Consider the following 57671-nt stretch of genomic DNA (forward strand, 5'->3'; position numbering starts at 1 on the left):
TAGCACAGGTCGCGCCTGGTGCCCGACTGAGGTAGATCTGCACTTAGATCTGCTGAATTTACAGGGGGTCCCAGCTTCTTTCGCTACTCGACGTACTTACTGGCGTTTTCACACAGCCTGGACCCATAGCGGCCGTTCACCGTGACATCGTCTGCGCCTATGAGATCGAGCGCCGCCCGCGCGGCGCATCGCGAGCTGTGCTCGCTCCTACGTCTATTTCGGGCCAATTATTCCTGTGAGGTTAGTGCGCGAAGGCTTTGGCGCATGACGCGATTGGCACAGGCATCACTGGCCCGAAACAAACGTAGGAGCGAGCACAGCTCGCGATGCGCCGCGCGGGCGGCGCTCGATCTCATAGGCGCTGAAAAATTCACGGCGAACACATCCGAACACCGCGCTAACCCCGAACTCAAGCCGCCTGGTACTCAGCAACCAGCTTGTCGAGGAAAGTAAACAGCTTTTGGTTCATCTCATCCCAGTCGTTGGCACGCAGTTCGGCTGGCTGCTGTACGAAGGGGCGGTCGGTGAGTGTGAGCAGTTCAGGTTCGCAGGCCGCAATCAGCTGGTCGACGACGTCGCGGGTGAACTCCATGTGGCATTGGAAGCCATAGACCAAATGGCCGTACTCGACGATCTGGCGAGGGCAGCCTTCACTCACCGCGAGAATCTTTGCGTGCGCAGTAAGCCCAGGCATATCGTTGTGCCAATGGCCGACGTCCAGGACATCGCCAAAGTGAGCAACCTTGCTGTTCGCCTTGCCTTCGGCCGTGAGGCTGATCGGGTACATCCCGATTTCCTTTTCCGGGCTATGACCAAACTGCGCCCCTAGCGCTTCACCAATGAGCTGGGCCCCGAGGCAGACGCCCACAACCGCCTTGCCAGCATTGATGGCCTTGCCGATCAGGCGACATTCAGCGGCGGCGTTGAAGTGGGGGCATTGCTCCGGTGTTGTGGCTGGGTCCTGCGGCCCGCCCAGCACCACCAGCAGATCGATGTCGTCCACACGCTCTGGCAACCTGTCATTGAGGTAGACCCGTGAGTAGCTGGTTGCGTAGCCGCGTGCCTGCACCCAGGTTTCATACGCTCCAGGGGCTTCGAACGATTCGTGAACGATGAAATGCACTTTCATGGGCGGGCTCTCGACAAGGGGTAGCACGGTATGGGTAGTGTTCGCGCCCCAATCCGGGGACACAAATCAATATTAATGACACTAAGTGTCATAATCAAGGTCCGTGTCAATGCAACCGCGTCACGGGTGCCTCACCGATCACCGTCTCGTGCGTATCGCATCGTCCCGAGCGGGTCAGCGACGAAGGCTTTTCGCCAACCCCCCGTCCAAGGCCGGCACCATTGCCGGCTGAACGAGCCCAGGCAGTTCGGTTGTGGCTGTGTCACATCACCGTCAGGCCAAGCCCCGCCAACAGCATCGTCGCTTGCGATTTGGAAATGGTTGCACCTTTGAATTGTGCAGCGTCAGTCAATCTCAAGCCGTTCAGGCTGGCCTCGCGCAAATCCGCTTCGTCAAAGCGGGCTCCGGAAACCCGGGCCATGGAGAGGCTGCCGCCATTGATGAAGCGAGACTTTCGAAAGTCGCAGCCGGTGAGGTCGCTTTCGCTGAAGTCCAGGTTGTCGATTTCACTTTTAAAGAATGAAATACCCGACAAGCAAGCACTGTTCAACCGGCACTCCTTGAAGCTGATCGCCAGCGTTGCCGCATTGGAAAAGTCAGAGCCGGTTAACTTGCAGGCTTCGAACCGGGCGTGTGAAAGTTTGCTGCGGCTCCAATTCGAATTGTTGAGGTCGCATTGAACAAATGACGATTCGGATAGCCGTGCTGCAGAGAAATTCGCCTCGCCAGCGCGGCACTTCATGAAGGTGGAAGCCGTCAGGTCGCTTCCCAGGAAAGTCGCCCCCGCCAGGTTGCATGCCTCAAAGACGCAGTGCTCCAGTTTCTTTCTGGAAAAGTCATAGGCGCTCAGGTCAAGACTCAGGAAATGAATCGGCAGGTTGCAAGTGTTGAGGGCTGCCTCTAACTCATGGGCGTTGGATGCGTTGATTTCCAGCGTTTTCATGCGCGTGTAAGGCCTTGAGATGCTGATGAATTAGCGCGCATTTTTCGTCGGGCCTCAGCTTCAAGTCAATAATTGACACAGGCCCTACCGCTGTGAGCAATACAGTGCCATGGCGGACAGTGGGCGCCTCCGAGCCTTATCGGGCGTGAGGTTTACCCCCCCATTTATTGTGCAGTTTTGCATTTGTACATTTGTATGAATTGGATGCTTCGTCTCTGCAATTTGACGATGTTCAGCGTAGTCGCAGCTGCTTAATCTCCTTCCCAGGCTGCGTTGACCATTAATAATTAGAAGGAGACAACCAGTGCCTATTCAGTCAGAACATGATCCTCGCCTCAAGCGTGCGCTCAAGACTCGACACATCAGCATGCTCGCCCTGGGCGGTGTGATTGGTGCCGGTTTGTTCGTCGGTTCCAGCGCGGTCATCGCTTCCACAGGGCCCGGTGCCTTCATCACCTACGCAATCACCGGCCTTATCGTTGCACTTGTGATGCGCATGCTCGGCGAGATGGCCGCAGCGCACCCTGCCAAAGGTTCTTTCGTTGATTATGCCCGCCTGGCATTCGGTCGCCCGGCCGGGTACATGACCGGCTGGCTGTACTGGTATTTCTGGGTCATCGTGGTGGGCTTCGAAGCCGTGGTCGGCGGGCAGATCATCAATGCCTGGCTACCGAGTATTCCGGTTTGGGTCATCGCGCTGGGGCTGATGGTCAGCATGACCTTGCTGAACTTGATGTCGGTGCATTCGTTTGGTGAGGCCGAGTACTGGTTTGCCGGTGTGAAGGTGGCTGCCATCATCGTGTTCCTGGTGGTGGCAGGTGCCTACGTCTTCCACCTGTGGCCCAACTCCACTGCCAGCTTCGACAACCTCACCCAGCATGGCGGTTTCTTGCCCCATGGTGTCGGTTCTTTGTTTACCGGTGTCGTCGTGGTGATTTTCTCCATGACCGGCGTCGAGGTGGCCACCTTGGCCGCCGCTGAATCGCAAGACCCATCACGCAATATCCGCAAGGCGGTGAACACTGTGATGCTGCGCATCCTGGTGTTCTTCGTGCTGGCCACCTTCTTCATCGTTGTCGCTCAGCCTTGGACCGCGCAGGTTCCAGGCAAGTCGCCCTTCGTGAGCACGCTTGAGCACATCGGCATTCCGGGGGCTGGCGACATGCTGACCGTGGTTATTCTGGTGGCGGTGCTGTCGGTTCTGAACGCCGGGCTCTACACCTCGTCGCGTTTGCTTTACGTGCTGGCCGCCAACGGCGAAGCGCCGCGCTGGATCGCTGGTGTGAATAGTAAAGGGGTGCCGGTTCGCGGCGTCATCGCCTCGACCCTGGTGGGTTATGGCTGTGTGGTCATCGCCGCCCTTTGGCCAGACACCGTGTTCCAGTTCCTCATCAACTCCTCTGGCACGGTATTCCTGTTCGTCTACCTGATGATCTGCCTGTCGCAGCTCAAGCTGCGCCGCAAATGGGTAGCCGAGGGCTCGTTGAAGTTTGCCATGTGGTGCCATCCCTGGCTGGCGCTGTTGGTCACGGCATCGATCATTGCCGTGCTGGCAAGCATGGCCTTCGACCCCTCCATGCAGGTGAGCCTGCTGCAGTGCCTGATCGCAATCGTTGCCATTGGCGTCTCGTACATCGGCTTGCAGCTGTCGCGAAACCGACGCGAGCGAACGTTGAACCAGGTTCAGCCGGCCACCAACAAAATCTAGTTTCTCGCTTTACCACCCTTGTTCCAGGCATCAATGGGAAGCCCACAGCATGTCAGCGAAATCAGTTTTGTCCCAGTTACCCAACCGGCCTTTGTGGTTCGAACCTGCCCGGCCGCGCATGCGCCTGGAAGGCGACAGCCAGGCCGATGTGGTGATCGTCGGTGCCGGTTACACAGGGTTGTGGGCGGCGTACTACTTGCTCAAGAGCGACCCCAGCCTGCGTGTAGTACTGCTTGAAAAGCGCGAAGTGGGCTTCGGCGCCTCGGGGCGCAACGGCGGTTGGGCATCGGCGATCTTCCCGATTTCCCTTGAGCGCGTCACCCAGATGTACTCGCACAGCGCTGCCCTGCGCTTGCAGCAGGCCATGAACGAAACCGTCGATGAAATTGGCCGTGTCCTCGCCCTTGAGGGGGTCGAGGCCGACTTCGCCAAGCAGGGTTTCCTGTCCCTGGCGCGCAGTGCGCCGCAACTGGCCAGGGCGCGCGCGGCCGTGCAGGCCTCGGCGCGCTTCGGCCTGCCAGATCAGTGGCGTGTTCTGGAAGGTGCCGAGGCGCAAGGCCAGGTAGGTGCCCAAGGCACGCTGGGCGGGCTGTACACCGAGCATTGCGCCTTGATTCACCCGGGCAAGCTCGTGCGTGGCCTGGCGCGTCTGGTAGAAAGCCTGGGCGCGAAAATCTACGAGCAGTCGGCGGTAACGCAAATGTCGCCAGGTGTGGTGCATACCGCGCATGGCTGCGTAAAAGCGGAAATCACCGTGCGTGCGACCGAGGCTTTTACCTCCCAGCAGCCAGGGCATTCTCGTTTTGTTATCCCGCTGTATTCGCTGGTGCTGGCCACCGAGCCACTGCCTCGCGACGTGCTGCGCAAGCTCAACCTGGATCACCGCATGGCCTTCAACGACATGCGCCACCTGCGGGTGTATGGCCAGGTTACCGCCGAAGGCCGTCTGGTGTTCGGGGGCCGGGGCGCCCCTTACAACTGGGGCTCGCGCATGACCGATGAAGCCGACCTGGTCGACAGCATCCACGCCAAGATCCACGACACCCTGGTCGAATTCTTCCCGGACCTTGCCGATGCGCGCATCACCCACCGTTGGGGTGGTGCATTGGGCGTGTCGCGCGACTGGTGCCCCACGGTCAGCATCGACCGCAACAACCGTATGGCCTGGGCCGGCAACTACGTGGGCGATGGCGTGGCCACCAGCAACCTGGCCGGGCGCATCCTGCGCAACCTGATTCTTGAGCGTGAGGACGACGTCAACACGCTGCCTATCGTCAATCACCGCTCGCCTTCCTGGGAGCGCGAGCCCCTGCGCTGGCTGGGTATCAACAGCGGGCTGACCGCCGCCTCGCTGAGCGATATCGAAGAGCGCTTCACCCATCGTCCATCCCGCACTGCGATGTTGCTGGAAAAGCTGACTGGTGCACATTAAAGAGGAAACCACCGTGACGACTTTCACGATCATCAAGTCCGCTGCGATCCAATCGTTGCCACTGAACCCTGCCGGCCAGCGCGCTGGCGCCGACCAGGGCGATCCGCAGATCGCCATCCAGGCCCTTGCCCCCGACGCCGTCGGCAACCTGGGCGTCTGGGAGTGCCAGCCAGGGGGTTGGCCGGTAATCAACCGTCCCGACACCGAGTTCACCTACATCATTTCCGGGCGTGCCTTGCTGACTGACGACCAGAGCAAGGAAGTCGTGGAAGTCACGGGCGGTGACTTGATCATCCTGCCGCCGGGCTGGACCGGCCGCTGGGACGTGATCGAGACCGTGCGCAAGGTCTACGCCATTTATTGATTGCCCGGCGGGGCAGGCGCCCCGCGCGGCTTACCCCTTTGAAGATGTGAGAGCAAAGATGACCACCACCATTAGCAACTGGATCTCCGGCGCCCGTGCCGATGCCACCAGCGGCCTGCAGCAGCCTGTCTACAACCCGGCGACCGGTGCTGTTACAGGTCAGGTGCAACTGTCGGCACAGAAGGATGTGGACGCTGCCGTAGCCTCGGCCAAGGCCGCCTTCCCGGCCTGGAGCAACCTGTCGCCGCTGCGCCGTTCGCGCGTGCTGAACAAGTTCCTGGCGCTGCTCAACGAGCACCGTGATGACCTGGCCCGCATGATCACTGCCGAGCACGGCAAGGTGTTCACCGACGCCCAGGGCGAAGTGATGCGTGGTATTGAAATCGTCGAGTTCGCCTGCGGCGCGCCGCAGTTGCTGAAAACCGATTTCACCGACCAGGTGAGCACCAACATCGACAACTGGACCCTGCGCCAGCCGCTGGGCGTGGTGACCGGTATCACCCCATTCAACTTCCCGGTGATGGTACCGATGTGGATGTTCCCGGTCGCCCTGGCCACCGGCAATACCTTCGTGCTCAAGCCCAGCCCGCTGGACCCGAGCCCGAGCCTGTTCATTGCCGACCTGCTGAAGCAGGCGGGGTTGCCGGATGGCGTGTTCAACGTGGTGCAGGGCGATAAAGACGCGGTCAACGCGCTGATCGAGCACCCCGATGTGCAGGCCGTGTCGTTCGTGGGCTCGACCCCGATTGCCAACCACATCTATGAAACCGGCGCCCGTCACGGCAAGCGCGTGCAGGCCCTGGGCGGCGCCAAGAACCACCTGGTGGTGATGCCCGATGCCGATATCGATCAGGTCGTCGATGCGCTGATGGGGGCTGCCTATGGCTCGGCCGGCGAGCGTTGCATGGCCATCAGCGTGGCCGTGTTCGTGGGCGAAGAAACAGCAGAAAAAGTCATGCCGAAGCTGATCGAACGGACCCTGGAACTCAAGGTGCTCAACGGCACCAACCTCGAAGCCGAGATGGGCCCGATCGTCACCCGTGCTGCCCACGAGCGTATCACCGGTTACATCGAGCAAGGCGTCAAGGAAGGCGCTACGCTGCTGGTCGATGGCCGGGAATTCAACGGCCAGACTGCGGGCGAGGGCTGCGCGGATGGCTTCTGGATGGGCGGCACGTTGTTCGACAACGTCACCCCGGACATGCGTATCTACAAGGAAGAGATCTTTGGCCCGGTACTGGCTTGCCTGCGGGTGAAAGACTTTGGTGAGGCGGTGGACCTGATCAACGCCCACGAGTTCGGCAACGGGGTCAGCCTGTACACCCGCGATGGCCACATCGCCCGAGAGTTCGGCCGCCGTATCCAGGTGGGCATGGTCGGCATCAATGTGCCGATTCCCGTGCCGATGGCCTGGCATGGTTTTGGCGGCTGGAAGAAAAGCCTGTTCGGTGACATGCATGCCTATGGCGAGGAGGGCGTGCGCTTCTACACCAAGCAGAAGAGCATCATGCAGCGCTGGCCGCAGGCGATTGCCAAAGGTGCTGAGTTCGCGATGCCTACCAGCCACTAAGGTATCGGCCTGACAGGTTATGAAAAACGGCCCCGCCCACGCAGCGGGGCCGTTTGCTTATGTACGCCGGGGCAGTGCAGGGGCTTTAAAGCAACTCGGTATTCTTGCCCGCCTGCAGCGCGATCCAGAAGCGGGCGATGCCTTGGGTGGTGGTGGGGTTGAAACCGGTCAGTTGTTCAACGAGTTTTATGCGGTAAACAAGCGTCTGGCGGTGAATGCCGAGGTCGAGTGCGCTGGCTTTCCAGTTGCCGTCGTTTTTCAGAAAGGTGGTCAGTGTTTTCAACAGTGACGCGCTTTGAACTCGGTCGTGTTCAATCAGCGGACCCAGGTAGCGTGCCACCAGTGCGCGCGCCTCTGGCAAGGATTTGGGGGCCATGATCAAACCGGTATCCGCTTCGCCATAGCGCAGGGTCGGCGCATTCAGTTCTGCGGCCTGGGTCAGCGCCAGGCGGGCCTGGCGTGCCGCTTCCCGGTAGCCGGTTGCCGTGGTGATGGGCCCGCTGATGCCTATTTGTGTACCTGCGCCCAAGGCTGCCAGCAGCGCCTGAAACAGGGCGCTGTCATCGCGGCTGATCGCCAGTAGTACGTTGTGCTCGGCCAGCAGGAGGGGCGTTGCTGCGTACAGGGCAGGCGTATGATGAAGGTCGTCGAGTGTCCGCGGGCCCTTGGCTCCTGGCCTGATTACCAGCGCAACGAGGGTGCCGGTCAAGCCTCGGCGCTCAAGCATCGGCCGCGTCAGCGTCAGCTCGACTTCGCTGTCGAGCAGGTTGTGCAGCAATGCCGCGCCTTCCTCGCGCTGATGATCCCGAACAATCATCTGCCGTTCCAGTTCCACGCCCAACAAGCCTACCAGTGAGCGGACCAGTATTGAATCATCGAGAGAGGGGTGGGGCCGTCGGCTGATGACCAGGTTGGCCTGGGCCCGCCCTCCAATCGGGATGCGCTCGACATTATCCAGCGCGGCGCCCAGCGCATGCCGGCTCTCGACAATGTGGGTGCCAGTGATTGCATCTTCGATGGCCAGGTCCACTTCGAGGCTCTTGGCAAGAATGGCCAAGCGGCCAGACATATCAGGTTCCGTGCGTAATGCCTGGGCATAGGTTTGGAACAGCCGCTCACTGGCATTGAAACGCTCGCGTTGCGCCTGCAACACGCTTTCGATGACATAGTGCGAAAGCTTGACGAACTCAAGCTCGAAGCTCGCATGCAGCAGTGGGAACAGCAGGCGGTCTGCGGCCTGCAGCAGTGCAGCCGAAAGCTTGGGGGCATCGTCACGTGGGGCTATGACCAAGGCGCTTGCATTGCTTTGTACCAGCTTTTCCAGCCACTGCACTTGCGCTGGAGCCTCGTGGGGCATGCCCACGCCGGTGGTCATCACCAGGTCGCCTGGCGATACCCACCGCCAGGGGTCGGGAAGGTCCACGGTGTGTGCCCAAGTGATCAGCCTGGCGGCCCCAGCCAGGCCGGCCACCGCCTGCAGCTTCAACGGGTCGACGGCAATGAGATCGTGCACTGAAAGCATGGCGTTTCTCGCTTCAACAAGGGGCGCGTGTTTGCAGAACAATCGCGTCGCCCTATCATCGCAGAACGACAACGGGATAACCCCAGGGCACAAGAAAATAACAAGCAGGCACCGTGTTCACTCCAGCTCAACCAGCACCAGGCCTTTCAAACGCCCGGCGCAGGCTTCCTGCAAGGCCATTGGGGCTTGGTCCAGGCCTTTGACCAAGGTGTGGGCGATGTGCAGGCCACCCTCACCCTGCCAGTTGGCCAGTTGACGGATCCAGGCATCGAACAGCTCCGGTGCTTCTTCATCGGCACTGAAGCCACGGAGGGTCACCCCACGCAGGATCAGCTGGAAAGTGTCCAGCTCCACCGGTGCCTTCAGCGTGGCGCTGTGCGGGTTCAATTCTGCCGACACCGCCCCCAGCAGTACGCAGCGGGCGCCGTGGCGGGCTACTGCCAATGCCGCCGCCAGTTGCTCGCCACCAACCATGTCGACGATCACGTCGATGCCTTGCGGGGCCGCTTGGGCCAGTTGCTCGCGCACCGGGCCGGCATCCCGGGTGACGACGGCGTCGTAGCCCAACTCGGTTTGCATCCAGCGGGCTTTTGCCTGGCTACTGGTGGTTCCGATCACCCGGCTGGCGCCCAGCAAGCGGGCGATCTGCCCGGCCATGCAGCCAATGGCGCCAGCACCGCTGGTCACCAGTACGGTGTCGCCCGGGCGTACCTGCACACCGTTGACCAGCGCCGCATAGGCGGTCCAGCCATGGCCCAGCCAGGCGGCCGGGTCTACTTGCGGGGTGTCGATGAGCGTGCACTGGTCTGCGTCTACCAGGGCGTGGTCGCGCCAGCCCAACGGGTGCATGACCAGGCTGCCGACCGCCAGATCAACGCCATGGCCTGCCTGCAGCACCTGGCCAATGGCACCGTCGGCCAAGGTGTCGCCGGGCTTGAGCGGCGGGAAGGGAATGCCTTGCACCGCCTCGGCGCCGGCTTCAGCCATCAGGCGGGTGGAAATGGATACGCGGAACCAGCGATTGCGTACCAGCACCTGTCCTGGGCCCGGGGCAGTGGCGGCGGCCTGCACCACGGCAAAATGCTCGGCCTTCAGTTCGCCTGAGTCGTAACCCAGCAGTTTCACTTCGCGCACGATGGGGGGCAGTTCGGTCATGCTCGCACCTCTGATGGTTGGATCGGTTGGCAGGCCGTGCGCAGGGCACAGTCTCGGGCGTTGATTCAGGTGCGGCCACTATAGGGCTGTTAATGCGAATAAATCTGGTTACACTTTTAGGCCATCCGGATTTTGAGTGTGGCAATTCGGATCGCTGCACAGGGTTCGCGACCTGTGCGCCACAAGGAGTGATGAACATGAGCTACCGGATATCGCCCATGGACAGGGAGGAGCCGTTTGGCCTTGGCCAATCGGCCTGGCAGCGCGCCTGCTTGCCGCAACGCCTGGGCAGCTGTTTCACCGACTCCCTCAGCTTCGATGACGGCCTGGCAGTGGCCTACTCCAGTTTCGATCCGCAGCAGGACCTGGTTGAGGCGGGGTCGTTCGAAGGCGAGCGCGCCCTGACGGTGGCGATTGCCTTGTCGGGGCGTTCAAGCAGCACCGGCATGGACGGCCAGCGCCATGATTTTGTATGCGGCCACAGCACGGTGGCCACCTACGGCAGCCTGCAAGGTGAACGGTGCTATCCGGCCAAACAGGCTATCCGCCAGTTGCGCCTGACGGCCAAGGCACCGTTGCTGCAGCGCTATGGGCTTGAGTACCTGCTCGATGGCGAGGCCAAGGGGTTGTCGGCCAAGCGCCTGTTCTGCGCCAAGCACAGCGTGGCCATCCAACGGCTGGCCGATTCGCTGGTACATCTGCACGACACCTGCGGCGGCCTGCTCGATATTCACACCGCCGCGCTCGGCCTGCTTGCCGAACAGATCCGTCCGCTGGTCCCGTCGCCGGCACCGGTGCAGCGCACGCTCAGTGCCAAGGACAAGGACGTGGTGCTGGCTGCGCGCGACATCCTGCTCAGCCAATTCGACCGCAAGCTGACCATCGGCTACCTGTGCGCTGCACTGGGCACCAACGAGTTCAAGCTCAAGCAAGGCTTTCGCGAGGTGTTCGGTACCAGCCCCTACCGCCTGTTGACGGATATCCGCATGGCCAAGGCCCGGGAATGGCTGGAAGCCGGTTTGCCTGTGTCTTCAGTGGCGTACAAGGTCGGCTTCGAGCACCTGTCGAGCTTCAGTGCAGCGTTCGAAAAGTATTACGGGTGTACGCCCAAGTCGCTCCGTCAGGGCAGGGCGCAAGCGCTCAGCGCCGTGCGCCGTGGGGCCGCTGACGAAGCTGGCCAAGGAAGTCCAGGCAGCGCGTGATCAGCGGGCTGTTGTCGCCGGCGCGGCGGCTGAGGATGATCGGGCTGACTGCGCTGGTGTCTGCCAGCTTCACGTAGTCGATGTCGGTTCGGTGTTGCTGCTGCACCGATGAGGGCACCAGGGCAATGCCCACCCCAGCAGCCACCAGGCCTATCGCTGTCTGCAACTCGTTGGCCCATTGGTTCACTTTCAGGCTCATGCCGTGGTGCGCGAACAACGCCAGCACGTGGTCGGCGTAGCTTGGCCTGGGGTTGGAGGGGTAGAGGATGAAAGGCTCCTTGGCGAGCTGCGCCAGGTTCACCGGCTCCCCCGCCAGGGCATGGCCGTGGGGCAGGGCCGCGACAAGCGGGTCTTCCAGCAGTGTCACCTGCAAAATGGCCGGGTCTTCGATGCGCAGCCTGCCGAATGCGATGTCGATCCTGCCCTTTTTCAACGCATCGACCTGTTCGAGCGTGGTCATTTCGCTCAACCCCAGCTCCAGCTCAGCGTCCTGGCGCAATTCTCGGATCAGTTCCGGCAGCACGGCGTACAACGTGGAGGGCGCAAAGCCGATGCCTAGCCATTGTTTGTGCCCGCGGCCAATACGGCGGGTGTTCTGGCTGATGCTGTCCAGTTGTTCGAGCAACGTGCAGGTCTGTTCATAGAAAAAACGCCCGGCTTCGGTCAGGCGCAGGGGGCGCTCGCGGTGGATCAACAGGGTATCGAGCTGTTCTTCAAGCTGGCTGATCTGCCGGCTGAGCGGCGGTTGGGCGATGTGCAGCAACTCGGCGGCGCGGGTGAAGTTGAGCGTCTCGGCGACGACCTTGAAGTAGCGAAGGTGGCGAAGCTCCATCAGACCTCCGAGGTATGGTTGCAGATTTAATTGATATTGGACGCAGTCAGGGTGTCGGGTAATGCTTGAACTATCAAGTAAATATCCGGCTTGATCGGCTCCCCGATCAGGCCACGAGCGGACCTCAAGACCTATGCCCAACGCCGTAATCGAACAGATTGATGCCGTGATCGTCGACCTGCCCACCATCCGCCCGCACAAGCTGGCCATGCACACGATGCAACAACAGACGTTGGTCGTGCTGCGTGTGCGCTGCAGTGATGGCGTGGAAGGTATCGGTGAATCCACCACGATCGGGGGCCTGGCCTACGGCTATGAAAGCCCTGAAGGCATCAAGGCCAACATCGATGCCTACCTCGCACCCGCACTGGTGGGCATGGCTGCCGACAACATCAATGCCGCCATGCTCAAGCTGGACAAGCTGGCCAAGGGTAACACCTTTGCCAAGTCCGGCATCGAGAGCGCCTTGCTCGATGCCCAGGGCAAGCGCCTGGGGCTGGCGGTCAGCGAACTGCTGGGCGGCCGGGTACGCGACAGCCTGGAAGTGGCCTGGACCCTGGCCAGCGGCGACACCGCCCGCGACATCGCCGAGGCCCAGCACATGCTGGAAATTCGCCGCCACCGGGTATTCAAGTTGAAGATCGGCGCCAACCCGCTGCAGCAGGACCTCAAGCACGTGGTGGCGATCAAGCGCGAGCTGGGCGACAGCGCCAGCGTGCGGGTCGATGTGAACCAGTATTGGGACGAATCGCAGGCGACCCGTGCCTGCCAGGTACTGGGCGACAACGGTATCGACCTGATCGAGCAGCCGATTTCGCGCATCAACCGCGGCGGCCAGGTGCGTTTGAACCAGCGCAGCCCGGCGCCGATCATGGCCGATGAGTCCATCGAGAGCGTCGAGGATGCCTTCAGCCTGGCGGCGGACGGCGCTGCCAGCGTGTTTGCCTTGAAAATCGCCAAGAACGGCGGCCCGCGCGCCGTGCTGCGCACCGCGCAGATCGCCGAGGCCGCGGGCATTGCCCTGTATGGCGGGACCATGCTCGAAGGCTCGATCGGCACGCTGGCCTCGGCCCACGCCTTCCTCACCCTGCGCCAGTTGACCTGGGGCACGGAGTTGTTCGGCCCGCTGCTGCTCACCGAGGAGATCGTCAACGAGCCGCCGCAGTACCGCGACTTCCAGTTGCACATTCCACGTACCCCAGGCCTGGGCCTGACCCTGGACGAACAGCGCCTGGCGCGCTTCGCCCGCCGCTGAACGGCCCCGAGCAGGCGCGGGCTTGGCCCGCGAATATCGGCAGGGCACGCGGCAGATCAACGATTCGTATAAGGAGAAACCCCCATGCTGTTCCACGTCAAGATGACCGTGAAACTGCCAGTCGACATGGACCCGGCAAAAGCTGCTCAGCTCAAGGCCGACGAAAAGGAACTGGCCCAGCGCCTGCAGCGCGAGGGCACCTGGCGCCACTTGTGGCGCATTGCCGGGCATTACGCCAACTACAGCGTGTTCGACGTGGCCAGTGTCGAGGCCCTGCACGACACGCTGATGCAGTTGCCGCTGTTCCCCTACATGGACATTGAAGTCGAGGGTATGTGCCGCCATCCATCATCGATCCACAGCGACGACCGCTGATTGGGGCTCAGCGCTCCAGATACCTGACAACAACAATTCGAGGTAAGCATCGTGACCGTGAAAATCTCTCAAACTGCCGAGATCCAGGCTTTTTTCAATGAAGTGGCGGGCTTGGGCCATGCCCAAGGCAACCCACGTTTCAAGCAGATCATCCTGCGTATGCTGAACGACACCGCGCGCCTGATTGAAGACCTGGAAATCACCGAGGACGAGTTCTGGCACGCCGTCGACTACATGAACCGCCTGGGCGGCCGCAATGAAGCCGGCCTGCTGGTGGCGGGGCTGGGCATCGAGCACTTCATCGACCTGCTGCAGGAGGCCAAGGATGCCGAGGCCGGCTTGAGTGGCGGCACCCCGCGCACCATCGAAGGCCCGCTGTACGTGGCTGGCGCGCCCATCGCGCAGGGCGAGGCGCGCATGGATGACGGCCTTGATCCAGGTGTGGTGATGTTCCTTGAAGGGCAGGTGTTCGATGCCCAGGGCAAGCCGCTGGCCGGGGCCACGGTCGACCTCTGGCACGCCAACACCCACGGCACCTACTCGTACTTCGATTCGACCCAGTCCGAGTACAACCTGCGCCGCCGGATCATCACCGATGCCCAGGGCCGCTACCGCGCACGCTCCATCGTACCGTCGGGGTATGGCTGCGATCCGCAAGGCCCGACCCAGCAATGCCTGGACCTGCTCGGTCGCCACGGCCAGCGTCCGGCCCATGTGCATTTCTTCATTTCCGCGCCGGGGCACCGCCACCTGACCACCCAGATCAACTTCGCCGGTGACAAGTACCTGTGGGATGACTTCGCCTATGCCACCCGCGACGGGCTGATCGGTGACCTGCGCTTTGTTGACGATGCGGCTAGCGCGCGGGACCGTGGGGTACAGGGCGATCGCTTTGCCGAGCTGGCGTTCGACTTCCACCTGCAGGCGGCCCAGGCGCCAGCGGCCGAAGCCCGCAGCCACCGCCCGCGGGCGCTGCAGGATGCCTGATTCACGCGCTTGGATGTAGGTGAATCGAGCCAGGGCGCGATGCCGTTGTCAGGGCTGCCATGCGCCTGCCTTGAGAGGTGTAGCGCCTATGAGATCGAGCGCCGCCCGCGCGGCGCTTCGCGAGCTGCGCTCGCTCCTACGTTTGTTTGGGCCAGTTATGCCTGTGAAATGCGCGCGCGACCGCCTTGTTTGTACGGCGCGATGTTACGCCATGCGCTAAAGCGTTCGCGCGCAAATGCCCCTGTTCCCACTGGCCCGAAACAAACGTAGGAGCGAGCGCAGCTCGCGAAGCGCCGCGCGGGCGGCGCTCGATTTCACAGGCGCTGAAATCTGTTGGCGATCACCCGGAGGCCTTTACACAATCTCCTGTCATGCCCCTGGTCCATCTAATGCCCTATGTGAAAGCGCCCGTCAGGGCTGCCATGCGCCTGCCGTGAGAGGTGTAGCTTCACGGCTGTGGCGACCATATGCAAAACGCTGTCAGGCATGACCAATCCACGGCCCGCTGCCTGCGCCAGAATCCTCCCACGCCATCGAACCTGGCATGGCCTGCAACCCTGCTGGCCTCGTGACAACACATTCGCCAATAACAACAAAAAGGCGGGCCGACCCTGCGGTCTGCCAAGGGAGTTGCTTTGCCATGAAATCGTATCTGGGTACTGCGCTGGGGCGCTCTGTATGCATGTTGGGTGGGCTCTGGTGCTGTGCGGTACCGGCATTCGAGCTGGTCGATGGGCCTGACACCAAGCTGTCGTTGGATCTGGATGCCGTGCTGGGCGCTTTTCACAGCCAGAAGAATTACCAGGTTTGGGGTAACCGCGAGGCGGGTCACTCCAGCTGGCAGGAGGGCTACGTGAAATACGGGTTCAGCGGCAGCCTCACGGGTGATGGCGTGGGAACCGTCTTCGGCAAGGCCAACAGAGTTGCATCGGCTACCTGGGGCGATGGCGATGCCGCAGGCTTCACCAACGGCAGTGAGCGGACAGACAAGTGGGAAGAAGCCTACGCCGGTTGGCGTTCGGCGGATCTCTTCCCCGTGTTGGGCCAGGATGGCATCGAGATTTCGGCCGGGCGTCAGGCGGTGTTGCTCGGTGATGGTTTCATCGTGGCCGGCGACGGCATCAGCGCCGGGCGTGGCCTGGCCGGTGATGCGTACAACCGCGGTGGCGGGTACTACATCACGCCAAGGCGGGCGTTCGATCAGACGCTGTGGGTCAAGCTCGTGGGTGACCAGGGCTTGCACGGCTCACTGGGCTGGTTCAAGTCCGACAACCCGATCCAGGCCAAGGTCGAGATGGCCTTTTCCACGCTTGAATACACCGGCGCTGCCGGCACGCTGGGGCTGACCTACCTGCATGGCCTTGGGGTCGACAAGCAGTTCGCCGTCGATGCACAGGCCGACCGTGACGGCATGGATGTGTACAGTATCCGGGCGGCTGGAAATGCCGGCGTCGAGCAGCTGTTCCTGTCCTCTGAACTCGGTTGGCAGAACACCCGACGCGGGAATGCCCAGGCAGGCTACGTCGAGGCGGCATGGACGTTCGCAAGCTTGCCCTGGCAGCAGACCCTGGGTTACCGCTACACCGAATACGGCGCGCATTGGGACGCCCTGCTCTACGGCTTCACCCGAGGCTACGGCACCTGGTTCCAGGGGGAGGTGGCCGCGAACTACGCAGGGCCATTCGGGGCCAATACCTCGATCCATCATCTCTATTGGCGCGCCCAGCCACATGAGCGCCTGGCGCTGAATGTGCTGGCCTACGATTTCCGTACGCATCGCCCCAGTGGTGCGCCAGATACCTCCGGCCGCGAGCTCGACCTGACGCTGGACTGGACGCTGACGCCAAACGTGGTGGTGTCGCCGATGCTTGGGTTGTACGACCCCAAGAAAGACGCAGCGCATGGGGGCCTCCAGGCCGGCGACAGCAACCTCAATGTCTACACGGCGCTCGTGATTTCTACTCATTTCTGACGCGGGGCCGCAGCCCCGATCCTGAACGCATGGCAGAGGCTAGGGCAGCTCTGCCATGCGTTTTCGTTTGTGCTCTGAGCGATTTTATTCGCAGACAATCGGCCTGCTCAAAGCGTTCGTTTATCGGACGTTTTTTACAACCATTCGCGCTAGGTCGAATCAGAATTTGGAAATATATAAATCAATAAATCCTTTTAAAATCAATAATATAGAATAGTTATCAATAATCATTGCTATTTGATTGGGTGAGGTTTTTACAGTGAATGTCGCGTGAATAATCAATTGACAATTCACGTAAATAATCGCAAATTTTGGCCATCGGCACATACAACAAGAGAGACATGCCATGCCGCCTGTTCAAGCCCCTTTCAGCGAAAGTGGTGCGTGCGTTCGTATCGAAAACACGGCCACACCTCAACCGATCATCGCTAGCGCCCGTTCCCCCAAGGGGTACGGCATTTCCCTTCCTGCCCCTCGTTCCAACCGTGCCTGAGACGGAGAAACTCTATGGATTCGCTATGCCTGCGTGCAGCGCCTGTGTCGGCGCTTTCCTCTGGTTCAGCCTTCGAGGCTTTGCTTGAAGGTGTTCGAGATCGTGCCCGACTGGGCGAGTTCGATCGTCAGCGCCACCTTTCCCGAGACGTGATCGATGCGTTCAAGGCCCATGGCGTGTACCGCGCCCTGGTGCCCCAACGGTTCGGCGGCCTGGAATGCTCGCCTGCACAGTTCTGCGAAATGATCGAACGCATCTCCCATGCCGACGGTTCCGCTGGTTGGGTGGCGAGCTTCGGCATGAGCCCGGTCTACCTGGCGGCGCTGCCGCTGGAAACCATTGCCAAGATCTACCAGCAGAGCCCGGATACGGTGTTCGCCGGTGGCATCTTCCCGCCGCAACCTGCCGAGGTCGTCACCGGCGGCTTCAAGGTCAACGGCCGCTGGAAATATTCCAGTGGCTCGATGGGCGCCGACATCATTGGCGTTGGCATTGCCCCGCGCAACGGCGACAAGCTGGACCTGCCGCGCCTGGCGGTGATGCCGAGCAGCCAGGCGCGCATCGAGGCCACCTGGGACACCGTGGGCCTGTTGGGCACCGGCAGCCACGACGTGGTGGTCGAGGATGTCGTGGTGGGCGAGGAGTGGACGTTCGTTCGGGGTGGCCAATCCAACCTCGATGAACCGCTGTTCCGCTACCCGTCCTTGTCGTTGGCCACCCAGGTGCTGTCGGTGGTTGGGCTGGGCGTGGCGCGTGCTGCGCTGGATGAACTGTCGGGCATGGCCAGTGGGCGGATTTCGGTCACCGGCGCGCCGGCGCTGGCAGACCGCCCTCTGGCCCAGGTCGATGTGGCCAAGGCCGAGGCTGCGCTGCGTTCAGCGCGGGCCTTTTTCTACGACTCCATCGAGCAAGCTTGGACGCACGTGCTGGCGGGTGACCCGGTACCGGTCGAGGCCACCAATCTGCTGCGTTTGTCCTCCACCCACGCCACGCGCGTGGCTGCCGAGGTGGCGCGCAGCGCGCAGATGCTCTCGGGCATGACCGGCATCTACAACCAGAGCCCGCTGGCCCGCTGCGTCAACGACGCGCAAGTGGTTACCCAGCACGCCTTCATGGGCGATGTCACCTACCAGAACGCCGGAGCCATGTTCTTCGGCAAACAGCCCCTTCCGGGCTACCTGTAACTATCGGGACGACTGAAATGAGCGATAAGAAAGCGTTGCGCGTGCTGTTCTGCATGGGCATCAACCAGAACTTCTTCGATGCCCCGCGTGAGGAGCAACTGCAGGTGTGGGCCGCCTTCAGCGCGATGTGGAACGGCATTCATGACCTGGCCGGGGTCAACGTGCTCGGCAATATGGATGACGACCAGGGCATGGTCGGCCCATCCGATGGCTTCCCCTGGACCACCTACCTGCTGGCCGACGTGCCAGACATCGAAACCGTGCATGCCGCCTGCAACCTGTTCCGTACCACGGCGGTGGGCGAGGGGCCGTTCAAGCTGTGGCGCTATGCCAAGGTCGAGGCCCGTGTCGGCCGCGAACTGATTATCCAGCGCGCCTAACGAGAGGAGATATTCCCGTGACCAACCTGATTCCCGCCATCAACCTGGCAGTCGACCCAGCCGAGCTGGTGCAGGCCGACCGTGTCCACACCTCGCTCTACACCGACCCGGCGCTGTTCGACGCCGAGCTGGACAAGATTTTCCACAGCACCTGGATCTGGGTCGCCCACGAAAGCGAAGTGCCCGACGCCGGCAGCTATAAAACCACCTACATCGGCAAGCAGCCGGTGATCGTGGTGCGCGACCGCAAGAAAGGCATCAATGTGCTGCTCAACCGCTGCCGCCACCGTGGTGCCACCGTCTGCGAGCACAAGAAGGGCAAGACCAACAGCTTCGTCTGCCCCTACCACGGCTGGGGCTATGCCCTGGACGGCTCGCTGCGCGGCATCCCGCACCCGGAAAGCTACGGCGACTGCATCGACAAGGCCGAGCTACCCCTGGTCAGCCTGCGTACCGAAAGCTACGCCGGCATGGTCTTCGCCACCTTCAAGGACGACATCGAGCCGCTGCAGGACTTCCTCGGCGCCGCGAAGAAATGGATGGACCTGTTCATGAAACAGGGCGCCGGCTACGGCATCAAGGTGCCGGGCGAGCACCGTTTCCGCTTCCCCGGCAACTGGAAGATCCAGCTGGAAAATACCACCGACGCCTACCACTTCCCGCTGGTGCACAAGAGCTTCCTGTCCTCGGTCGACGAGCAAACCCTGGAGCTGTTCGACTTCGTCAAAGGCCCTGGCTACGTCGAGGACCTGGGCAATGGCCACAGCGTGATGGTGATGATCCCCGAGCTGGTGGACCTTGAAGCGGACCTGGACAAGCCGATCCCCGAGCGCTTCGAAGCCCTGGCCGCCGAGCTGCGTGACGAAGGCATCGAGGAGCAGCAGGTGCGCCGTATCGTGCGCGCAGTCGGAGGTTCGGGCTTCAACCTCAACCTGTTCCCCAACGTGGCCTGCTCGATGGCGTTCTTCCGCGTGCTGCAGCCGATTTCAGTGACCGAAACCGAGATCCACCACTCGGTGATCACCATGGACGGCGGCCCGGCCGCCGCCAACCGCTACCGCCTGCGCCTGCACGAGCACTTCCAGGGCCCGATGGGCTTCGGTACCCCGGACGATTCCGAGGCCTGGGAGCGGGTCCAGAAAGGCGCCAACGCCGGCGAGAACCTGTGGATCATGCTCAACCGTGGCCTGCCCGGCGAGAAGCCCACCCCTGATGGCCTGGTGTCCGATGTCAGTGCCGAAACCGGCATGCGTGCGGCGTACCAGCAGTGGAAGAAAATGATGACCGCGGAGGCCAAATGATGAACCTGAACCTGTTCAACGAAGTGACGGCCTTCATCTGGCAGGAAGGCGACATGCTCGACCACGGCGAGTACGACACCTGGCTCAACCTGTGGACCGCGAAAGGGACGTACATCATCCCCATCGACCCCAAGGAAACCGACTACGAAAATACGCTGAACTACGCCTACGACGACCACCACATGCGCGGCCTGCGCGTGCAGCGGTTGATCGGCGGCGAGTCGATCTCGACCAGCCCGCAGCCACGCACCGTGCGCACGATCTCGCGTATCCGCGTGCTGGGTGACGACGGCGTCAACGTCACCGTGCGCGCTGCGCAGAACATTCGCGAGTTCCGCAAGGAAAGCCTCAAGCACTACAGCGCCGACCTGACCTACACCCTGGTGCGCGCCGAAGGCGGTTTCAAGATTCACCGCAAGGTGATCAGCCTGATCAATAGCGACGATACCCTTGCCGGTATCGGCTACATCCTTTGAAGGAGGTGCTCATGAACCAAGTCGCATTGGTAACGGGCGCCGGGCAAGGCCTTGGGCAGCGCTTCTGCGCGCAGCTTCTGGCCGCAGGCTTCGATGTGGTGGTCTCCGACCGTGACCTGGCGCTGGCCGAAACCGCCGCCCGGGCGTTGCAGGGGCTTGGCGGGCGCACGCTGGCGGTAAAGCTCGACGTGGCTTCGAAAGGCGATTTCGAGCAGGCGTTGGCACAGGTGCTGGAGCACTTCGGTGCCTTGCACGTGATGGTCAACAACGCGGCGGTGACCAAGACCACGCCGCTGATGCAGATCACGCCGGAGGAATTCGACGCGGTGGTCGGCCTGAACCTGCGCAGCGTGTTCCTGGGGTGCCAGGTGTTGGGTGCGCACATGGCCGAGGCCGGTTACGGGCGGATCATCAACATGGCCTCGCTGGCCGGGCAGAACGGTGGTACCGCCACTGGCGCTCATTACGCCGCGAGCAAGGGGGCGATCGTCACCCTGACCAAGATCTTCGCCAAGGAGTTTGCAAGCCGTGGTGTCACCGTCAATGCCATTGCGCCCGGGCCGATCGACTCGCCCGCGGTGCGGGCGGCGGTTCCGGCTGAGCGCATGGAGGGGCTGCTGGCCAATATCCCGGTGCAGCGGCTGGGCGATGCCGACTTCCTCGGCCAACTGATCGTGCAACTGGCGCGGCCTGAAGCCTACTTCACCACTGGGGCGACCTGGGACGTGAACGGCGGGCTGTTCATGCGTTGAATTTTCCGCGGGCGCCTGGGCGCCCGCGATGTAATACGAGACACCGCCATGAAAGAAGAACTGTTGAATGTAGTCGTGCGCAAGCGCGAAATCCAAGGGGCCGATGTCGTCGTCCTGGACCTGGGCCGCGCCGACGGCGCAGCGCTGCCGGCCTTTGACGCGGGTGCCCATGTGGATATCCATGTTGCACCTGGCCTGGTGCGCCAGTACTCGTTGTGCAGCGATCCGGCTGATCCTTCGGTGTATCGGCTGGGGGTGTTGAAGGACCCCGCCTCGCGCGGCGGCTCGCTGGGCGTGCATGAGGCCATGCAGGAGGGGCGTGAGGTGCAGATCAGCACGCCGCGCAACTTGTTCCCCTTGGCCACCGACGCCAAACGTACGCTTCTGCTCGGGGGCGGCATTGGTATCACGCCCATGATCGCCATGGCGTTCTCGCTGCATCGGCAGGGCGCCGAGTTCGAGCTGCATTACTGTGGCCGTTCACGCACCCACAGCGCCTTCCTGGATGAACTGGCCAACGCTCCCTTCAGCGCCCGGGTGGTTACCCACTTCGACGACGAGGATTCTGCCCAGCGCCTGGACCTGGCTGCAGTACTGGGCAGCGGTACCGCCGGGACCCACCTGTACACCTGTGGGCCGGCAGGCTTCATGGACTGGGTAATGGCTGGCGCGCGCCAGCAGGGTTATGCCGAAGACCATATCCACAAGGAGTACTTCCAGGTGGAGGTGGACGCCAGTGGTGGCGGTTTCGAAGTGGTTGCTGCGCGCAGCAACAAGACGGTTCAGGTTGCCGAAGGGCAGAGCATTCTCGATGCCTTGGCCAAGGTCGGTATCAAGATCGACATTTCCTGCGAGCAGGGCGTGTGTGGCACTTGCATGTGCGAAGTGCTCGAAGGTGAGCCCGATCACCGCGACGTGTACCTGACAGACGAAGAAAAGGTCGCCAACGACCAGATTCTGGTGTGTTGCTCGCGCGCCAAGTCCAACAAGCTGGTGCTGGATATTTGAGGAGAACGACCATGGTAGACGTAACCCAATTTCGCAATGCAATGGCGATGCTCGGTGGCGCCGTGTCGGTCATCACCACCGATGGGCCTGCCGGGCGCTTCGGCTTCACGGCCTCGGCCGTGTGCAGCGTCACCGATTCGCCACCCACCTTGTTGGTGTGCATGAACCGGTCTTCGTACTCCAACGAGCAGTTCAAGGCCAACAAGGCGTTGTGCGTGAACGTGTTGGCCAGTACTCACCAGGCGTTGTCGGGCGCATTCGCCAACCGCAACCTGAACATGGACGAACGCTTCGCCACCACGCACTGGACGGTGCTGGAGAGCGGGGCGCCGGTGATGCAGGAGGCCTTGGTGAATTTCGATTGCCGTATCGCCCAGGTTCACGAAGTGGGTTCGCACAGCATTTTCTACTGCGAGATCCAGGACATTCGCCACGGTGGCGCCGACGATGGGTTGGTCTATTTCAACCGCGCCTACCATCGCCTTGGAGACGCCTCCAAGGCGTGCTGACAGCGCAACAGGTTTGCCGCTTCGCCCAGTGGCTCGCTGGGCTTTTTTTCCAGGCCCTAGAAGGTGTCGAGATTGTGAAACACCACTTCGAGCATCTGGTTCAGGCGCTGTACTTGAGCCTGCGTAAGGCCTTTGAAACTGCGCTGGAACAGCTCGCGGGTCACGTCCTGCATGCGTTCGATCATCAGCAGCCCTTGCTCGGTGATCTGCACCTGGGTGACCCGACCGTCTTCCGGGCTAGGGGCCGTTTCGACCAGGCCGTCGTCTTTCATCCGGTAGACGATCTTGGTGGTGGTGGAAAGCTTGGCGATGGCGTGGGTGGAGATTTCCGAAATGCTCGATTGGCCGTTCTCGTTGAGGATCCAGAGCACGCGCCAACGGGGCACGTCCAGGTCGACCTTCTTCAGCAGGCGTTCCATGTTCTGGGTGTAACGCCCGTGAACGCGGGCGAGCCAGTAAAACGGGAAATCTTCCTTGCGAAATTCATCGCTGGCAGGGTCGTGGTGAGCATGGCCTTTGGGTTTCGAGTTACTCATGGGGTCACTACGTGTGCGGAAATAGTCGCGCCATCATAGCCGGTTCAGCGAATTTGGCCATCTTCAAGGGCCCTGGCAATCGGCATTTGCAGCGCGATTTTATTGGAATATTCAGTTGACATTTCATGTGAATATTAATTATGTCACTCGCCGGATTGCTCCGGCGCTCATTCATGAAAAGGGCGGCTCAGAATGACAATTATCGTTGAAACCCTTGACCTGGGTGGCACTGGCCTGCGGGTCGTTGTCAAGGACACCATCGACGTCGCCGGGACCGCAACCCGGGCATCGAGCAAATCGCTCGAACAGGCGCCGCTGGCCGCGCAGCATGCTGATGTGGTGGCCAACCTGCTGGCCGCCGGTGCCCGCTTGACGGCCAAGGTGAGCCTCCATGAGCTGGCGTTCGGCACAACGGGCATCAACCACTACACCGGCACCGCCATGAACCCGAAGTACCCTGGGCGGATTCCTGGCGGATCGTCCAGTGGTTCGGCGGCGGCGATTGCCGCTGGCCTGGCTGATTTCAGCCTGGGCACCGACACGGGCGGTTCGGTGCGCATTCCAGCCTGCTGCTGTGGGGTGTTCGGTTTCAAACCGACCTTTGGCCGGGTCAGCCGCAAAGGCGTGATGCCCAGCCGCACCAGCCTCGACTGCGTTGGGCCGTTCGCCGCAAGTTTGCCGATGCTGGTGCGTGCCATGGCCCTGATCGACCCCACGTTCGTACCGGCCCAAGTGCCGCGTGAAGCCAGGGTGGGGGTGCTTCGTGTAACGGCCGAGGCGGCGATCCAGAAGGTTGTGCATGGCGCACTCACTGCCAGTGGCCTGAGCCTTGGCAATGTTGAGTTCAAGCACTTCGGTGCGGCCTACGATGCCGGCATGGTGGTCATCAACCGTGAAACCTTCGATGCCTGTGGCCACCTTCTGGCAACCGGCAATGTTGGCGCAGATATCGCCGGGCGGCTGGCAGCGGCGGGGCAAACGACCGACACGGCGCTGGCCGAGGCAGAGCAGGTGCGCCGGCGCTTCACCGAGGAGGTGGACCTTGCGTTGACCCGATTCGATGTCCTGGCGCTGCCAACCATGCCGGATTTTCCGTTGCGTATCGAAGACGCTGGCGATACACGGGCTGTACTCGGCATGACGTCGCTGGTACGGCCTTTCAACCTCTCCGGCCATCCCGCACTGACCATCCCATTGGGCAGCGAGGCGGGCCTGCCGGTGGGGCTGCAGCTCATCGGAGCCAAAGGCGCCGATGAAAAGTTGCTGGCCGTTGCCGAACGCTTGCTGCAGAACCTCCATGGGTAGGTGCGAGCGCAGCCCGGTGTGTTGAGCCGCGAAGCGGTAACCCTGGGGCCGCTGCGCGCCCCATCGCGAGGCGCCAGATTGCGTTTTCAAGCGCGCACGCTGCACCTGGTAGGAGCGAGCGCAGCTCGCGATGGGCTGCAAAGCAGCCCCGGCGTGATGAGCCGCGAAGCTGCAACCTTGGGGCCGCTGCGCGCCCCATCGCGAGCTACGCTCGCTCCTACAAAGATATGTTTTAAATCAGATGGTTACGATTTATCCATAGGACCTTGCCCATGACCGAGATTGCCGAACTGCGCGAGCGCTTGCGCCGCTTTGAAAGCCAGCAAGCCATGCGGGTTTGCATCAACCGCTACATGGCCTTGTGCGATACGCTGGATGCCACCACGCCGCTGGAGGAATTGGCGCAACTGTTCACCCGCGACGCCGTATGGGAAGGCAAGGGTGCCAAATACGCTTCCAGCTTCGGTGGCTACCGTGGCCGCGAGGCCATCAGGGCGATGTTCGCCACCTACATGAAGACACCCGCACACTTCGCCCTCAACGTGCACTTCCTGACCAGCGAGGTCATCGAAGTCGATGGCCACCAAGGGCAGGCAACCTGGGTAATGCTCCAGACCAGCACATTCAGCGACGGTGCCTCCCACCTCAACGCCGCACGCCTGACGGTGCGCTTCGAACTGGAAGAGCAGCAGTGGCGCATGGCGCACTTCCAGACCGAAAACCTGTTCAGCCGCCCGGTCACGGCCTGGAACAGTGATGCCGCGCTGCCGGTGCCTGACAGGGGGTAGCCCGCTGCAACTGGCTCCAGGCCAAGTCAGAACTCCAGCTGCGCCGAGAACGCCAGGGTACGTGGATCGCCCAGGTAGCTGCTGTTGAGCCAGTATTTCTTGTCCGTCAGGTTGCTCAGGTTCATGCGCAGGGTCAGGTTGTTGTCGCCCAGCGGCAACCGATACCGTGCGCCTGCATCAAAGGTGGTGAACGACGGCAGGCTGTAGTGGTTGGCCTCGTCGGTGTACTGCCTGCCCGTGTAGAACGCACCACCGGTGATGGCCAAGCCTGGCGCCGAGGCCACATCGTATTCGGCATACACCTTGGCCATTTGCTTGGCCACGTTGATCGGCGCGTTGCCATTGTTAGCCGCCGTGGCACCCTTCTTCACCTCAGGGTCGATCAGGGAGAAACCGCTGACCAGTGTCAACTGCGGGGTGACCTTGCCGGTAACGCTGAACTCCAGGCCGTTGTTTTCCTGGCGCCCATCCTGAACGTACACCCGCGAGGCGTTGGTGTAGGCATTGGGTTTGTCGATATTGAACAGGGCCAGGGTCACCAGTGTTTCCCCAAGCGTCGCCTTGGCACCGATTTCGTATTGCTTGCTGATTTGCGGCGCCAGGGCACTGCCGGCATTGATCGCCCTGGCCGGGGCTACGCCGCCACTTTGCAAGCCTTCGATGTAGGTGACGTAGGTCGTCAACCAGGGCACGGGCTTGTAGATCAGCGAGACGTTGGGGGAGGTTGTGCGCTTGTCGTACTCCGTTTTGCGCGGGATGGCCGAATAGACGAAGTCGTTGTTGTAGGCGCTGATCTGGGTGTGGGTTGCGCCGAGGATCGTCGACCACTGTTCGTTGAAGGTGATGATGTCGCCAACCAACAGGTTGTGGGTGTCGGTGGTGCTGGAAATGTGCTGCGCACCATGGCCGATGGAGTAAGCAGGCTGGCTGACCTGCGGCTGGCTGTCCAGCGAGATGGCCGAGCCGGTGACCGAGGTGTATTGCTGGCTCGGGATGTGGTCCTGGTACATCAGGCTGCGCGCGCTGTTGCCCTGGTAACCCAGGGTGACCTTGTGCTCCAGCGGGCCTGTGGCGAACTGCGAGTCGAGGAACAGGTAGCCGGAGTATTCCTGGGTATCGAGCGGGGCGAACGCATACAGCGGTTGCGTGTATTTTCCAGGCGCATCGACCTGAGGGCCGGTGTAGGTGTACTCCTGGGTGTATTGCTGCGCCGCGAAGGCTGCACGCAGGCTGAAGGTATCGTTCAGGCGCCACTTGGCGCGCACGCCGGCCTTGTCGGTGACGTTGTCGGAGAACGCCCAGCGCTGGCTGTAGAGTTTGTCGGTGTGCAGGGACGCGGCGCTTGGGCGCAAGGCCTGGTTGGCGAAGTACCAGTAGCTGGTCAGCCCGCTGGTGCGGCTTTCTTTGTGGGAGGCGTCGAACTGCACTTGCAGGTCGTCGCTGACGTTCCAGTCCAGGGCCAGGCTGACCATGTGCCGGCGGCGCTTTTGCAGGTCGATGGCGGTTTCGCCATCCTGCGTCAGCACGTTGAGCCGGTAGGCGAACTTGCCTTCGCTGTCGATGGGCCCACCGAAGTCGCCGTGCAGGTAGTAGTTTTCGCCCCCGGCATTGCCGAGCGTGACGCTGTTGTAGCGCTGGTAGGTCGGGCGCTTGAGCACATAGTTCACCAAGCCGCCGGGAGACGCCGGGCCATACAGAAAGCCTGTGAGCCCGGTTACCACTTCCAGCTGCTCGGTGTCTTCGATGAAGTTGCCAGCATCGGCCTGGGTGCTGAAGCGCAGCCCGTCGTTGGCAATGTTCAGGCTGGCCGAGCTGCCGAAACCGCGAATGGTCACCGCACTGGCGTACCCGGCACTCTTGGGCGAATAAAGCTGGGTGAACGGGTGGTGCTTGAGCACATCGTCGGTCGAAGTCGCCAGCAGGTTCTTGAGCAGCGCCTGGGACGTCACGCTGATCGAGTAGGGCGTGTCCTGCAGCTTCATGCCGCCCAGTGCACCGACACTGCTGATGTTCTCGCTGACATAGCCGGCCGCCGCCGAGCCGTCTGCGCGCTGGCCATTGATATGCACGTCCGGCAGCGTCAGCGCGCCCGTTTCATCCGCGCTGACCTTGACCAGCCCATACACCCGCTCCCCAAGCTCGACCGCGGCCAGCCCGGAACCGGCCAGCAGGGTGGCAAAGCCCTGGCCCACGCTGTAGTCGCCCTGAAGCCCAGCAGTGCTCAGCCCCTGAACCATGGCGGGAGTGAACTGCACCGTGATCTTGGCCTGGGCGCTGAATGCGGTCAGTGCCTGGCTCAGGCTCGCGGGCTCGACACTGTAGCGGTGAGCGGCTGAATCCGCCTGGGCCTGCAGCGGTTGCATGGCCAGGGCCAGCGTAAGCAGCGAGAGGGCGAGCGTACTGCCCAGGGCCGACCGGGGAAAGGAGGGGTGCGTCATGGAGCGAGGTGTCCTTAAGAGATAACGGATTGCTAGCTAGGACGGACACCGAAAGAAAACGGGCCAAAAAAAATCACGCTCTGCTGATCGTCACCCAATAGCGGGTGCGGTAGGTCACCTTGACCGCCAAAGTCGTCGGTAATGCGGCAAGGATGGCATCGGTGTTGTCGAGCTGGAAGCCACCGCTGATGCGCATACCCGCAACAGCGTCGTCACAGTGCAGGCGACCGCTGCGATAGCGGGCCAGTTCGCCAATGAACGCCTTCAGCGACAGGTCATCGGCCACCAGTTGCCCGAGCGTCCAGGCTGCCGCCTGCTGGCTGGCCTTGCGCAATGGCCCGAAGGCATTGTCACTGAACAGGCGTTGCTGGCCGGCTTCGACCACCTGTGGCGCCCCCCTTGAAGGTGTTGCGCGAACGCTGCCGGCAAACACGGCAAGCTGCGTCGTCCCTTCGAACTGGCGTACGCTGAAGCGCGTCCCCAAGGGTTGCATCACGCCCTGTTCGCTGATGACCCGCAAAGGGCGGCCATGGGCGTCAGCGCCAGTGCTCACCATGATTTCTCCCCGCAGCAGGCGAATCATCCGCTGCTCGGCATCGAAGCGCACATCGATGGCCGTGTCGGTGTTCAGGTTGATCACGCTGCCATCGGCAAGCGTCATCTGCTGGCGCTCACCCACCACGGTACGGTAATCGGCCATCCAGCCCTGGCGCGTACCGAAGCGGTAGCCCAGGTAGCCGGCGGGGGCGATTGCGGCCAGCACCAGCAGGGCTTTCAGGGCCTGGCGCCGCTCTCGGTTCAGGGTGCCCCGGGCGATGGCGGTAGGCACGCCGCCCAGCTGTTGTTGCACCTGTTGCATGCGCTGCCAGGCCCGTTCATGTTCAGGGTCGGTTTGCCGCCAGCGCTCGCAGGCCTGCTGTTGCGCGGTGCTCAGGGGGTGTTCGTGCATCAGCACGAGCCAATGCGCTGCCTGGCGCGCGACTTCACGGCTGATGGGGGTGGGGGCGGGCATCAAAAGCCTACGTCATTCAGAATGCAGGCTTCGAAGGCACTGGCCATGTGGCGCTTGACCGTGCGTTCACCGATGCCCAGTTGCGCTGCGATCTGCAGGTAGGTGAGGCCGTCCAGCTGGGCCAGCAGAAACACCCGGCGCACCACCGGTTTCATCTGGTCGAGCAAGGCATCGAGCTGGTGCAGCGTCTCGCGCATTTGCCATTGCTCTTCCGGCGACAGATTGAAGGCTTCTGGCATCGTGGCGAGCATGTCGAGGTAGGCGCGCTCCAGCGACTGGCGGCGGAAATAGTCGCAGACCAGCCGCTTGCCCACGGTTGCCAGATACGCGCGCGGGCGTTCCAGGGGTAACGTTTCGCCGGTCTTGCGTTGCACGGTGAGCAGGCGCAGGAAGGTTTCCTGGGCCAGGTCTGCGGCCTGGCTGTTGCAGCCCAGCCGGCGATAGAGCCAGGCCGTCAGCCAGCTTCTTTGCTCTGTGTACAAAAGCCCCAGCCAATCGTCACTCACGCGGTGTCCCCCCGAACAGGCGAAGAATAATAATTGATAACTATTCTCATATCAATGCGAGGGCGTGCTGCTGGGTAGAGGGGCATTTGCTGCTTTTACCGTGGCCATGGCCGTAGTTATTCACCCACCATCATGCTTCGCGGATGGGCTCAATGGCGGCATCTCCAACCAAGGTGCCTTTCATGAGCAATCCCCAAGCCTACCTGTGGCTTCGCCGTTTCCGTGTCGACATCACCTCGCATTCCAACCGCGTGTACGCCAACGGTCATCAAGAAGTCGAAGTGACCGTGACCGTCGAGCCTCGTGAGGGGCAAAGCCTCGACGACCAGCAAATGGCGTCTATCAGCCTGGTGCAGATCGATGACCAAGGCCAACTGCACCACCTCGACGGTGAACTGTTCGCCCTGGATGAACGCGACCCGCGCTTCGAGTACCACAGTGCCTCAGGCTTTCTGCCCGCCACGCTGCCCAGCGCATCCAGGCAGACCCGGCGGCGGCGTTTCTACGTCAGCTCCACACGCCCGGGCGGCAGCCTCGATACCGTGTACGCCAGTATCTGGATGGCCGACGGCGAACGTTTCGTCAGTAATGAGGGCTTCTTCAGGTCTTCGGTGACGATAGAGTCGGTGCCCCCGTTGCGCCTGGGCAAGGAACATTTCGAGCTGTTGCGCGATGACGTGGCCGCCCAGCCCCTGGAAGGCGGCCACTTCGACCTCGACCTGTACACGCTGGGGTTCAAAGACCCGAACCTGCGAATCATCGAGAGCCGCTGCTACGCCACGCCCAGTGCCAGTGAGTACTACGAGGGCTACGTCGACAACCGGCCGGCGTTGCAGCTGGGCGGCCCCTATCGGGCGGACAGTTTTTTTCACTACGCCTTTGCCGTCGGCCCCACGTTCACGTGGCGGGCTTACGGGGAACAAGTGGTGATCAACCGAACCCCCGGGACGATGAATTTCATTCGGGTGCTGAACGTCGATTACGACAAACCGGGTTACCCCGAAATACGCCGAATCAGCCGCTGGGGGCTTTTGGACCAGCAGGGCAACGAGCACATCATCGAGATGCAGCCCGCTGCCAAGGGCAACCTGATCGACTTTCGCATCGGTCAATGACCGCCTCTGTCACAACCCCCCATGGCCGCCTATGTCAACCGAGCAGATTCATACCCAAGCGTTTAATTTTTCCGACCACTTCAAGTGTGGGGTAGACCCACGCACCGGCCAATTTACCTTGGCGCTGGCGTTGCCCTTGGCAGCGGGCAACCAGTTGCGTGGGCCCAGCCTGTCGCCAAACCTGTCGTTCAACACCCTCACATCGGCCATTGACAAGGGTTATGGCCTGGGGTGGTCGCTGCACGTCTCAGAGGTTGACCTGGACCCGGAGTATCCCGTGCTCAACCTGGCCAGCGGCGAGCGCTTTGCCATTGACCTGTCGGCCAGCGACCTCAGCGGCAGCGCACCCTGGCCGCTGGTGGATCAGAAGCTTGAAGTCGTGCGCCTGAGCCGGCAGGTGGACGGGCGCTTGCGCCTGGACCACAAGCGCGGCGATTGCGAGCTCTTGCGCCAGCATGGCGACAGCCCCCGCTATGTGCTGGACGAAATACACTCGCCGCTGGGCGACAAGCTGTTCGTCGACTGGTCGCCCGCCACCGATGGCCCGCCTCAGTTGGCCCGTGTGCGCGACGAACAACGCATCTTGCTCAGCGTGAACCGCAGCCCCGGCCTGGTCCGTTTGGCGCTCAACCCCGGCACGGCGCAGGCCAGCGAGATCGAGCTGCACCTGAGCAACGACACGCTTACCCAGATCAAGCTACCGGGCGCGCAAACGCCCCTGTGCATCGAGTATGAACAGGCCACGCTGGAAAGCGGGCACACGCTGTTATTGCCCTGCGAGTGCACAAGCCCACTGGGCGCTCGCGACAGCCTGCACTGGGCCCAGGGCCGTGAGGGTCACCAGTTGCCCGCTGGCTCCCCGCTGGCGTCACTGCCGCGTATCACCGGTTGGACGCACTCGACCGGGGTGCCGGGCAATGACAGGCACCATCAGTACGACTGGTTGGGCGACCATAACTTCCTGGGTTATGCCAGTGAACAGCCACATGCCTATCAAGCAGGCCAGGACAACCTGTATCAGGCGAGCAGTGATTACCGTTACCAGGTCACCGAAACGATCAACGATGACCAAGGCCAGCAACAGGCGTGCATCATCCGCACCTGGAACCGCTTTCACCTGCTGGCAAGCCAGAGCCGGCGCCAAGGCGCCTGTGAAGTACAAGAGCGGACCGTTTACGGTGAAGTTCCCGACCTTGCCTGGGCCGAGCAACCCGTGCACTGCCAATTGCCTGTGGAAACCGTGACCACCTACCTTGACCACACCCAGCCCAGTAGCGAGCGCAGCGAACGCACCGTTTTCCACTACGACCCGCTAGGTAACCTGCTGCAGGTCGAGCACCCCAGCGGCGTGCAGGAACGCCATACCTACCATCCGGCCGAGGGTAACGCCGACTGCCCGGCCGATCCGCTGGGCTGGGTGCGTCACCTGGCTTCCTCCAGCGTGCACCCCGCGTCCGCCGCATCACCGGCCCCTGTGCTGTGCGACCGCTTTCGCTATCTGGCAATCCCCTCATCGATTGCAGGCGCCCCTGCACATGTGGCGCTGCTGAGCCAGGAAAGCCGGGACAACAGCGCAGGGGCGCTGTTGAAACGGGTCGAACTGGCCTACAACCTGACACCTGGCACTTTCTATGGCTACCAGGCTCAGCAGGTCACCACGCTAGGGGGCAAGCCCACCTGCCACCAGCACAACTACCGCCTCGACGGCGACACCCTGGTGACCGAAACCAGCGTGATCGGTTTCGAGGACGACGAACTCAACCGCGCGACTTCCAGCACTGGCCATTGCCTGGTGACCGGCGCCATCACCTGGGAGCGCAGCGCCAACGGAGCCTGCGCGCATTTCACCTACGACCAGGCCGGGCGTTTGACCCACACCGTGATGGCAAGGGGCAGCGCCCATGAACAGCAGCGTCTGGTTCGCTACCACCTCAACGATGCCGTGGCCCACGCACGCGCGGCTGCCGAGGCGGGGCCGCGCAACATGGTCGAGCAGGTAGACGTGACTGGCCGTCGCCAACGTCAATGGCTGGACGGCGATGGCCGCACAGTCCGGGTGCAGCTGGAGGACCTGGACCATGCGCCCGACGTGTTTCGCGACATCAACCACTACCGCTTCGACGCGCTGGGCCGCCTGGCAGGCGAAACGGCTTTGGACTGGCTGGGCGAGCGCAGGCCGGCGCTATGCCTGACCAGCACCTATCGCTACGACGGTTGGGGCAACTTGTGCCTGCACACCGGCGCGCAAGGGGTCGAGCATCACATCAGGCACGATGTGATCGCACGCCGCACCGAACAATGGCGGGCGGCAGGCAGCCTGCTTGGCCCGCGGCAAGTCAGCCTGGCCGATGCTGCCGGGCGTGTGGTGGAATGCCAGTGGCTCGATGCCACTGGCCAGTTGCTGAGAAAGGTGCAGCTCGAACACGATGGGCTGGGCCGGGTAACCCGGCAACATCTGTTGCTTGGGGAATTGCCGCACAGCACCTTGGGATTACGCCATGATGGCTTCTCACGGCTGGTCGAGCAGCAACTCGCCGACGGTGCCACCCTCAATTGGCACTATGCCCCCCACAGTGACGGCCATCATCCTGAGGCCGTTACCCTGCGCGCCAGTGTCAGCCCGCCAGCCCTGGCAACACCGATCACGCTTGGCCGCCAGGTGTTCGATGGCCTTGGGCGACAACGCTCGGTGAGCGTGGGGGGCTACACCACGCATTACCGGTACCAGGCAGGGCAGCTGCCGCCGCGCAGCAACGTGCTGGCCGACGGCAAGCGCCTGGCCTACACCTACAGCCCAGACTTGGACAATGCCCTGCTCAGCGTCACCGCAGACGGTGCGCCACAGCAGCAACTGCTTTATCACCCCACGCTTGCAACGCCCCTGCAGGCCGACGGCGCCCAAGGCCAACAACGCTGGGCGTTTTCCAATGCCGGGTTGGTCCAGCGCGATACCTGGGAGGTCAATGGCGATGCCGCCAGCAGCCAGTGGCAGTATTCGCTCAGAGGCCTGCCCTTGAGCCTGGTCGACGCCGCAGGTGTCCAGCATGAGCGTGAATATGATGCGTTCGGGCGCCTGAGCAGGGTGGTGGTGGGCGAGGTCCGCACGCAGTTGCGATACGACCCACTGGCACGCTTGGCCAGCCAGACCACGACCGACCTCAGCAATGGCCGCCAGTTGATCAAAGCGCTGAGCTATGACGGCATGGGGCGCGAGCACCAGGTGCGGTTCATCACGAACCAAGGTGAGGGCCAGCAGACTTACCTTCAGACCCTCCTGTATGACGGGCTCGACCAGTTGGTGTCGCGCACCTGGCAACACGGGGACACCCACGGCCAAGAACATTTCGAATACGACCAGCGCTGCCGACTGGTGCGCTACACGGCCAATGCCGATGCCGCGCCAGCGGACCCCTACGGCAACCCGATCGTCGAGCAACGGTTCACCTTCAATGCCCTGAATGGTCATCAGCAAGTCACCAGCACCTTTGTCGACGGCAGCCAGGACATCGCCCGTTACAGGTACGCCTCGCAAGACCCGACCCAAGTCATCGCCATCAGCCACACGCACCCCAGTTGGCCTGCTCGTATCGAACTGACTTACGACGCCTGTGGGCGGCTTAGCAGCGACAGCCTGGGCCGCCGCCTGGCCTGGGATGCCCACGGCCGCCTGGTGCGCGCCGAATACGGCAGGGATGTTTGCCTGTATCGCTACAACGCCAGCGGCCAGCTGTGCGAGCGTGAGCTCAATGGTACTTCCACCCGCAGCTTCCACGCCGGTGCTCAGCTCACCCATGAACGCAGCGCTGGCCAGGGCCTGAACCTTGCCAGCGACGGTCAGGCATTGTTTGCCAGCGTCCCCTTCGGCGCGCAGGCTGGCAGCGCCACGCTGCTGGGGTGCGATGCCCAGGGCAGCGTGCGCCTGCAGCTGGGGGATGAGCCAACCACCCTGCGTTACTCAGCCCATGGCAGCGGCCAGCCGCAGGCACCGTTTGGCTTTGCCGGGAACCGTTGCGAGCAACCTTTCGGCTGGTACCTTGTTGCAGGCTACCGGCCCTATGACCCGCTGCTGATGCTGTTTCTGAGCCCAGACAGCGAAAGCCCCTTCGGTGTCGGTGGTATCAATCCCTATGCCTACTGCGCCGGCGACCCGGTGAACCGTGTCGACCCAGACGGGCATAACTGGGTGGCCTGGACCGTTGCCGGCCTGGGCCTGGCGGCAGGCGTGCTGGCGACCCTGGCCAGTGCGGGTACGGCGGCGCCCGCCCTATGGGGCGCTATCAGCGCAGGCCTGGGCACGTTGACCACCAGCGGCATGATCGCCATTGGCAGCGCCTCGCTCAGCGCGCTTTCGCTAGGCACCGGTATCGCCAGCCTGGCATTGCAGAGCGCAGGCGTCGAACCGCGGGCTGCCGAAGTATTGGGTTGGCTCTCTTTGGGCAGTGGCTTGGCCAGCTCAGCCCTGACCCTGGCACCACAAGCTGCGAGGCTGTTGCACCGGCTGGCCAGCACGCCGGTGCGGGCGACACCGGCCCAGCAATCGCCGTCACCCGTCAAGTTCGTTCGCGGCTATGCCGATGTGCTGTACAGCGAGGGGCTGGAAAACGACGTGGCCTTCCACCGCAATGTCTGGGGCCAGGGCTATACCGCGTTCGAAACCCATGGTTCGCCTGGCGGCAAATTGATGAATGCACAAGGGCGCATGGAAAACGCCCGGCAGGTGGCGCTGCGGGAGATCGCCCCGAGGCACCAGCAACTGGGCACGCCCGCCAGCCAGCCGATGGTGTTGCTGGCCTGCAAGGGCGGGCGCAGTGGTGCGGCGCAGCAGTTGGCCGATGTGTTGCGCAGGCCGGTGTATGGTTACGACAACGTCATTTATGTGATGCGGGCCAGTTTCATGAAGAGCCTCGACACCGGGGCCGCCTTCAACATTCCGCTGCAGCGCATGCCATGGTGGCGGCGCTTGCCGGGTGCTCACAGCCCGTCGATCAGCATGCCAGGCTTCGAAATCGCCTCGGGTCGCACGTACTATCCGCATTGAAGTGGCCGGTTACCCGCGTGTGGTGCATACCGTACGCGGGTGCTTCCTGGTCTGGGGCTGGACACCATCAGCTCCACTGGGAAACCCAGGATTCGACCTCAAGAGGCCCATACTGGCGTTTCCACGCTTTCAGCACTTTATGGTTACCCCCCTTGGTAATGGCGACTTCGCCGGTATAGGGGTTGCGATAGTGCTTGGCTTGGCGAGGTTTTCGGGGGCGCTTGGGTTGAGGCGCAGCCAAGGGTTGCGGGCTGGGAACTACCGCGGGCAAATAGAGTGAAACAATTTTTTGCGCGCTGTAATCATAATCGGCAAGCAGGTGGCGAAGTTTTTGCTCGAACTCAAGTTCGCGCTGCAGTTTGGGGTGAACCTTGAGCGCTTCCAATGCTTGAAGCTTGCTGTTGAGTTGTTTTTCGAGGTGACGGTATTCGGCGAGCGTTGACATGATGTGTCCTAGAGGTTGAGAGCCCTCAGTGTGGCAAAGCATGAACCTGCGTCGCAAGTTCGGAAATATCTTGAAAATTGTCGGGCGGAGAAGTTGTATCTGGGTATGAAAATGCAGTGCGCCGTCGGCGTAGGGCGACGTTCTCTGGCAGGTCCGAAGTTATGGGGCGGCATTAAAATAGGGTGTTTGGAGAGGTGGGGTTTAACGTAAGGTTGCGTATATTTTTCGACAGCTGAATGTGCAGTCGATTACGCGATTGAAAAGTTAGGTGGAAATAATGAAGAGCATAATCGTGACTTATCGGGTATCGGCGGGGATGGCAGCGGGGTCATGGAACCAGCGGTAGCCCCCGAATACCTCATCTACAGCCTCGCCTGATAGCGCTACCGTGGACTGCTTACGCACTTCCTCCGAGGCCATGCGCGAGCAGGCCCCGCAAAGCCGAACGGCGCTCAAGGTCGTTGGGTGACCGAATCGTATCGCTTCGCCGAGCTGGGACAGGTGCTCAAGCGCTTGTGACGTGGCTGTAAATGGGGTGAGCGGTGCTCCCATGACGTTCGATCGAAGGGTGTCGGCTCAATAAAAAATTCAATTTAGTTTCCTTCAAAAATAAAAAAGTGTGTGAAATTATTTTTGCGATGGCAAAATGCGCCCGATTTTCCGTCAACATAAGGATCGCAACGTGGTGGATGAAGTAGTTCCTGGTCGGCTGGGGCGTGCCTGGCTCACGCTTTTGGGCCTGATCATTTTCGTGGCAGGGTTGTACTTCGCAGGCGGTGGCAGCTGGCTGGCCTGGCTGGGCGGCAGTTGGTACTTCGTACTCGCCGGCGTGTTGTTCATGATCTGCGGCGTGCAAATCGCGCGTCGGCGCTTGCTGGGTGTCGCGATCCTGACGTTCACCCTGCTGTTCACGGTGCTGTGGGCAGTATGGGAGGTCGGCTTCGAGTTCTGGCCTCTGGTGTCGCGCATCCTGGCGGTTGCCCTGATCTGGGCTGCAGTGGCGTTTTCGATGCCGCTGTTCACCCGCAAGCGCGGCATTCGCGTCACCAGCGTGGCCTTGGGCGCGGTGGCGAGCGTTGCGATCGTCGCGGCAGCCGTCAGCGCGTTCGAGCCGAAGAACATCATTCGCAACGGTACGGCGCAACAGGCAGGCGACGGCGCCGAACAAGGTTCGGACAAGGGCGACTGGCCAGCCTGGGCTGGCGATACCCACGGCACGCGTTTCTCGCGCCTGACCGATATCACCCCGGCCAACGTCAAGCAGTTGCAGGTCGCCTGGACGTCCCACACCGGTGAACCGGTGGTTGCCGGTGTCGGCGATGCCGAAGACCAGAACACCCCCTTGCAGGTGGGCGACAACCTGTACGTGTGCACCACGTTCGGCACGGTCATCTCGTTCGACATCGATTCGGGCAAGGAGAACTGGCGCTACGTTGCTGGGCGTGGCAACTCCACCTACCAGCGCTGCCGTGGCACCGCGTACTTCGATGCAACCACCGCCGGCAAGGTCGCCGATGCCCCGGGCTCGGTGCCAGGTGCAGCGATCGACGCCAGCGTCAGCCCGCAACGGCTGTTCTTCCCGACGGGCGATGGCCGCCTGATTGCACTCGATGCGCATACCGGCAAGCCGGCTGCCAACTTTGGTGACAACGGCGTGGTCGACCTCAAGGTTGGCATGGGCCTGGTCAAGCCTGGCTACTACCAGCAGTCCTCCACGCCACTGGTGGCGGGTAACCTGGTGATCGTCGGCGGTCGGGTGATCGACAACTTCGAAACCAACGAGCCGCCAGGTGTGGTGCGAGCCTACGATGCGGTATCCGGCGCGCTGGTTTGGGCGTGGGATCCGGGCAATCCGCAGGTGACCCGCGAGCCACTGTCGCCTGAGGGTTACACCCGCGGTACGCCGAACGTCTGGGTAGCGATGTCCTACGACGCCGAGCTGGGCATGGTCTACCTGCCAACCGGCAACGCCACGCCTGACTTCTATGCAGGTACCCGCACCGCAGCCGACGACCAGTACGGCTCGGCGGTAGTGGCGTTGAAGGTAGGCACCGGGCGCCCGGTATGGTCGTTCCAGACCGTTCACCACGACCTGTGGGATTTCGATGCCACCGGCCAGCCGCTGCTCTACGATGTACGCAACGCCGACGGTACGCTGACCCCGGCACTGGCAGAAACCTCGAAAACCGGCATGACCTATGTGCTCGACCGTCGCACCGGCAAGCCGTTGGTGAACATCGAGGAGCGCCCGGTACCCAAGGGCGACATGCCGGGTGAGCATTACTCGCCGACCCAGCCTTACTCGGACATGCCCAGCGTTGGCAACGAGGTGCTGACTGAAGCGGACATGTGGGGCGCGACGCCGTTCGATCAGCTGATGTGCCGCATCCTGTTCAAGTCCAGCCGCTACGACGGCATCTTCACTCCGCCAGGGCTGGACCGCGCGATCCAGTATCCAGGCTCGCTGGGTGGGGCCAACTGGGGTGGCGTGTCGTTCGACCCGACCACCAACCTGATGTTCGTCAACGACCTGCGCCTGGGCCTGTATCACTACCTGGTGCCCAAGCAGCAGTTGCCGGCCGGGCAGGGCAGCAGCGAGGGCATGGGCATCGTCAGGCAAGATGGCCTGCCGTATGGCGCCATGCGCCAGCGCTTCATGTCGCCCCTGGGTGTGCCGTGCCAGGCGCCGCCGTTCGGTACGCTGTCGGCCATCGACATGAAAACCCACAAGTTGGTCTGGCAGGTACCGGTCGGTTCGGTACAGGACACTGGCCCCCTGGGCATCGCCACCGGGCTGCAACTGCCGCTGGGCATGCCTACCCTTGGGCCGAGCCTTGCGACCCAATCGGGCCTGATCTTCTTTGCCGGCAGCCAGGACTTCTACCTGCGTGCGTTCAACAGCCATACCGGTGAAGAGGTGTGGAAATCGCGCCTGCCGGTGGGCAGCCAGAGCGGGCCGATCACCTACCGTTCGCAGAAGACCGGCAAGCAGTACGTGGTCATCTTCGCTGGCGGCGCGCCGCATTCGCCGGCGCGCGGTGACAGCGTCATCGCCTACACCTTGCCTTGACCTAGGGCGTGGCGCGGCAGGGTCCGGCTTGAGCCGGGCGCTGCCGCTGCGCCATCGGGCAGTGTCTGCTGGAACGCAGGAGCGCTACATGAAGCGTTGGCTTGCCTGCGAAGATCTGCAGCTGGATGTCGAACAGCGCAGGTAACATCACGATCCTCCGCGCAAGAGGTATTTCACTGCAAGTCAAAACGTCGGGGGGGCAATGACCCAGACCAGCACCGTCTCGCTTTCACCCGGGTTTTCCCAGCGGTAGGGCTCGTCGTAGACCCTGAAGCTGTCCCCGGTCTTGACATCGAATTGATGATCGCCCATCCAGATGCTCAACTGCCCACTGACGACGAAACCTTCCTCTACGGTGCCGCGTGTAGTGGGCGCCTCGAAGGTCGTGCCGGGTTTGATGGTGGCCAGGAACATTTCGAATTCGCCGCCAACATCAGGCGACAGCGACTCTTCCGTGAGCCCTCCGGTGGCTGGGCCAAGACGCCGGCGTGATCCAGAGCGCACGATACGGCCTACCTCTTCAGGGGGCTGTTCCTTGGATGGGAAGAACCAGTCCATGGGTACCCCGAGGGAAAACGCGATGCGCTTGAGGTCAGAAATAGGGATCTCGGCACGGCCTCGTTCAAGCTGGCTGATGAAACTGATGGAGCGTCCTGTAGCGGCCGCAATGTCGGCGAGTGTCTTGGCCCGCGCCTTGCGCAGTTTGCGGATTTCCTCACCCAGGGCAATCCGGTCGCTGTCGACGTCAGCTTCGAGGGCGCGGTGGGTTGAGGCGGTTTGATCGATTGGCATGCTGTGTCTCCTGGCGAGCTGACGATTCCCGCAACCCATAAAATGGCCCACCATAATCTTTGGTCGAAAAAATCACCATCGATTTGTTTTCAGGGTGCCCCCAGTCCTGCCGGGGTGCACTGTTCCCGGCGCGACAGCGCAGCCCGCGGGGCTGAGTGATCTCCTACAGAAATATGCGTTAAATAAGATAGTTATGGATTTTTTCCATTGAGGCTAGCGGGCGCCATGGCGAACAGCATCGCCCCGAGAAATGCACAGGCAGCCACTATATAAAGCGCCAGGTCTGTGCTGGCGGTCAGGTCCATGGTCCAGCCCACCAGCCATGGGCTGACCAGGCCAGCCAAGTTGCCCATGGAATTGATGAAGGCAACCCCGGCAGCTGCGCTGGCGCCAAGCAGCTTGGTAGGGACACTCCAGAACACCGGGAATGCCGCCATGACGCCACAGGTCGCGAGAGTCAGGCCAGTCAGCGCCACTGCGCCGTGATGGGCGAAACGCGCCGCGAGGATCAGCCCGACCATGCCCACCAGCAGTGCGACGGCCAAGTGCCAGCGGCGTTCGTTGCGTAGGTCCGAAGAGCGCCCTACGGCGATCATCACCAGGCTGGCGACCAGGTAAGGCACGGCGCTGAGCAGCCCCACGGACTGAATGTCGGAAAAGCCGGAATGCTGGATGATGGTCGGCATCCAGAACCCCAGCGCGTACTCGCCCATCTCTATGAAGAAGTACACCAGGCTGAAATACCAGACGACGGGCGAACGCAGGAATGCCAACACCGACTGGCGAGCGCCTGCCGAAGCGCTGTTGCGGGCTTGATCGCGAGCGAGTTCCAGGCGGATCAGCTGTTTTTGCTCCGCACTGAGAAACGCGGCTTCTTCAAAGCTGTTGGGCAGGCAGGGCTTGACCATGAACCCCACCGCAACGGTTGGAATTCCGTAGATCACGAACAACCACTGCCAATTTGCCAGGCCCAGTGCGCCTGCGCTCAAGGTGTTCATCACCCAACCTGAAACCGGCCCGCCAATAACGCTCGACAGCGGCGCGGCGGCCATGAACATGGCAATCACCCTGGCGCGCCGTTCACTGGGGAACCAGCGCGTGAAGAAAAAGATGACGCCAGGGAAGAAGCCTGCCTCTGCGACCCCGATCAGGAACCTGAACAGGTAGAAGCTGGCGATATCCGATGTCAGCAGCATGGCCACCGTCAACAGGCCCCAGGCGATCATCAAGGTGCCGATCCACCGTCGCGGCCCCACCCGCTCCAGAATCAAATTACTGGGCACGGCGAATACCACATAGCCAATGAAGAAAATGCCGGCGCCCAGGCCGTAGGCAGTTTCCGAAATGCTCAGGTCCTGCAGCATCTGCAGCTTGGCGAAGCTGACGTTGATGCGGGCAAAGTACGCAAGGATGTAGCAAAGGAACAGGAAGGGGATCAGTCGCCAGCTCATGCGTCGGTAGGCGGATTCGAGGATGTCAGGTGAGGCCTCGCGTGCGCTTTTTTCGGTCAGTTCCATTTCAGACCCTGCTGCTTGTTTTTGTAGGGAGGGTATCCAATCGCTTTCGCTGATTGAGGATGAACCATAGCTCGAAAAAAATTTGTGGAGAAAATTTCTTCGGTGAGCATAATCAAATGACAATTTTTATCGTTCAAGGCGCCTGGATGGCTGACACCTCCTCGGAAACTGAGCGGCTGTTTTCAAAAAAATAATTAAAAAACAACGGGTTGTAAGCGAACACGAGAGGCGGAAAGGGACGTCAAAAAAAACCAAAAAAAATTATGCAAAAATTATTTGAAGGTGCATAATCATCTTATAAAATTTTCCAGCAATTTTTTTCTGGGACTGGCTCGCAGATCCGACGAGGTTCAAATGACCGGTGAAATCGCAAGCGCAGCTGAGCGTGGAGGTGGCTTCGAGTTTCCCGAGGACCCGCTTGCATGGGGCAGGGAAATCCGCAAGCTGCGCAAGGCGCGAGGCAAAACCCTGGCTGAACTGGCCTTGGCTACCGGTCGCTCACCGAGCTTTCTCAGCCAGCTGGAGCGCGGCAATACCGAAATTTCGATTACTGATTTGAAGCGGTTGGCGGCCGCGCTCGGTGTGCCACTGGGGTGGTTCTTCACCGCCGACAGCAAGCCGCAATCGGAAGTCGGGCGTGTGGTGCGAGCGAACAGCCGGCGGCGCCTGGGTGCTTTCCTGGACGGTATTACCGAAGAACTGCTGTCGCCCGATATCGGCGGCATGTTCGAGATGTTTCTCAGCACCTTTGCAGTTGGCGCTACGCGGCCCGCCGCAGCGGCGCGGGATACCGAGGAAGAGCTCTACGTCGTCCAAGGGCAGTTCGATATCTGGATTGCCGATGACAAGTTCAGCCTCACGGCCGGTGACAGTGTCAGGATTGTGCGCGAGTCGTACCGTTGGGTGAATACCGGCGATACCGAAGTGGTTGTAGTTTGGGTGATCGCGCCGCCCACCTATTGAAATACCGTCGTACTTCGATAACACGATCCGGAGGTCGAAAAAGCAAAGCCTGATTACGTTCCATTTTTGGAATGGCGGGTGCGTGCACCCTGGAATTGACCAGGCTAATTAATCAAAAGCTGAAAACAAGAACAATAACGGCGCTTGATGTTCTGCCCTGAAATAAAGCGCTGGTGGGTAAGTGCAAACAACAAGGGCCCTGACGGGACGGGCCTCTATAAATTGCCTGCTGATGGAACAAGCGCCAACGCTTGTTCACGAGATGTCCAAACGACGGTTTTCTTATTTCAGGAGATTCAAAGTTGGCTTCCTTATCTAACAAGCGTATCGATGTTACGCCGCCGCAAGTCGAACCGACCGATTCCGGCTGGTACCTGGCCTCCGGCCCCGACCTTCCACTGAACCCGCTTTACGGCAACGTCACCTGCGAGTGCCTGGTAATCGGTGCCGGCTGGATGGGCCTGCATGCCGCACGCCGTTACGCCGAGCTCAACCCCCAGGCCCAGGTATTGCTGGTTGATGCCGGGCGCATCGGCAACAACGCTTCGGGCCGCTGCATGGGCTTTGCCATCGACCTGGCCCACAACCCACGCAAGCGCGACTTCGTCGAAGACCTCAAGGGCAACCAGGAAGAGCTGCATGTGAACCTGGAAGGCACCAATTACCTCAAGAGCGCGGTCGAGGCAGGCGTTGATTGCGACTGGGACCCCCAGGGCAAGTACCACAGTGCTGCAACCGCGGCGGGTGTGGATGACCTGGTGCAGTTTTCCAAGGCACTGGATCTGATGGGGCAGCAGTACAGCTGGGTCGAAGCCGATGGCATGCGCGAGCTGACCGGCAGCCGGCACTACATCAAGGCGCTGCACCACCCTGGCACGGTGCTGATCCAGCCTGCCAAGTACCTGAAGAACGCCGCGCGGATGTTGCCCAAGAACGTCAAGGTGCATGAAAACACCATCGTGCGCTCGGCCCAGTTCGGCAAGCCTCACCATGTGTTCGAAACCCAGAACGGGGTGATTCACGCCAAGAAGGTGATCATCTGCGCCTCGGGCTACCTGAACAACTTCGGCTTCTACAAGAACAGTGCGATCCCGGTGTACACCTTCGCCAGCATGACCCGCGTGCTCACCGACAAGGAACTGGCCAAGTGCGGCGAGGGCCCGTTCGGCCTGATCCCGGCCAACAGTTTCGGCACCACCGTCAGGCGCACCAACGACAACCGGCTGTTCTTTCGCAACGTTTATTCCTACGCGAAAAAGTACAAGACCACGGTCGAGGATGTGGCCCAGGCCAGTGTTCACCAACAAGTGTCGTTCGAACGCCGTTACCCGGAGCTGGCCTCGATGGGCTTCGTGTCCAGCTGGGGCGGCCTGCTGACCCTGTCGCAGAACGGCGGAATGATCTGGGGCGAGTTGGGCGAAAACGTCTACGGCACCGGTATCTGCAACGGCACGGGCGTTTCCCGCGGCACGGGGTTTGGCAAGGCACTGGCGGAGCTGGCCTCGGGCCTCAACTCCACCACGATTGAAATTCTCAAACGGCGTAAAGCCCCGTCGCGGGCCTACCCGGAAATCATCACCTCGCTGGGTGTGAAGTACGTCACCGGGCGTCGGTTCAAAGAAGCTGGTCAAGAAATCTAAAAACAGGAGAAGTGGCAATGGCAAATCTGATTGGTATCAACCTTGCGATGCAAACCACCTTCAACGACCGTGGTGAAGTCGACTACAACGCCTACGAGACGCTGATCGAGCAGTACATCGAAGCGGGCGTTCACGGCCTGGTACTGGGTGCCGGCAGCGGCCAGCACCCATACCTCACCGAAGCCGAATGCAACAAGCTGTACGAGATCGGCATCAAGCGCATCAATGGCCGCGTCAATGTCATTTGCCAAACGTCCGCGCTCAACGTCGATGAAGTCATCCGCCGTTCCCGCCATGCAGAGAAAGCCGGCGCCGATGCGCTGATGATCCTGCCACCGTACTTCGAAGGCCCAACCGACGACGACGGCCTGTTCGCGTTCTACCGCGAAATCGATGCAGCCGTGAGCATCGACATCGTGGGCTACAACATCCCGCAATCGACCCAGATTTCGGTATCGCCCGAGTTGCTGTCGCGCCTGCAGGAATTGAAGAACTTCAACTACATCAAGGACAGCGGTGGTGACTTCACCATCCACCAGCAGTACATCCAGAGCGGCGGCGGCGTGCTCAACGGCTGCGACACCATTGCCCTGTATGCCTTCCTGGCCGGCACCAAGGGCGCCATCTGGGGTGCGGCGAACTACATGCCGCGCGAAACCGTGCAACTGTTCAACTTCGTTCAGGAGAAACAGTACGAAGAAGCCCTGGCGCTGTGGAACAAGATGCTGCCATCGCTGCTGCTGATCCAGACCACCAACTACATCCCGTCCGTGCTCTACGCCGCCCACCTGCGCGGTTTCGGCACCGGCAACCTGCGCAGGCCGCAACGTGCGATCTCCGAGCAGGAAGCCACGGTGCTCAAAGCCGCCTTGCAACCGCTGCTGAACGGCTGAGCCTGCAGGCTGGAAAAACAATAAAGCGGTACTTTGCAGAATCCGGAGATGGCCATGCGTGTTTTCTACAGATTGTTTGCAGTCCTTGCTTTTATCGTTTTCTCAAGCCTCGCGAATGCCGATGAAAAGGTCATAAAGATCGGGGCGATGGTCTATGAAGATGTCCAGGCCATCTCCCTCATCAGCAAGCATTTTCTTGAGCAAGAGAATTACAAGGTTGAAGTGGTGAACTTCTCCGAGACGGGCATTGCGTACAGCGCGTTGGCCCGCGGTGATGTCGACTTGCTGGTTTCGATGATCAATTACGTCGCCTACGACTATTGGACAAAGAACAAGCAGCGGCTGGAGAAAGTGTCGGTCGTGTCCCATGGCTTGCTTCAAGGGATCGCGGTGCCTGACTACATGGCGATCAACTCGGTTGAAGAGTTGAACACGGTCAAGGACCAGACCGGCGGCAAGGTGATCGGTATCGAGCCTGGGTCTGGGCTGATGCGCGAGGTGGGCGATGCGGTGAAGACGTATGGCCTGCAGTACGACGTGGTCGATGGCAGCACCGCTGCCATGGCTGCCCAGCTGCAGTCGGCGTTGGAGCGCAAGCAACCGATTGCCGTGGCCTTGTGGAAGCCGTCGTGGATGGCCGAGCGCTACAACGTGAAGTCCCTGGAAGATCCAAAACATGTCTTCGCCCCGCCGCAGACGTACTACTGGATTGCCAAGAAGGGCTTCTCGGCCGGCAACCCGGGCCTGCGTGAAGCGGTAGCCAGCATCTATGTGCCAATCGATGACATCACCCGTATGACCGGTGCAGTCAAGGGTGGTGCCACGATGGAACAGGCCGTGGATACCTGGTGGAAGGACAATCAGCCCCTCGCCGGAAAGTGGGCGCAGATGTCGAGCAAGTGATGCAACCCGGCCGGGCGCCTCGCTGGCACCCGGCCGGTAACAAGAATAATCAACTTCCGGATAGGCCTATGAACATGATTACTCGACCCACTCATGTGGCGGCATCCCCGATTGTGGAATGCCGTGGTGTATGGAAGATTTTTGGCAACCAAAGCCCTGCAGCTGTCGATGCTGCAAAACGGTTCACCGAAGGCAAGGATGCGTTGCTCGACAAGCACGGTTCGGTGGTGGCAGTGGCGGATGCGACGTTCTCGGTGAACGAAGGTGAAACCTTCTGCATCATCGGTTTGTCAGGCAGCGGCAAGTCGACGCTGATTCGCCACTTCAACCGGCTGATCGACCCCACCTGCGGTGAAGTGCTCATCCATGGTCGGGATATCTGCAGGATGACCCCCGCCGAGCTGCGCGACCTGCGTTCACGCAAGATCGGCATGGTGTTCCAGAACGTGGCACTGCTGCCTTATCGCACGGTGCTGCAGAACGTCGTGTTGCCCCTGGAAGTGCAGGGCATGAACAAGCAGGAAGCCTTGCGCAAGGGCCAGGATGCGCTGGACAAAGTGGGCCTGGGCAACTGGGCCAATCGCTACCCCCAGGAGCTGTCTGGCGGCATGCAGCAACGGGTGGGCATTGCCCGGGCGCTGGCCGCCGACCCTGACGTGCTGTTGATGGACGAGCCGTTCAGCGCGCTCGACCCCTTGATTCGCAAGCAGTTGCAGGTCGAATTCAAGAAGCTCTCCACCGACCTGCGCAAAACCACCATTTTCATTACCCACGACATCGATGAAGCGATCCGTATCGGTGACCGCATCGCGATCATGAAAGAGGGGCGGATGATCCAGGTCGGCACGCCCGAGGAGGTGGTGCTCAACCCGGCGGACGACTACGTGGCCAGCTTCATGGAAGGTATCTCGCGGCTGAAGTTGCTCAAGGCGTACTCGATGCTCAAGCGCATCGACAACCACGACCTTGCCCAATTCGGCGGTCGTTCGTTGGACGCACTGGTCAGCGTCAACATCGATGCCGACCTTGAAACCTTGATCGACATTGCCGTGGGCAAGTGCGAAGAAGTGGTCGCGATCAAGGAACATGGTCGAATCGTCGGAACGGTCTGCCGCGAAACCCTGCTCAGGGCGGTGCGCGGGCTTGACCTGGCATAACTCATGGCAACTGCAACGGGTTATGGGAGGAAACGTTCATGACTGCAATCATCGATACATTTGATTCGACCATCGACACATCGCTGGCGTGGTTGATCGACGAAGGTGCCGGGTTCTTCAACGCCATGAGCACGGCCATGGACAGCGCCTATGGGGCGATCAACACGCTGCTGATGTTCGCGCCGTGGTGGGCGGTTGTGCTGGTGGTGGCGCTGATCGGCTGGCGGGTCGTGGGGCTGTTGTTCGCGGCCACTGCGGTTGCCGGTTTATGGCTGTGCCAGGCGATGGGCTTGTGGACCGAAACCATGGCAACCCTGACCTTGGTGTTCAGTTCAACGCTGCTGGCCTTGCTCATCGCCATTCCGGCGGGGGTGGTGGTGGGGCTGTCGGCCAGGTGGAAGCACGGCGCCGAGCTGGTGCTGGACTTCATCCAGACGATGCCCCCCTACATCTTCCTGCTGCCGGGTATCGCCTTGCTGGGCTATGGCCCTGCCACGGCGATCTGGGCCACGTGCCTGGTGGCCATTCCACCGGCGCTGCGCCTCACCGCCCACGGCGTGTTCATGACCCCGGTGCAGTATTGCGAGCTGGGTTCGGCGGTGGGAATGAAAACGGCCTCGCAGGTCATGAAGATTCGCCTGCCGTTTGCCATCCCGTCGATCCTGGCGGGCATCAACCAAAGCCTGATGCTCAGTTTTGGCATGGTGGTGATTGCCGGTATCGCAGGGTCCGGTGGCCTGGGGCAAACCATCTACGAGGCGGTGCGAACCCTGAAGATCGACCTGGCGGTGAACGCCGGGATCGCCATCGTCATCCTGACCATTGTGCTTGACCGCATTTCCCAGGCCATGTGCACCACCGAAAAAGGAGCCGCGTGATGGACATCAGCGTATCGCCAGGCTCTGCCGTGGCGCCGTTCCTGTCTTACCTGAACAGCAACTTTCACGCCGTCTTCATGGCGATAGCGCAGTTCTTCGATGTGTTCATCAGTGCCATTGTCACGGTGTTGAACCTGGCCTCGGCGCCTGTCGTCATCGCTGCCTTGTCAGTGCTGTGCGCACTGATTGCCGGCTGGCGCGTCGGGCTGATGACGCTCGGCGGGCTGGCCTGCTGCCTGGCGCTTGGCATGTGGCAGCCAGCGGTGAACACCATCGCGCTGATCGCCGTGGCGGTGGCGTTCTCGCTGTCGATCGGCATCGTCCTTGGCGTGCTGCTGTCGCGCAGCGAGCGCCTGAAGGCTGGCGCCCGGCCGATCCTGGACGTGATGCAGACCATGCCGCCCTGGGTGTACCTGGTGCCTGCCGTGGTGCTGTTCGGGCTCGGGGCGGTTCCGGCGTTGCTGGCCACGATCATCTTCGGCATCCCGCCGATGATCCGCCTGACCATCCTGGCCATGAACCAGATCCCCAGCAACCGCCTGGAACTCGGCGCGGCGATCGGCGCCCGGCCACGGGAAATCTTCTGGAAGATCGAGCTGCCCTCGGCATTGCCGACCCTGCTGGTTGGGGTCAACCAATGCGTGCTGCTGTCGTTGGCGATGGTGGTACTGGCAGGCCTGGTCGGCGCCGGTGGCCTGGGCTCGGAGGTCACACGCGGGCTCAGCCGCATGGAGTTCGGGCTTGGCGTGCGGGCCAGCCTGGCCATCGTGATTCTTGCGCTGATCATTGACCGGGTGTGCCGCGGCACCGTTCCGGCACGTTTCCTCAAGCATTGATTGGCACCCGCAGTAGCAGTCGTTCATACACACGAAATTGGGAGTAAGCATGCGCACTCAACTTTACATCGATGGTCAATGGGCCGATCCCGTCAGCAAGGGCACCCTGGATGTCATCAACCCGGCCACCGAGGAAGTCATCCACGCCATTCCCAAAGGGGGCGCGCAAGACATCGACCTGGCGGTGCGCGCGGCGCGCCGGGCCTTCGACCAGGATGGCTGGCCGCAAACCACCGGCGCGCAGCGTGCGGTGTACCTGCGGCGTATCGCCGAGCTGATCCGTGAACGTTCCGAGGAATTGGCCAGGCTTGAAGTGCTGGACAACGGCAAGCCGCTGCCTGAAGCCCGTTGGGACATTGGCGATGCGGCGGGGTGCTTCGATTTCTACGCAGGCCTGGCTGAGCAACTGGACAGCGACAGCAGCGCCGACCTGGCGATTTCCGACGACCGTTTCCGCACCAAGGTGGTGAAAGAAGCCGTGGGCGTAGTGGGCGGGATCATCCCGTGGAACTACCCGCTGCTGATGGCGGCCTGGAAGGTCGCCCCGGCGTTGGCCGCTGGCTGCACCATCGTGCTCAAACCGGCCGAGAACACCTCGCTCACTGCCCTGGAACTGGCGGCGATTGCGCAGCAGGCCGAGCTGCCTGCCGGTGTGCTGAACATCGTCACTGGCCTGGGCGGCGAGGCCGGGCAGGCGCTGGTGACGCACCCGCAGGTAGACAAGCTGGCCTTCACCGGCTCCGGCAAGATCGGCTCGCACATCATGGCCGAGGCCGCCAAGGACATCAAACGGGTGAGCCTGGAGCTGGGCGGCAAGTCGCCGCTGCTGGTGTTCGACGATGCCGACATCGAGAACGCGGTCGAGTGGATCATGTTCGGCATCTTCTGGAACCAGGGCCAGGTCTGCTCGGCCACCTCCCGGGTGCTGGTGCAGGAGGGCGTGTACGACAAGCTGCTCGCGCGCCTGACCGAGGAGGCCCGCAAGATCACCATCGGCGACGGCCTGGAGCAGGGCGTTTTGCTCGGCCCGCTGGTTTCCCGGCAGCAATACGACCAGGTCAACGCGGCAGTGGTGCGTGCCCAGGAAGACGGTGCCCAGGTGGTGACCGGCGGCGCTCGCCCGGCCGCGCTGGGCAAGGGCTACTACTTCCAGCCCACCATCCTCACCGAAGTACCGCTGAGCAGCCACGCCTGGAAGGAAGAGATCTTCGGCCCAGTGGTTTGCGTGCGCCGCTTCGCCACCGAGCAAGAGGCCGTGGCGCTGGCCAATGACAGCCGCTACGGCCTGGCCGCTGCGGTGATGACCACCGATGCCGAGCGTTCGGAGCGCGTGGCCCAGGCCCTGCGTGCCGGCATCGTCTGGATCAACTGCTCGCAGCCGACCTTCACCGAAGCGCCTTGGGGTGGCTACAAGCAGTCCGGCATCGGCCGCGAACTCGGCAAGTGGGGCCTGGAAAACTACCTGGAAACCAAGCAGATCACCGCCTACACCAGCAACGATGCATGGGGCTGGTACATCAAGTAAGTGGCCCGGCTCGATGGCCGCGTGGCGGCCATCGAGCTTGCCCGAATACAACGCAGTCAGCCGTTTTGCGGTAGGCAAGGAGGTAGATTTTGGCAAAGACATTGGTAGTGGTCGCACACCCGGACCTTTCCAGCTCGCGCATCAATGCCGCCTGGTACAACGCCCTGCAAGGGCAGCCGGGGGTTACGGTGGTCGACCTGTACGGGCGTTACCCGGATGGCAAGATCGACATCGCCGCCGAGCAGCAACTGATCGAGGCCCATGAGCGCATCGTCCTGCAGTTCCCGATGCAGTGGTACAACTGCCCGGCGCTGCTCAAGCAGTGGATCGACGATGTGTTCGCCGACGGCTGGGCCTACGGCAGCGGCAAGGCGGTGGCCGGCAAGACGCTGAGCATCGCCGTTTCGACTTGGTCGAAGGCCTCGGATTACCAAACGCAGGGGCGCTACGGGCGCACGCTCGAAGAGCTCACCAGCCCGTTCGAGGTGCTGGCGTTTCGTATCGACATGCACTACCGCCCCGGGTATTTCCTCAGCGGCATTGGTGATATTGGCGACGACGCCCTGCGCGACAACGCCGAACAGTACCGGCACTACATCACAGCGTTTGAATACCAGTACAGCGTTGACATGGCCTGACCGCCGGGCGCTGCCAGCACCACGCCAATGCTGGGTAACACGTTTGACTGATTGAACCACTTGATTAGCCTGCCGGGCGCGCCCGCGATTGAAAAGGGCGCGGGCGCCTGCAGCCATAAGAACAATGGAGGGTGTGATGCAAAGCGTTTCGTTCCGCCAGATGAAAGACGGCGTCAAAGAAGAATATGAAATGCTCCACCAGCTGGAGGCAGACTTCGCCACCCTGCTGCCGGACCGTATCCTGGCCTGCCTGCGTGGCCTGGAGAACTCGCTGAGCGGCTACCAGATCGACCGCCTGCAACATTCGCTGCAAACCGCCACGCGCGCCGAAAACGACGGCGCCGACGAAGAGATGATCGTCGCCGCGCTGATTCATGACCTGGGCGATGAACTGGCGCCCTACAACCATTCGCAGTATGCCGCCTCGATCATTCGCCCCTACGTGCGGGCGGAAGTCACCTGGGTCATCAACTACCACGGCCTGTTCCAGAACTTCTACTACGTGCACTTCTTCGGCGGCGACCCCAACGAGCGGGACATCTACAAGGACCACCCGTATTACCAGAGCTGCGTGCACTTCTGCGAAGCCTGGGACCAGGCGTCGTTCGACCCGGACTACCCGACCTTCCCGCTCGAACACTTCGAGCCGATGGTGCGGCGCATTTTCACCCGTCCGGCCTTCGACCCACGGTATGTGGGTGACGAGCGCATGAGCATCAGTACCGAACGCTCGGTCGCCTGAACCACGCGGATTCGCAGCCCACAAGGAGAACACCATGGATGACCGTGCAGCAATCAGTGGCACCACGCGTGTCTTTGCCATCCTCGCCGACCCCATCGCGCAAGTGAAGTCGCCGCAGGCGGTGAACCGGCTGGCCAGCGAGCGGGGCGAAAACAGTGTGCTGGTGCCGTTGCAGGTCGCACCGGCCGACCTTGGGCGGGTGGTCGAAGGGTTGCGGGCATCGCAGAGCCTTGGCGGCTTCGTGGTAACCGTGCCGCACAAGTCGGCGGTGGTGGAATATTGCGATACGGTTTCCGATGCGGTGCGCCAGGTTGGGGCAGCCAATGTCGTTACCCGCAGCAGCGATGGCCGCCTGCACGGGCATAACCTCGATGGCCTGGGTTTCGTCGCCGGGCTAAGGCTGGGCGGTATCGAGCCTGCCGGCTTGTCGGTGTACCTGGCTGGGGCAGGGGGGGCGGCCTGTGCGATCGCCTTCGCCCTGGCGCAGGCGGGTGTGCGCAGCCTGACGGTGTACAACCGCACTCCGGCCAAAGCACGGCAGTTGCTGGAGCGGCTGGCCGAGGCCTATCCCGCCCTTGGCACTGCGGTAGGCACGGATAACCCCAGCGAACATGATTTGGTCGTCAACGCCACCTCGCTGGGCATGCGCGAAGGTGATGAGCTACCGTGTGACGCCTCCCGCCTGGAGGCTGGCCAGGTTGTTGCAGAAATCATCATGGAGCCTGCGCTGACGCCGCTGTTGCAAGCGGCCAAGCGCCAGGGCTGCCAGACGCACCCGGGGGTTTCAATGATGGAGGGCCAGATCGAGATGATCTTCCAAACGCTGCACCAGGGAGGTTGACGATCTCGCAGGCTTGAAAACAACAACAGCAACACACCGGCTTCAGGACTACCTGTTGGCCCTTGCTACACGTCGTCATGCTGTACCCGGACTGCCTGGTCAATCACTGATATCCATAATAAAAGGTGTACCATGTCCAACCCTGTTTCTCTGGAAGACGTGCCTTTCAACCGCTTTCATCGGTTGCTGGCCTTGCGCTCCAGCGGCGGCTCGTTCGTCGATGGCTACGTGCTGAGCATCATCGGCATCGCCATGCCGTTCCTCGTTCCGGCCATGAACATCAGCAGCTTCTGGGAAAGCCTGATTGCTGTTTCGGCGCTGGTCGGTATCTTTCTGGGCGGTTTCGTTGGCGGCAGTCTCACTGACCGTTTTGGCCGGCGAGCCATGTACTTTGTCGGGCCGATTCTGTTTACCCTGTGTTCGGTGTTGCAACTGTGGGTCGACTCCGGCCTTGGCTTGTTTGTGCTGCGCTTGCTCATTGGTATCGGCATTGGCTTCGAGTACCCGGTGGCCACGGCCTTCCTGGTCGAGTTCCTGCCCAGGAAAGCCCGCGGGCCACGCCTTGCCGGGCTGAGTATCTATTTCTTTGCCGGGGCCGCGGCTGCGTACATGTGCGGCCAGGCCTTGATCGAGGCGGGCGGGGCTGAGGGATGGCGCTATGCGCTGGCCAGCACGGCGCTGGTGAGCGGCTTGCTGCTGCTGATTCGCAAGGGTACGCCGGAGTCGCCGCGCTGGCTGATCAGCAAAGGCCGCACGGCTCAGGCTGAGCGAATCATCAGGCAGATCTATGGCCAGGGCTTCGGGCTGCAGAACCTTCCCGAACATCCCAAGCCTGCGAAGTTGTCAGTGCGCAGCTTGCTGCATGCAGGCTATGGCCGGCGGATGTTTTTCGTCACCACCTTCTGGACGTGCTCGGTAATCCCCGTGTTTGCCGTCTATGCCTTCGCGCCCAAGGTGCTGGACGCCCTGCACCTGGACGCACAGTGGGCGGCCTACGGCTCGATGATCATCACCCTGATGTTCGTGGTGGGTTGTTTCGTCGCCACCTGGCTGGTCAATGCCATGGGCCGCAGGAGCCTGTTGATCAACAGCCTGCTGTGGTCTGGCCTCGCCTTGCTGCTGCTGGGCAGTTTCTCCGAGCAGTCCTCGTGGCTGACCGTGGCGCTGTTCGCCGCCTACGCCTTTTTCATCGGTGGCGCCCAGGTGCTGCAGTTCATCTACCCGAATGAGATCTTTCCCACCGAGATCCGCGCCGTGGCCGTAGGGCTGGGCACCTCGGTGTCGCGCATCGGTGCGGTGGTGGGCACTTACCTGGTGCCCGTGTCGATCCAGTCCATTGGCATTGGCCATACCCTGTACTTCGCCGCCGGCATCACCTTCATCGGCCTTGTGGTGTCCTGGCTGATGGCGCCCGAAACCCGTGGTATCGAGCTTTGCAAAGCATCGTCGCTGGCGCCTCAAGCCAGCCCGGCCCGGCAGCCATCGGCCAGCCCGCTGCACAAAGCTACCTAGCGCATCAGGGCTGCCCCCCAAGGGGCAGCCCTGCACACGGAAGTGCCTCGGCTCGCAACGGGTCGGGAACGTCGTAGTGGAGCAACTACCGAAACTCAACGTGTTGTGACTCACCATTTCAGTGAAGGGGTTACGTATGCATAAGCTGTTGAGAGTGCTGGCTATTGCCTTGCTGTGTGTGTTCGCAAGTGTTATTCAGGCCGCGGAGAAAACCACCCTTAAAATCGGCACACTACCGTGGGAAGACACGGTGCCATTATCGGATATCGCCAAACGGTTTTTGGAGAAACAAGGCTATCAGGTTGAAGTGACCACTTTCCCTGATTGGGGCATTGCCTTTGCTGCACTGGGGCGCGGGGATGTGGACCTGATGGTATCGCACATCAACTATGTCGCGGCCGACTATTGGCAGAAATATCATCAACGGCTGGAAAAGATATCGGTGGTATCCCATGGCCTGCGCCAGGGCATCGTGGTGCCTGATTACATGCCGATCAAGTCCATCGAGGAACTTAACGGGATCAAGGACCAGGTCGATGGCAAGATCATTGGCATCGAGCCGGGCTCTGGGGTGATGCGTGATACAACCGAAGCCATCAAGCAGTACGGGCTGCAGTATGCCCTGGTGGACGGCAGCACCGCGGCGATGACCGCACAGTTGCAGTCGGCCATCGAGCGTAAAGCGCCAATCGTTACCCTGTTGTGGCAGCCGTCGTGGATGGACATGAAGTTCAAGGTTCGCTACCTGGAAGACCCCAAAGGCGTATTCCCGCCGCCACAAACCTATTACTGGATCGCCAAGAAAGGTTTCTCGGTTGCCAACCCGCGCGCGCGCGAAGCCATGGCGAGCCTGTATGTGCCCATTGATGAAATCACCGCCATCAATATGTCGGTCAATCAGGGCATGACCATGCAGCAGGCGGTGGATAAATGGTGGGGGCAGAACACCAAGTTGATCGACAAGTGGGCCGTGATGGCCAAGTAAAGTCGTGAATAAAACCCTCAGCGTGTGTTGTGGTGTTTCCAGAACTTGAACAACAACAAGACAAGTGGAGCGCAAGCATGGCAACCGTGTTTCCAAAATCGCACAACGACCTGTTGCAGGAGCGTCAACCGGGTTTCAGCATGCCGAGCGAGCTGTATGGCCGCCAGGATGTGCTGGACAATGACATCGAGGTGATCTTTCACAAGCACTGGATCATGGTCGGCGTCGCCGCCGACGTGCCCGAACCCGGTGATGTCTACGCCGTGGACATCGGCAAGTCGTCGGTGTTGCTGGTGCACGATGACGATGGCGTGATCAGGGCATTTCGCAATGTTTGCCGCCACCGTGGGGCGCGGCTCAAAGGCCCGGGCAAGTCCACCGTTGGTATGCTGGTCTGCCCCTACCATCAATGGACCTACGACCTGGACGGCGCCCTCAAGCATGCCGGGCACATGGGCGCAGACTTCGACCGCAGTTGCCGCAGCCTGATGCCGGTGCATGTGCGCGACATTGCCGGTGTGCTGTTCGTCTGCCTGTCCGACAACCCGCCCACGGACATCGCCAGGCTGGAAGAGGAGATGGCCGCCAGGTGGGCGCCTTATGACCTGCGCAATACCAGGATCGCCTACGAGAGCGACATCATCGAAGCCGGCAACTGGAAGCTGGTGATCGAGAACAACCGCGAGTGTTACCACTGCGCCGCTGGCCATCCCGAGTTGCTGGTCAGCCTCTCATCGGCGGATCTTGGATACTGCGCTGAAGAAATGACGCCGCAAGAGCGCGAGGAAGTCGATGCCTTCGAGCGCCTGAGCGAACGTCAGCGCGCCAGTTGGGATGCCGACGGCATCATCCACCATGTGGTCGATGCAATGACCGATGACAACCCCACCATGTTCCGGGCCCAGCGCCAGGTCATCATTGGTGCCGGTGAGTCGCAGACCATGACCACCCACGTGGCCTGCCAGAAGTTGCTCGGCGGTGGAGTGCGTCGGGACCTGGGCAGTAGCCACCTGTGGACGCATCACTCCTGGACCCATGTGATGAGCGACCACGCGGTGATCACCTACTGCATTCCGCTGACACCGGATACCACCCTGGTGCGCAGCAAATGGCTGGTGCGCGCCGATGCGGTGGAGGGCGTGGACTACGACCTTGAGCAACTGACCGAAGTGTGGAAAGCCACCAATGCCGCCGATGCCCGCTTCGTCGCGATCAACCACTGTGGCACGCAAGACCCTGGTTACTTGCCCGGGCCTTATTCCAGGTACACCGAGGTATTCCTGGAACGCTTCGCCAGCTGGTACTCGGCCAGGCTTGCGGCGCATGGGGTTCGTTGATCGGCGAGGTCACTGGCGGGCCCGAGCCTGCGGAGGGTTGCAACGATGATGTTCGACACAGTATCAGACCCAGCCACCTGGGCACGGGTGGGCACGTTCTGGCCCAGTTCGCAACGGCGCATGCTGACCTGCATCGGTATCGTGCAGGAAACCCACGACGTGCGCACGTTCACCTTCAGCGCGGCAAATGGCGAGTTGTTCAGCTTCGAGCCTGGCCAGTTCATCACCCTCGACGTCGACATGGGGGCAGCGCGCCAGTCGCGCTGCTACACCCTGTCGTCCTCGCCCACCCGGCCCTTCACCTTGAGCATCACGGTCAAGCGTGTGGCCAATGGGCCGGTGTCCAATTGGCTGCACGACAACCTGCGCCTGGGCGATGCGCTGCCGGCTTACGGCCCCTCCGGTGCCTTTACCGCAAGCGGCGTTGCGGCGCAGCGCTACCTGTTCTTGTCCGCAGGCTCAGGGGTTACGCCGTTGATGTCGATGGTGCGGGCAGCGGCCGACCTGGACCTTGACCGGGATGTGGTGTTCGTCCACAGCGCGCGTACGCCAGGCGACATCATTTTTCGTGAGGAAGTCCAGCGGCTGGCGCGTCGGCATTCGCAGCTCAAGGTGCTCAACATCGTCGAAGGGGTAGGCGACGAGCCGGCGTGGGATGGCCCGGTGGGGCGGCTCGACCTCGCGGTGTTGCAGGCCCATGTCGCGGACTGGCGGTACCGTGAAGTGTTCGTTTGTGGCCCGGGCCCCTATATGCAGGCCGTGCACGACATGCTGATGGGGCTGGGGTTCGACATGTCCCGCTACCACTGCGAAAGCTTCAACCTCGGAGTGGCGGAACTGCCCGCTGCCGGCAACGCGGCAGCGCCGCCCACTGCCGGTGCTGAGCTGGCCGGGTACAGCGTGCGCTTCAGCAAGTCGGGTGCGGTGTTCAGCGCGCGCAAAGGGGAAACCGTGCTCAGCGCTGCCAAGCGCTCGGGCGTGGCGATTGCGTCATCGTGTAGCCAGGGCATGTGCGGCACCTGCAAGGCGCAGCTACTCGAAGGCACCGTGGATATGCAGCATGGCGGCGGCATTCGGCAGCGGGAAATCGACAAAGGCCTGCGCCTGATGTGCTGCAGCACACCGCTGTCGGACATTGTCGTCGACCTTTGAGCAAAGGGTGTTATGTCGGCTTTCAGGGGCGTGACCCGCCCCTGCTTTTTTTAGGGGTAGCGTTGGCAATGAAAAGAACGACGGCACTGACCTGCCTGGGACTGGGTATCATCTGGGGCTGCACCTACACCTTTCTGCAGTGGTCGACGCAATTGATCACGCCGCTGCAGACCACCTTCATTCGCGTGCTGTTCGGTTTTTTGCCCATTACCGGTTACGCCATGTTCACCGGCGTGCTGCAGTGGCGGCACATGCGTCACCTTCACCACTTTGCCGCGATGTCCATCCTGGCAGGCAGTGTCTACTTTTTTGCCATTACCGCAGGCACGGCACTGCTGCCGTCAGGCATTGCCGGGTTGCTCAATGGCGCGATTCCGCTGTTCGCCTTTCTGTGCGCTTGGCTGTTCTTGCGTGAGGAACGGCTAGGGTGGCTCAAGGGGGTGGGCATCCTGATGGGTTTTTGCGGCATGGTGCTGATCGCCGCGCCGTGGTCCGGCATGCAGGCCGTGAACCCCGAGGGGGTGGTTTACATGCTGTTCGGGGCGCTGTGTTTTGGCG

Annotated in this window: 49 protein-coding genes and 1 pseudogene (1 of these 50 running past the window's edge); 37 read left to right on the forward strand and 13 right to left on the reverse strand. The window is 61.8% G+C overall.

Features of this window, described 5'->3' with window-relative positions; translation table 11 throughout:
• Nucleotides 1-409: 409 nt before the first annotated feature.
• A complete protein-coding gene (locus F3J44_RS25270; RefSeq protein WP_167277068.1) occupies nt 410-1129 on the reverse strand; it encodes a type 1 glutamine amidotransferase in 720 nt (239 codons plus the stop codon).
• A 262-nt stretch (nt 1130-1391) separates the two neighbouring features.
• Nucleotides 1392-2072 carry a pentapeptide repeat-containing protein gene (locus tag F3J44_RS25275; RefSeq protein ID WP_167277071.1) on the reverse strand — a complete coding sequence of 227 codons (681 nt, stop codon included), beginning with the start codon at nt 2070-2072 and terminating at the stop codon, nt 1392-1394.
• A 304-nt stretch (nt 2073-2376) separates the two neighbouring features.
• Here F3J44_RS25275 and F3J44_RS25280 point away from each other — a divergent pair, with 304 nt between their 5' ends.
• From F3J44_RS25280 to F3J44_RS25295, 4 genes are all read left to right on the forward strand, one after another.
• On the forward strand, nt 2377-3780 hold the full coding sequence (locus F3J44_RS25280) for an amino acid permease (protein ID WP_167277074.1): 1404 nt from the start codon (nt 2377-2379) through the stop codon (nt 3778-3780).
• 67 nt (nt 3781-3847) lie between these two features.
• Nucleotides 3848-5212, forward strand: coding sequence for an FAD-binding oxidoreductase (locus tag F3J44_RS25285; RefSeq protein WP_205300180.1), 1365 nt, complete (start codon nt 3848-3850; stop codon nt 5210-5212).
• A 13-nt stretch (nt 5213-5225) separates the two neighbouring features.
• Complete coding sequence (locus F3J44_RS25290; protein WP_167277079.1) at nt 5226-5576, forward strand: cupin domain-containing protein; 351 nt, start codon at nt 5226-5228, stop codon at nt 5574-5576.
• Nucleotides 5577-5634: 58 nt separating this feature from the next.
• On the forward strand, nt 5635-7146 hold the full coding sequence (locus F3J44_RS25295; protein ID WP_167277082.1) for a CoA-acylating methylmalonate-semialdehyde dehydrogenase: 1512 nt from the start codon (nt 5635-5637) through the stop codon (nt 7144-7146).
• A gap of 85 nt (nt 7147-7231) precedes the next feature.
• Here F3J44_RS25295 and F3J44_RS25300 read toward each other — a convergent pair whose 3' ends face one another.
• Nucleotides 7232-8668, reverse strand: a complete 1437-nt coding sequence (locus F3J44_RS25300) for a PucR family transcriptional regulator (RefSeq protein ID WP_167277084.1) — start codon at nt 8666-8668, stop codon at nt 7232-7234.
• A gap of 117 nt (nt 8669-8785) precedes the next feature.
• On the reverse strand, nt 8786-9823 hold the full coding sequence (locus tag F3J44_RS25305; protein WP_167277087.1) for an NADP-dependent oxidoreductase: 1038 nt from the start codon (nt 9821-9823) through the stop codon (nt 8786-8788).
• A 197-nt stretch (nt 9824-10020) separates the two neighbouring features.
• On the opposite strand from F3J44_RS25305, the gene F3J44_RS25310 reads away from it, so the two are divergent.
• Nucleotides 10021-11025, forward strand: coding sequence for a helix-turn-helix transcriptional regulator (locus F3J44_RS25310; RefSeq protein WP_167277090.1), 1005 nt, complete (start codon nt 10021-10023; stop codon nt 11023-11025).
• Here F3J44_RS25310 and F3J44_RS25315 read toward each other — a convergent pair.
• A complete protein-coding gene (locus F3J44_RS25315; RefSeq protein ID WP_167277093.1) occupies nt 10964-11857 on the reverse strand; it encodes a LysR family transcriptional regulator in 894 nt (297 codons plus the stop codon). The genes F3J44_RS25310 and F3J44_RS25315 overlap by 62 nt on opposite strands.
• Before the next feature lie 133 nt (nt 11858-11990).
• Here F3J44_RS25315 and F3J44_RS25320 point away from each other — a divergent pair, with 133 nt between their 5' ends.
• The 11 genes from F3J44_RS25320 (at nt 11991) to F3J44_RS25375 (ending at nt 22549) form a co-directional block, all read left to right on the forward strand.
• Nucleotides 11991-13112, forward strand: a complete 1122-nt coding sequence (locus F3J44_RS25320) for a muconate cycloisomerase family protein (protein WP_167056523.1) — start codon at nt 11991-11993, stop codon at nt 13110-13112.
• Between the two features lie 84 nt (nt 13113-13196).
• Nucleotides 13197-13487, forward strand: coding sequence for a muconolactone Delta-isomerase (catC, locus tag F3J44_RS25325; RefSeq protein ID WP_167277096.1), 291 nt, complete (start codon nt 13197-13199; stop codon nt 13485-13487).
• A gap of 48 nt (nt 13488-13535) precedes the next feature.
• Nucleotides 13536-14474, forward strand: coding sequence for a catechol 1,2-dioxygenase (gene catA, locus F3J44_RS25330; protein ID WP_370526787.1), 939 nt, complete (start codon nt 13536-13538; stop codon nt 14472-14474).
• Nucleotides 14475-15114: 640 nt separating this feature from the next.
• Nucleotides 15115-16446, forward strand: coding sequence for a hypothetical protein (locus F3J44_RS25340; RefSeq protein ID WP_205300181.1), 1332 nt, complete (start codon nt 15115-15117; stop codon nt 16444-16446).
• Between the two features lie 507 nt (nt 16447-16953).
• Entirely contained in the window at nt 16954-18123 is a 1170-nt protein-coding gene (gene iacA / locus F3J44_RS25345; protein ID WP_167277104.1) for an indole-3-acetate monooxygenase, read from the forward strand.
• Nucleotides 18124-18140: 17 nt separating this feature from the next.
• The gene (locus F3J44_RS25350; protein ID WP_167056511.1) at nt 18141-18503 is read left to right on the forward strand and encodes an IacB protein; all 363 of its coding nucleotides are present in this window, start codon (nt 18141-18143) and stop codon (nt 18501-18503) included.
• 11 nt (nt 18504-18514) lie between these two features.
• A complete protein-coding gene (locus F3J44_RS25355; protein ID WP_370526788.1) occupies nt 18515-19804 on the forward strand; it encodes a Rieske 2Fe-2S domain-containing protein in 1290 nt (429 codons plus the stop codon).
• The gene (locus tag F3J44_RS25360) at nt 19801-20280 is read left to right on the forward strand and encodes an aromatic-ring-hydroxylating dioxygenase subunit beta (protein ID WP_240158523.1); all 480 of its coding nucleotides are present in this window, start codon (nt 19801-19803) and stop codon (nt 20278-20280) included. Before F3J44_RS25355 ends, F3J44_RS25360 begins: the two co-directional genes overlap by 4 nt.
• 11 nt (nt 20281-20291) lie before the next feature.
• Nucleotides 20292-21032: an SDR family NAD(P)-dependent oxidoreductase gene (locus F3J44_RS25365; protein ID WP_167277110.1), complete on the forward strand. Its 741-nt coding sequence runs from the start codon at nt 20292-20294 to the stop codon at nt 21030-21032.
• 48 nt (nt 21033-21080) lie between these two features.
• Nucleotides 21081-22040, forward strand: coding sequence for a PDR/VanB family oxidoreductase (locus F3J44_RS25370; RefSeq protein WP_167277113.1), 960 nt, complete (start codon nt 21081-21083; stop codon nt 22038-22040).
• An 11-nt stretch (nt 22041-22051) separates the two neighbouring features.
• Nucleotides 22052-22549, forward strand: a complete 498-nt coding sequence (locus F3J44_RS25375) for a flavin reductase (protein WP_167056500.1) — start codon at nt 22052-22054, stop codon at nt 22547-22549.
• A gap of 56 nt (nt 22550-22605) precedes the next feature.
• Here F3J44_RS25375 and F3J44_RS25380 read toward each other — a convergent pair whose 3' ends face one another.
• Nucleotides 22606-23085 (reverse strand): MarR family winged helix-turn-helix transcriptional regulator, encoded by a 480-nt coding sequence (locus tag F3J44_RS25380; protein WP_167056497.1) that lies wholly within the window; start codon nt 23083-23085, stop codon nt 22606-22608.
• Nucleotides 23086-23277: 192 nt separating this feature from the next.
• Between F3J44_RS25380 and F3J44_RS25385 the strand changes: the two genes are divergently transcribed.
• Nucleotides 23278-24390: an amidase gene (locus tag F3J44_RS25385; RefSeq protein WP_167277116.1), complete on the forward strand. Its 1113-nt coding sequence runs from the start codon at nt 23278-23280 to the stop codon at nt 24388-24390.
• A 272-nt stretch (nt 24391-24662) separates the two neighbouring features.
• On the forward strand, nt 24663-25178 hold the full coding sequence (locus tag F3J44_RS25390) for a nuclear transport factor 2 family protein (protein WP_167277119.1): 516 nt from the start codon (nt 24663-24665) through the stop codon (nt 25176-25178).
• A 26-nt stretch (nt 25179-25204) separates the two neighbouring features.
• On the opposite strand, the gene F3J44_RS25395 is transcribed toward F3J44_RS25390, so the two are convergent.
• From F3J44_RS25395 to F3J44_RS25405, 3 genes and pseudogenes are all read right to left on the reverse strand, one after another.
• Nucleotides 25205-27616: a TonB-dependent receptor gene (locus F3J44_RS25395; RefSeq protein ID WP_167277122.1), complete on the reverse strand. Its 2412-nt coding sequence runs from the start codon at nt 27614-27616 to the stop codon at nt 25205-25207.
• A 73-nt stretch (nt 27617-27689) separates the two neighbouring features.
• Nucleotides 27690-28628: a FecR domain-containing protein gene (locus F3J44_RS25400; RefSeq protein ID WP_167277124.1), complete on the reverse strand. Its 939-nt coding sequence runs from the start codon at nt 28626-28628 to the stop codon at nt 27690-27692.
• Nucleotides 28628-29137: pseudogene (locus F3J44_RS25405) on the reverse strand (sigma-70 family RNA polymerase sigma factor); the annotation flags it as partial. The pseudogene F3J44_RS25405 and the gene F3J44_RS25400, both read right to left, overlap by 1 nt.
• Before the next feature lie 179 nt (nt 29138-29316).
• Between F3J44_RS25405 and F3J44_RS25410 the strand changes: the two are divergent.
• Together F3J44_RS25410 and F3J44_RS25415 are read left to right on the forward strand one after the other, a co-directional pair.
• Entirely contained in the window at nt 29317-30249 is a 933-nt protein-coding gene (locus F3J44_RS25410; protein ID WP_167277127.1) for a hypothetical protein, read from the forward strand.
• Between the two features lie 31 nt (nt 30250-30280).
• The gene (locus tag F3J44_RS25415; RefSeq protein WP_167277130.1) at nt 30281-35287 is read left to right on the forward strand and encodes an RHS repeat-associated core domain-containing protein; all 5007 of its coding nucleotides are present in this window, start codon (nt 30281-30283) and stop codon (nt 35285-35287) included.
• Between the two features lie 67 nt (nt 35288-35354).
• Here F3J44_RS25415 and F3J44_RS25420 read toward each other — a convergent pair whose 3' ends face one another.
• Together F3J44_RS25420 and F3J44_RS30455 are read right to left on the reverse strand one after the other, a co-directional pair.
• The gene (locus F3J44_RS25420; protein WP_167277133.1) at nt 35355-35732 is read right to left on the reverse strand and encodes a histone-like nucleoid-structuring protein, MvaT/MvaU family; all 378 of its coding nucleotides are present in this window, start codon (nt 35730-35732) and stop codon (nt 35355-35357) included.
• 297 nt (nt 35733-36029) lie between these two features.
• Nucleotides 36030-36284, reverse strand: coding sequence for an asparagine synthase-related protein (locus tag F3J44_RS30455; RefSeq protein WP_370526783.1), 255 nt, complete (start codon nt 36282-36284; stop codon nt 36030-36032).
• Between the two features lie 133 nt (nt 36285-36417).
• On the opposite strand from F3J44_RS30455, the gene F3J44_RS25430 reads away from it, so the two are divergent.
• Nucleotides 36418-38802: a membrane-bound PQQ-dependent dehydrogenase, glucose/quinate/shikimate family gene (locus F3J44_RS25430; protein ID WP_370526784.1), complete on the forward strand. Its 2385-nt coding sequence runs from the start codon at nt 36418-36420 to the stop codon at nt 38800-38802.
• Nucleotides 38803-38985: 183 nt separating this feature from the next.
• On the opposite strand, the gene F3J44_RS25435 is transcribed toward F3J44_RS25430, so the two are convergent.
• Both F3J44_RS25435 and F3J44_RS25440 read right to left on the reverse strand, forming a co-directional pair.
• Nucleotides 38986-39594 carry a helix-turn-helix domain-containing protein gene (locus tag F3J44_RS25435; RefSeq protein WP_167277138.1) on the reverse strand — a complete coding sequence of 203 codons (609 nt, stop codon included), beginning with the start codon at nt 39592-39594 and terminating at the stop codon, nt 38986-38988.
• 191 nt (nt 39595-39785) lie between these two features.
• Complete coding sequence (locus tag F3J44_RS25440; protein ID WP_167277141.1) at nt 39786-41111, reverse strand: MFS transporter; 1326 nt, start codon at nt 41109-41111, stop codon at nt 39786-39788.
• A 354-nt stretch (nt 41112-41465) separates the two neighbouring features.
• Between F3J44_RS25440 and F3J44_RS25445 the strand changes: the two genes are divergently transcribed.
• From F3J44_RS25445 to F3J44_RS25520, 16 genes are all read left to right on the forward strand, one after another.
• Nucleotides 41466-42074: a helix-turn-helix domain-containing protein gene (locus F3J44_RS25445; protein WP_167277144.1), complete on the forward strand. Its 609-nt coding sequence runs from the start codon at nt 41466-41468 to the stop codon at nt 42072-42074.
• Between the two features lie 302 nt (nt 42075-42376).
• Nucleotides 42377-43714, forward strand: a complete 1338-nt coding sequence (locus F3J44_RS25450; RefSeq protein ID WP_205300182.1) for an FAD-binding oxidoreductase — start codon at nt 42377-42379, stop codon at nt 43712-43714.
• 17 nt (nt 43715-43731) lie between these two features.
• Nucleotides 43732-44607, forward strand: coding sequence for a dihydrodipicolinate synthase family protein (locus F3J44_RS25455; RefSeq protein WP_167277147.1), 876 nt, complete (start codon nt 43732-43734; stop codon nt 44605-44607).
• Nucleotides 44608-44661: 54 nt separating this feature from the next.
• A complete protein-coding gene (locus F3J44_RS25460; protein ID WP_167277150.1) occupies nt 44662-45510 on the forward strand; it encodes a glycine betaine ABC transporter substrate-binding protein in 849 nt (282 codons plus the stop codon).
• Between the two features lie 74 nt (nt 45511-45584).
• Nucleotides 45585-46667 (forward strand): glycine betaine/L-proline ABC transporter ATP-binding protein, encoded by a 1083-nt coding sequence (locus F3J44_RS25465; RefSeq protein WP_167277154.1) that lies wholly within the window; start codon nt 45585-45587, stop codon nt 46665-46667.
• A 38-nt stretch (nt 46668-46705) separates the two neighbouring features.
• Entirely contained in the window at nt 46706-47545 is an 840-nt protein-coding gene (locus F3J44_RS25470) for a proline/glycine betaine ABC transporter permease (protein WP_167277156.1), read from the forward strand.
• A complete protein-coding gene (locus F3J44_RS25475; RefSeq protein WP_167277159.1) occupies nt 47545-48381 on the forward strand; it encodes a proline/glycine betaine ABC transporter permease in 837 nt (278 codons plus the stop codon). The genes F3J44_RS25470 and F3J44_RS25475 overlap by 1 nt, the downstream gene beginning before the upstream one ends.
• A 49-nt stretch (nt 48382-48430) precedes the next feature.
• The gene (locus tag F3J44_RS25480) at nt 48431-49906 is read left to right on the forward strand and encodes an aldehyde dehydrogenase family protein (protein ID WP_167277163.1); all 1476 of its coding nucleotides are present in this window, start codon (nt 48431-48433) and stop codon (nt 49904-49906) included.
• Between the two features lie 89 nt (nt 49907-49995).
• Nucleotides 49996-50544, forward strand: coding sequence for an NAD(P)H-dependent oxidoreductase (locus tag F3J44_RS25485; RefSeq protein ID WP_167277166.1), 549 nt, complete (start codon nt 49996-49998; stop codon nt 50542-50544).
• Between the two features lie 136 nt (nt 50545-50680).
• Nucleotides 50681-51286, forward strand: coding sequence for an HD domain-containing protein (locus F3J44_RS25490; RefSeq protein ID WP_167056423.1), 606 nt, complete (start codon nt 50681-50683; stop codon nt 51284-51286).
• Nucleotides 51287-51320: 34 nt separating this feature from the next.
• On the forward strand, nt 51321-52127 hold the full coding sequence (locus tag F3J44_RS25495) for a shikimate dehydrogenase (RefSeq protein ID WP_167056420.1): 807 nt from the start codon (nt 51321-51323) through the stop codon (nt 52125-52127).
• A gap of 132 nt (nt 52128-52259) precedes the next feature.
• Entirely contained in the window at nt 52260-53639 is a 1380-nt protein-coding gene (locus F3J44_RS25500; protein WP_167277169.1) for an MFS transporter, read from the forward strand.
• Between the two features lie 136 nt (nt 53640-53775).
• Entirely contained in the window at nt 53776-54624 is an 849-nt protein-coding gene (locus tag F3J44_RS25505; protein ID WP_167277172.1) for a glycine betaine ABC transporter substrate-binding protein, read from the forward strand.
• A 77-nt stretch (nt 54625-54701) separates the two neighbouring features.
• Nucleotides 54702-55961, forward strand: a complete 1260-nt coding sequence (locus F3J44_RS25510) for an SRPBCC family protein (protein ID WP_167277174.1) — start codon at nt 54702-54704, stop codon at nt 55959-55961.
• Nucleotides 55962-56006: 45 nt separating this feature from the next.
• Nucleotides 56007-57113: a hybrid-cluster NAD(P)-dependent oxidoreductase gene (locus tag F3J44_RS25515; protein ID WP_167277177.1), complete on the forward strand. Its 1107-nt coding sequence runs from the start codon at nt 56007-56009 to the stop codon at nt 57111-57113.
• Nucleotides 57071-57671 carry the 5' portion of a DMT family transporter gene (locus F3J44_RS25520; RefSeq protein ID WP_370526785.1) on the forward strand. 437 nt of this gene lie beyond the right edge of the window, so 601 of the gene's 1038 nt are visible here — the first part of the coding sequence; its start codon is at nt 57071-57073; its stop codon lies off the right edge, out of view. The genes F3J44_RS25515 and F3J44_RS25520 overlap by 43 nt, the downstream gene beginning before the upstream one ends.

It is taken from the genome of Pantoea sp. Tr-811 (genome assembly GCF_011752535.1).
Classification (GTDB): Bacteria; Pseudomonadota; Gammaproteobacteria; order Pseudomonadales; family Pseudomonadaceae; genus Aquipseudomonas.

Coding starts and splice junctions, on each gene's coding strand:
- F3J44_RS25270 (WP_167277068.1), bottom strand. CDS start 1,129: ATGAAAGTGCATTTCATCGTTCACGAATCGTTCGAAGCCCCTGGAGCG.
- F3J44_RS25275 (WP_167277071.1), bottom strand. CDS start 2,072: ATGAAAACGCTGGAAATCAACGCATCCAACGCCCATGAGTTAGAGGCA.
- F3J44_RS25295 (WP_167277082.1), top strand. CDS start 5,635: ATGACCACCACCATTAGCAACTGGATCTCCGGCGCCCGTGCCGATGCC.
- F3J44_RS25300 (WP_167277084.1), bottom strand. CDS start 8,668: ATGCTTTCAGTGCACGATCTCATTGCCGTCGACCCGTTGAAGCTGCAG.
- F3J44_RS25305 (WP_167277087.1), bottom strand. CDS start 9,823: ATGACCGAACTGCCCCCCATCGTGCGCGAAGTGAAACTGCTGGGTTAC.
- F3J44_RS25310 (WP_167277090.1), top strand. CDS start 10,021: ATGAGCTACCGGATATCGCCCATGGACAGGGAGGAGCCGTTTGGCCTT.
- F3J44_RS25315 (WP_167277093.1), bottom strand. CDS start 11,857: ATGGAGCTTCGCCACCTTCGCTACTTCAAGGTCGTCGCCGAGACGCTC.
- F3J44_RS25320 (WP_167056523.1), top strand. CDS start 11,991: ATGCCCAACGCCGTAATCGAACAGATTGATGCCGTGATCGTCGACCTG.
- catC (WP_167277096.1), top strand. CDS start 13,197: ATGCTGTTCCACGTCAAGATGACCGTGAAACTGCCAGTCGACATGGAC.
- F3J44_RS25340 (WP_205300181.1), top strand. CDS start 15,115: ATGAAATCGTATCTGGGTACTGCGCTGGGGCGCTCTGTATGCATGTTG.
- iacA (WP_167277104.1), top strand. CDS start 16,954: ATGGATTCGCTATGCCTGCGTGCAGCGCCTGTGTCGGCGCTTTCCTCT.
- F3J44_RS25350 (WP_167056511.1), top strand. CDS start 18,141: ATGAGCGATAAGAAAGCGTTGCGCGTGCTGTTCTGCATGGGCATCAAC.
- F3J44_RS25360 (WP_240158523.1), top strand. CDS start 19,801: ATGATGAACCTGAACCTGTTCAACGAAGTGACGGCCTTCATCTGGCAG.
- F3J44_RS25365 (WP_167277110.1), top strand. CDS start 20,292: ATGAACCAAGTCGCATTGGTAACGGGCGCCGGGCAAGGCCTTGGGCAG.
- F3J44_RS25370 (WP_167277113.1), top strand. CDS start 21,081: ATGAAAGAAGAACTGTTGAATGTAGTCGTGCGCAAGCGCGAAATCCAA.
- F3J44_RS25375 (WP_167056500.1), top strand. CDS start 22,052: ATGGTAGACGTAACCCAATTTCGCAATGCAATGGCGATGCTCGGTGGC.
- F3J44_RS25380 (WP_167056497.1), bottom strand. CDS start 23,085: ATGAGTAACTCGAAACCCAAAGGCCATGCTCACCACGACCCTGCCAGC.
- F3J44_RS25385 (WP_167277116.1), top strand. CDS start 23,278: ATGACAATTATCGTTGAAACCCTTGACCTGGGTGGCACTGGCCTGCGG.
- F3J44_RS25390 (WP_167277119.1), top strand. CDS start 24,663: ATGACCGAGATTGCCGAACTGCGCGAGCGCTTGCGCCGCTTTGAAAGC.
- F3J44_RS25395 (WP_167277122.1), bottom strand. CDS start 27,616: ATGACGCACCCCTCCTTTCCCCGGTCGGCCCTGGGCAGTACGCTCGCC.
- F3J44_RS25400 (WP_167277124.1), bottom strand. CDS start 28,628: ATGCCCGCCCCCACCCCCATCAGCCGTGAAGTCGCGCGCCAGGCAGCG.
- F3J44_RS25410 (WP_167277127.1), top strand. CDS start 29,317: ATGAGCAATCCCCAAGCCTACCTGTGGCTTCGCCGTTTCCGTGTCGAC.
- F3J44_RS25415 (WP_167277130.1), top strand. CDS start 30,281: ATGTCAACCGAGCAGATTCATACCCAAGCGTTTAATTTTTCCGACCAC.
- F3J44_RS25420 (WP_167277133.1), bottom strand. CDS start 35,732: ATGTCAACGCTCGCCGAATACCGTCACCTCGAAAAACAACTCAACAGC.
- F3J44_RS30455 (WP_370526783.1), bottom strand. CDS start 36,284: ATGGGAGCACCGCTCACCCCATTTACAGCCACGTCACAAGCGCTTGAG.
- F3J44_RS25435 (WP_167277138.1), bottom strand. CDS start 39,594: ATGCCAATCGATCAAACCGCCTCAACCCACCGCGCCCTCGAAGCTGAC.
- F3J44_RS25440 (WP_167277141.1), bottom strand. CDS start 41,111: ATGGAACTGACCGAAAAAAGCGCACGCGAGGCCTCACCTGACATCCTC.
- F3J44_RS25445 (WP_167277144.1), top strand. CDS start 41,466: ATGACCGGTGAAATCGCAAGCGCAGCTGAGCGTGGAGGTGGCTTCGAG.
- F3J44_RS25455 (WP_167277147.1), top strand. CDS start 43,732: ATGGCAAATCTGATTGGTATCAACCTTGCGATGCAAACCACCTTCAAC.
- F3J44_RS25460 (WP_167277150.1), top strand. CDS start 44,662: ATGCGTGTTTTCTACAGATTGTTTGCAGTCCTTGCTTTTATCGTTTTC.
- F3J44_RS25465 (WP_167277154.1), top strand. CDS start 45,585: ATGATTACTCGACCCACTCATGTGGCGGCATCCCCGATTGTGGAATGC.
- F3J44_RS25470 (WP_167277156.1), top strand. CDS start 46,706: ATGACTGCAATCATCGATACATTTGATTCGACCATCGACACATCGCTG.
- F3J44_RS25475 (WP_167277159.1), top strand. CDS start 47,545: ATGGACATCAGCGTATCGCCAGGCTCTGCCGTGGCGCCGTTCCTGTCT.
- F3J44_RS25480 (WP_167277163.1), top strand. CDS start 48,431: ATGCGCACTCAACTTTACATCGATGGTCAATGGGCCGATCCCGTCAGC.
- F3J44_RS25490 (WP_167056423.1), top strand. CDS start 50,681: ATGCAAAGCGTTTCGTTCCGCCAGATGAAAGACGGCGTCAAAGAAGAA.
- F3J44_RS25495 (WP_167056420.1), top strand. CDS start 51,321: ATGGATGACCGTGCAGCAATCAGTGGCACCACGCGTGTCTTTGCCATC.
- F3J44_RS25500 (WP_167277169.1), top strand. CDS start 52,260: ATGTCCAACCCTGTTTCTCTGGAAGACGTGCCTTTCAACCGCTTTCAT.
- F3J44_RS25505 (WP_167277172.1), top strand. CDS start 53,776: ATGCATAAGCTGTTGAGAGTGCTGGCTATTGCCTTGCTGTGTGTGTTC.
- F3J44_RS25510 (WP_167277174.1), top strand. CDS start 54,702: ATGGCAACCGTGTTTCCAAAATCGCACAACGACCTGTTGCAGGAGCGT.
- F3J44_RS25515 (WP_167277177.1), top strand. CDS start 56,007: ATGATGTTCGACACAGTATCAGACCCAGCCACCTGGGCACGGGTGGGC.